The sequence below is a fragment of the Stenotrophomonas sp. YJH_SMC_65 genome (assembly GCF_059369475.1).
In genome coordinates this window covers 284,306-341,976 of the sequence record NZ_JCAFSR010000006.1, presented here as the reverse complement: position 1 = coordinate 341,976, position 57,671 = coordinate 284,306, and the positions used below count along the sequence as shown (strand labels likewise).

Below are 57,671 nucleotides of genomic sequence, written 5' to 3'. Positions count from 1 at the left end.
CCGTACAATGGCGGCATGAGCGAATACACCATCCTGATCGCCGACGACCACCCGCTGCTGCGTTCGGCGGTGGTGCAGTCCTTGCGGCAGAGCCTGCCGCTGGCGCAGGTGCGCGAGGTGGCCAGTGCCGATGCGCTGGCCGAGGCGCTCGACGCACAGCCGGACGTGGACCTGGTGCTGCTCGACCTGACCATGCCCGGCGCGCACGGTTTTTCCGCGCTGCTGCACGTGCGCGGCTCGCATCCGGACATCCCGGTGGTGATCCTTTCCTCCAACGACCATCCGCGGGTGATCCGCCGTGCCCAGCAGTTCGGCGCCGCCGGTTTCATCCCGAAGTCCGCCCCGGCCGAGACCATCGGCGAGGCCGTGCAGGCAGTACTCGATGGCGGCCTGTGGTTCCCGGCGATGGCCGCCGAGCGTTCCGAGGCCGATGCACTACTGGCCAGCCGCCTGGCCCAGCTGACCCCGCAGCAGTTCCGCGTGCTGCTCTGCCTGGCCGATGGCCTGCTCAACAAGCAGATCGCCTACACCCTGGGGCTGGCCGAGAACACGGTGAAGGTGCACGTCACCGCCATCCTGAAGAAGCTCGAGTGCCACAGCCGCACACAGGCGGCGGTGCTGGTGAAGGCGCTGGAGCCCGAGGGCGACGCCGGCATCGGGCTGTAGTTTCCAGCAAACGGCGCAGCCCCTCGTGGGTGGACACGTAGAGCAGTTCATGGGTGAGGCCGGGCAGGTGGACTGCACAGGGGCCGCTGCAAGTACATCCATGTAAGCTCGGTCGCCGCATCCATGCGGCTCACGCCCCTGCGCAGCCCACCTGCCCGGCCACGGGCAGGTTCCGTGCGCATCCACCCACGGAAGAGAAAAGAAGATCAAAAGCAAAGGCAGCCTGACAGGCCGCTTTTGTAGAGCCGAGCCCACGCTCGGCTGCTTTCTGGCCGGTCCGTGAAGCCGAGCATGGGCTCGGCTCTACACGAGCAAGCGCAGCGCGCGACCCGCTTTTGATCTTATTTTCTTCTCCGTGGGTGCAGGCCACCGAAATCTGTCGGAGGCCGGTCGGGTTGGGTGCGCGGGGGTGTCAGCCGCATGGGCCCGAGGCATGCCTCGGGCGGGTTGGGCAGGACGCCCAACCCGGGTCTTGCCGTGTGCGCAGGACAGCGCACACGAGCAAGCGGCTGCCAAGCCTCCATGGACGGATTCACGGCGTCCCCCGCGTACCCAACCCGACCGGCCCACCCGCGGCTTCTGCTTTCCGCGACCACCCAGACACCACCCACGAGGGGCTGCGCCGTTGGCTGGAAACTACCCACGATGGCGGATCAGCAATTGACTCATCAGTGCCCGCAGCGCCGGCGGCTTCACCGGCTTGGCCATCATCCCCCAGCCGCGTTCGGCTGCCATCTCACGCAATCCCGCATCGCGCTCGGCAGTAACCAGCACTACCGGCGGGCGGGCCTGCCACAATTCGGCCAATGTCTCGTACAGCACCGGCCCATGGTGATCGCCCATGCGCACATCCAGCAGCACCAGCTCCGGTACTGCGCCTGTTGCTGCCAGCTGCAGCGCCGCCTGTGGGCCATCGGCCAGCGCCACCTCGCAGCCCCAGCGCTCCAGCAGCGCGCGGCTGGCCGCGCACACGTGCGGATCGTCGTCGATCACCCACACCCGGCGACCGCGAAGCGGGTTGTCCGCCGCCGGTTCCTGCACCAGCACCGGCACAGGAGCAGTAGCGGGAATCGCGCTGGCTTCGCCGAACGGCACGCCCACCGCGAACACGCTGCCCTGGCCCAGCTGCGAGCGCAGCCGGATCGGATGCCCAAGCAGGCGGCCGATGCGATCGACGATGGCCAGGCCAAGGCCGGCGCCGCGCTGCTGGCCGTCGTGCAGGCGGCGGAACTCCTCGAAGATCTCGCCCTGCAATGCGTCGGGAATGCCGGGGCCCTGGTCGTGCACCTCGATCCACAGCATGCCTTCACGGCGACGGCAGCCGAGCAGCACGCGGCCGCGTTCGCTGTAGCGCAGCGCGTTGGACAGGAAGTTCTGCAGGATTCGGCGCAGCAGGGCTTCATCGCTGACCACCACCGCATCGGTATCGACCCAGTCGACCACCAGGCCACGCGACTGTGCGGCGATGCCGAATTCGCGCGCCAGCGTCTGCAGCAAAGGCCCGAGCCGGAACGCCTGCACTCGGGTCGGCAGGCTGCCGGATTCCAGGCGCGCGATATCCAGCAGGCTGTTGAGGATCGCATCCTGCGCGGCCAGCGCAGCATCGATGTGGTCCGCAGTCTGCTGCTGCGCCGGGTCGCCCAGCTTGCCGCGCAGCACCGAGACGAACATGCGCGCCGCGTTGAGCGGCTGCAGCAGGTCGTGCACGGCCGAGGCGACGAATCGCGTCTTGTAGCGGTTGGCCTGCTCGGCTTCGCGGCGTGCTTCTTCCAGATCATGGGTGCGCTCGGCGATGCGGTGTTCCAGCGCATCGGCCAGCGAGCGCAGTTCGCGCGCGGCGTTCTTGTAGCTGGTGATGTCGGCATAGCTGGTGACGAAGCCGCCGTCGGGCAGCGGGTTGCCGCGGATTTCCAGCACGGTGCCATCGTCTTTTTCGCTCTCGCGCATGTGCGGGCGGCCGCTGCGCAGGTGGTTCAGGCGGCGCTCGATGGCTTCATCGACCGGGCCCGGACCAAGCAGGCCACGGCGTGCGTTGAAGCGGAACAGTTCCTCGATCGGCCGGCCGACGCGAACCAGGTCCTGCGGGAAGCGGAACAGTTCCAGATAGCGCGAATTCCACGCGACCAGGCGCAGTTCGCGGTCGATCACCACCACGCCCTGCGGCAGGTGTTCGAGGCTGCGGCTGAGGCCGCTGTCGGCATCGGTGGCGGCCTGCAGCAGGCCATCCTGCGCGGTACGCAGTTCCTGTGCATGCTGCTTGAGCAGGGTTTCCAGCTCGCGGCGGCTGCGCAGGCGATGCTTGGCCAGTCGCCGGCGCTGCTGCACGAACAGCACCAGGAAGCCCAGCGCCAGCCATGCAGCGCCACCGGTGAGTGCTGCGGCGCGGCCGGCGCCGGTGGCGGCACTGGCATCGTGCAGCAGGTGCAGGTTCCAGCCTTCGGCGGGCAGCGGCAGGCTCTGCCACAGCATCGGCTGCGGCAGCGCCGGATCCAGCAGGCGCACCATGCGGCCGCCATCGGCCAGCACGTCTTCGGTGCGTGCGCGCAGGGGCTGCAATGCGCGGTCGGCGTACTGGCGGGCGTCCAGCATCTCACGGCGCTCATCGGCTCCCAGCGGGCGCAGCAGCCGGTAGCGCCAGCTGTCCCGGTTGGCCAGGAACACCACGTCGTGGTCGTCGCTGGCCAGCACCACGTCCGGGCTGCTCAGCCATTCCTGTTCCAGCGCGGACAACTCGACCTTGATCACCACCACGCCCAGCCGCTTGCCGTCTTCTTCGATGGCCTGCGAAAGGTAATAGCCGGGCACGCCGGTGGTCATGCCGATGCCGTAGAAGCGGCCACGGCCCTGCGCCAGCGCCTGGCGGTAGTAGGGGCGGTAGCTGTAGTTCTCGCCGACATTGGTGGTCGGCTGGTCCCAGTTGCTGGCCGCCACCGCCACACCGTCGTGGCCGACCAGGGTCAGGGTCGAGGCACGGGTGACTTCGTTGGCGCGTTGCAGCTTGAGGTTCAGCCGCTGCCGTTCGCTGGGCGAGGGCGGCACGCGCAGTGCATGCAGCAGATCCGGGTCAAGTGCCAGCACCTGCGGCAAGGTGCCGAAGCGGTCGATGCGCTGTTGCAGGCCCTGGCCATACAGCTGCAGCTGGCGTTGCACCTGGCTGCTTTCCTCGCCGAGCGCGCGCCGCCAGGCGTAATGACCGGCGGCGACCGCGCACAGCACGGTACCGCCGACCATCACCAGCAGGGTCAGCAACAGCATCCGGTGGCGGCTGAGCCAGTACATGGCGGCAGTCTACGCAGGGCCGGCGGGCGTGGCGTGCACGCCCGCCGGGGTCTGACGTGGAAGGGGTCAGAAGTGCATCTGCGCGCGCAGTTCGAAGATCTCCGGCGTGCTGTGCACGCCACGACGGCTGGCGTCGACCTTCACGTAGTTGGCCTGGAACTTGAAGTGGCTGGTCAGGTACCAGTTCGCACCCAGCGTCAGGTCGTGCTGGCGGCCGCCGAGGATGCTGCCATCGTCCAGGTCGAGACGGCTGTATCGGGCCAGCAGTTCGACCGCGCCGTAATTGTGCGCCGGCTTGATGTTGGCCACCGCGCCGGCGTTGTACGGGCGCGATTCGCCGGTCAGCACCCAGCTGGCCATCGCGTACTGGCCACTGCCGGTGTAGTCGGGCTTGCCGTCACGACGGGTGACCGTAGCGCGCAGCGCTTCGGCCTGCAGCGAGAACGGGCCCCGGATCCAGATGCCTTCCAGGCCGGTGCGGCGGATCTGGTCGGCGGTGACCAGCGCACCGGAATCGACGTAGCGGATGTCGGTCAGGCCGGCTTCCGGGCGCGCGCGCAGGCGGGCGCTGGCCTCGTGATGCACGTCGCGGCCATCGCTGTAGCCACGCGGGTTTTCCTGCGAGTAGGCCAGGCCCAGGTGGATCACATCGCCTGGTGCCTTCACCGGCGTCCACACCGCACGCACCGCCTGGGTGGTGCCGGGGTTGTCGCCCTGCAGGTCCTTGCCGCCATAGGCTCCGGCCTGCAGCAGGTACTGCGGGCGCTCCAGCACCCACTCCACGCCGGTGCGGCGGCCTTCGTAGAAGGCCTGCACCGGCAGCGAGGTTTCCAGGAAGCTGCCGGCACGCGAAGAGGTGTTCGCATCCAGGCCGACCGGGGTCTTCATGTAGCCGAAGCGGAAGCGGCCGACGTCACGGCCGAAGAAGGCCTTGCTCTCGAAGCGCACGAACACGTCCAGCCAGGTATCGGCCTGGAAGTCGTAGTAGACCATCGCATCGTAGACGCCCTTCTTTTTCAGCGTCGCGCCGAATTCCTTGCGGCGCACGGCATCGTCGTCCTCGAGGCCACTGGCCGAGGAGAAGTCGTTGTAGTCGTAGGCGATGTTGGCGGTGGCCGCCAGCTCGGTGCCATCACCGAAGGTGTACTTGGTCGGCCAGTTGTCGAAATCGGCGGCCGAGGCGAAGGCGGGAAGGGCGGCCAGCGACAGGGCCAGCAAGGTGGGATTCGGGCGCATGTTGGGTGCGGCTCTCTCAGATTGCGTGTGGACAGGACATCAACGGCCGCAAGGGCCGGAACTTTCGCAAAGACTCACCCAGCCGTTCAGCCCGGGCCACCAGCCTCCCCAGGATCGGGCGGTGCGGCGCCAGTGTAGGCACCTGTGCCACCTGAACCGGGAGGCTAGTACCAATAGGTTATCTGCGCTGGCGTGCCTGGCGCGTACAAAGGCGTCCATTGGTCGCACCTCCTGTGCGTGCTGCACAGGGCCTGCGATCAGTTTCCACGGTAACGGTTCCCGTGCAGCTCCGGGGCCGTACGTGCCTGAAAACGCCCCTTCCGGAGTCCGCCATGCACATCCCGACCGCAGCACCGGTGCCTGCAAAGCCGTTGCCGATCTATCGCCAGCTGTACTTCCAGGTGATCGTGGCGATCGTCCTGGGCGCCATCCTCGGCCATTACGAGCCGTTGATCGGCGAGAAGATGAAGCCGCTCGGTGATGCCTTCATCAACCTGGTGAAGATGATCATCGCGCCGGTGATCTTCCTCACCATCGTCACCGGCATCGCCAGCATGACCCACCTGCGTACGGTGGGCCGGGTCTTTGCCAAGGCGATGGCGTACTTCCTGTTCTTCTCCACGCTGGCGCTGATCGTCGGCATGATCGTGGCGCACGTGGTGCAGCCCGGCGCCGGCATGAACATCAACCCGGCCGAGCTGGACCAGACCGCGGTGCACAGCTACGTCGAGAAGTCGCACGACCTGACCCTGGTCGGCTTCCTGATGGACATCATCCCGAAGACGCTGCTCAGCGCCTTCGTCGACGGCAACATCCTGCAGGTGCTGTTCGTGGCCGTGCTGTTCGGCATCGCGCTGGCGATGGTGGGGGAGAAGGGCAAGCCGGTGCTGAACTTCCTGGAGGCGCTGGTCGCTCCGGTGTTCAAGCTGGTGCACATCCTGATGAAGGCCGCCCCGATCGGCGCCTTCGGTGCGATCGCCTTCACCATCGGCAAGTACGGCGTCGGCTCGCTGATCAACCTGGCCTGGCTGGTGGGCTCGTTCTACCTCACCGCCTTCCTGTTCGTGGCGGTGATCCTCGGCGTGGTCTGCCGCCTGTGCGGCTTCTCGGTGTTCAAGCTGGCGCGCTACCTGAAGGCCGAACTGCTGCTGGTGCTCGGCACCTCGTCGTCGGAGTCGGCGCTGCCGTCGCTGATGGAGAAGATGGAACGCGCCGGCTGCAGCAAGTCGGTGGTGGGCCTGGTGGTCCCGACCGGCTACTCGTTCAACCTGGACGGCACCAACATCTACATGACCCTGGCGGCGCTGTTCATCGCCCAGGCCACCAACACCGAACTGACCCTGGGCCACCAGATCGCCCTGCTGCTGGTCGCCATGCTCAGCTCCAAGGGCGCGGCCGGCGTCACCGGCGCGGGCTTCATCACCCTGGCCGCCACCCTGGCCGTCGTGCCGGAAGTGCCGGTTGCCGGCATGGCGCTGATCCTGGGCGTGGACCGCTTCATGAGCGAATGCCGCTCGCTGACCAACTTCATCGGCAATGCCGTGGCCACCGTGGTGGTCTCGCGCTGGGAAGGCGCGCTGGACCGCAACCGCCTGAAGCTGGCGCTGGATGGCCGCGAAAGCGAACTGCCGCCGCCGGTCGATGCGCTGCCCGAGGCACTGCCGGCCAAGGGCTGATCCAGGTGTGTGGTACCGCGGGGCCGGTCACGACAGTGGTACGGCCCCGCGGCGTTTCAGGGCGTCCCATGGCTGTCATGGGCAACGCCGAAGCTGACATCCCGGTACCGTCGCATACGGCACGGAATTGTGCGGTCGCAGCATGCTTGCGACAGGATAGCGACAGGTCCAGACGCTCCAACGGGGGTATCATCCCCTGTCCCTTCTGCCCATTCATGTAACCCACATCGATGTCCAACGAAGATTTCAAACAGGCCGCCCTCGATTACCACCGGATGTCCCCGCCGGGAAAGATCAAGGTTTCCGCTACCAAGCCCATGCTGACCCAGCGCGACCTGTCGCTGGCGTATTCGCCGGGCGTGGCGTACGCCTGTGAAGCGATCAAGGCCGACCCGCAGCAGGCCAGCGAGCTGACTGCCCGCGGCAACCTGGTGGCGGTGATCTCCAACGGCACCGCGGTGCTGGGCCTGGGCAACATCGGCGCGCTGGCCGGCAAGCCGGTGATGGAAGGCAAGGGCGTGCTGTTCCAGAAGTTCGCCGGCATCGATGTGTTCGACATCGAAGTCGACGAGACCGACCCGGACAAGCTGGTCGACATCATCGCCTCGCTGGAACCGACCTTCGGCGGCATCAACCTGGAAGACATCAAGGCGCCGGAATGCTTCGTGGTCGAGCGCAAGCTGCGCGAGCGCATGAAGATCCCGGTGTTCCATGACGACCAGCACGGCACGGCGATCATCGTCGGCGCAGCGGTGCTCAACGCCATGGCGATCACCGGCAAGAAGATCGAGGACGTGAAGCTGGCGACCACGGGCATGGGCGCGGCCGGCATTTCCTGCGTGAACATGCTGGTGCAGCTGGGCCTGAAGCCGGAAAACATCCTGGCCTTCGACCGCGAGGGCGTGATCCACACCGGTCGTACCGACCTGGATCCGGAAAAGCAGCGCTATGCGCGCGACACCGACAAGCGCACCCTGGCCGAGATCGTCGACGGCGCGGACATCTTCCTGGGCCTGTCGGCGCCGGGCATCCTGACCGCCGACATGGTCAAGACCATGGCGCCGGATCCGGTGATCTTCGCACTGGCCAACCCGACCCCGGAAATCATGCCGGAACTGGCGCGCGCCGCCCGTCCGGACGCGATCATCGGCACCGGCCGTTCGGACTACCCGAACCAGGTCAACAATGTGCTGTGCTTCCCGTACCTGTTCCGTGGTGCGCTGGACGTGGGCGCCACCGCGATCAACGAGGAAATGAAGATCGCCTGCGTGCGTGCCATCGCTGCACTGGCCCGCCGCGCCGCCACCGACATGGGCTCGGCCTATGGCGGTGACACCCCGAGCTTCGGCCGTGAATACCTGATCCCGCGTCCGTTCGACCGTCGCCTGCTGGTGGAGCTGTCGGCCGCCGTGGCCCAGGCCGCAATGGATTCGGGCGTGGCCTCGCGCCCGATCGACGACATGGGCGCCTACCGCGACAAGCTGGCCCAGTTCGTCTACCGCACCAGCCTGATGATGAAGCCGGTCTACGACCGCGCGCGCAGCGACAAGCAGCGCGTGGTGTACGCCGAAGGCGAAGAGGAAGTGGTGCTGCAGGCGGTGCAGAACGTGGTCGATGACGGCCTGGCGCACCCGATCCTGATCGGCCGCCCGGAAGTGATCGAGTCGCGCATCGAACGCCTCGGCCTGCGCCTGAAGATCGGCGAGAACGTTGAAGTCACCAACATCAACGATGACCCGCGCTTCAACGAATACTGGCAGTACTACCATGGCCTGACCGGCCGTCGTGGCGTGACCGTGGCCGCGGCGAAGAACCTGATGCGTTCGCGCCCGACCCTGATCGCAGCAGTGATGGTGGCGCGTGGCGAAGCCGATGCGATGCTGACCGGCATCGTCGGCCGCTTCCACAAGAAGCTGGGCTACGTGCGCAGCGTGCTGCCGCTGGAGCCGAAGGTCACCTCGACCTCGGCGATGACCGGCGTGATCAACCAGCAGGGCGTGTTCTTCTTCGTCGATACCCACGTGCAGGAAGACCCGACCGCCGAGCAGCTGTGCGAAGCGACCCTGCAGGCGGCCTACCGCATGAAGTTGTTCGGCATCGAGCCGAAGGTCGCGCTGCTGTCGCACTCCAACTTCGGCAGCCACGATTCGAAGGACGCGCTGAAGATGCGCCAGGTGCGCGAGCTGCTGCTCAAGCGCAACCCGCGCCTGAACGTGGACGGCGAAATGCAAGGCGACACCGCATGGGATGAAGCGCTGCGCCAGAAGCTGCTGCCGGGCTCGACCCTGCAGGGCCGCGCCAACCTGTTCGTGCTGCCGAACCTGGAAGCGGCTAACATCGCCTACAACCTGGTGCGCGTGTTCACCGATGGCGTGGCGATCGGCCCGATCCTGATGGGCGTGAACAAGCCGGTGCATATCCTGACCACCAGCGCCACTTCGCGCCGGATCCTGAACATGACCGCGATCGCGGCGGTCGATGCGCAGATCCGCAAGCAGCTGGAAGCGGAAAAGAAGGCATAAGCCTTCTTTCCCACTTCCGCTGCCCACGCATTCTTCCTCTACCCCCGCCTTCGGCGCGCCCCTTCAACAAGAAGGGGCTCCTGGTCGGGAGAATGATGGCGCTGGCGCGGCTGGACGTCGGCGCAAGTGAAAACACCGGGCATTGCCCGGTGTTTTCATTTGCCGCAACGGCCGCCGAACCTGCCACACGCGCTACGCCGCCCGGTCATTTCCCTGCAACGCCGTTGCGGCCCAATACGCCCACGCGGCCCGGCCGTGGGAAGGTACCGGACCGGCCTTCCCACCCTGGGCCCGACCAACTTTCATGGGCGAGGGTGTCATGCGTAATCGAGTCACGCGGCGATATTTCCAGCAGCTGTTCGCGCTGTACGCCGGTTTCGTGCAGTCGCGCTGAGGCGTAGAAAGCAGCGAGGTAGAGTCGACCGTTGGTCGACTATCGCGCGAAGCGCGGGGTTTTCGGGGGCTGTACGAAAGTCAGTCGACTAACAGTCGACTCTACCCAGTCGCCCCAATTCCCAGTTGACCAGCCAGTCAGCGCCGCTTGCCGCGGCGTGCAGGGGCCGGCGGCGGTGCATCCGACCGCGGCTTGGCGTACTGGGCCCACAGTGCGGGCAGTGCCTTGCCGGTGTGCTTCTGCCACAGCGCCGGTGCATAGCGGCCATCGCGCAGGGCCGTGTCCAGTGCCAGCACCAGGCCCGGGTGTTCGGCGTCGGCCCATTTCAGGAACGCACCGGTGACCCGGTAGCCGCTGTCGAAGTTCTGGCCCTTCTCGACCTTGCCCGGCAGCGACCAGCCCGCGGCGGCATTGTCCATGCCGTAGCGGTCGCGTGCGTAGTCGGCGATGCCCTCCACCAGCCAACCCGGCACCCGTGCGTCGCCATGGCCCGGATAGCCCTGCACGATGTGCATGGCCTCATGGGTGACCAGGTCGATGTCGTTGGGGTGCTGCGCCAGCCAACCCGGATTGATGGTGATCGTTGCCGCCTGGTCCTTGTCACCGACGAAGGCGATCCCGGTGTAGGCCGGATCGATCACGATGCGCACCATCGATGGCGCGGCCGGGTGGAAGTCCGCACGTTCGCGCAGGTAGGCGAAGTAGAACGTATCGATCACCCGCTTGCGCTGCGGCGCGGCCAGGGCGCCACGGGCGTCCTGGTAGTTCAGCGTCACGCCGTCGCGGGTCAGCTGCGCATCAAAGGCCTGGGTCTGGCCGAAGCTGGAGAAGGAAAGGGCAACAAGGGCCAGAGGCAACAGACGGTAGCGCATAGGGCTCATTGTACGGCGCTGGGCGCCAACAGTTCGATCTCCGCCAGCGGCAGCCGGCCCGGCGCGGCCAGGCGCAGCCGGTACTCGCTGTAACGACCGGGTCTGGCGATGCGGAACGGACGGGTCTGGCGGGCAGACTCGAAGGCTTCGCCGCTGCGCTGGTCGAGCACGGTCCAGTGGCCGTTGCCATTGCGCGCTTCCAGCGTCCATTCGCCGCCCTGGATGCGGCCGTCACCGCTGGTCAGCGTATACATCGTCGGCGTGCCATTGCTCAGGCCGGTCAGTGCGATGGTCGCGCCGCCACCCAGGCCGACGGTGGTGGCCGCATCGTCATCGACCAGCGCCGGCAGGGCGCGGCCATCGGCCAGTGTTGCCTTCGCGCCGCTGCCGAGCAGGTCGTGCAGCAGCTGCGGGCGCTGGCCACGGGCGGTCAGCGAGCGCGGCACGTCATCCACGCCGCTGCCCCAGCGCGACGGCTGCGGGCCCATCACGAAGTCCAGCGTCGCGCCCCTGGCGATCAGCTCGTGCGGCACCCAGGTCTTCGTCCAGGGCGTGCCGTTGATCTTCAGCGACTGCACGTAGACGTTCTCTCGCGAATTGTTGGCCGCGTTCACGGTCAGCACCGCGCCGCCCTGCAGTTCCACCCGCGCGTGGCGGAAGGCCGGCGAACCGATCACATACTCCGGGGCGCCCATGCGCAGCGGGTACAGGCCCAGCGAGGCCAGCACGTACCACGCCGAGGTCTCGCCATTGTCCTCGTCGCCCGGATAGCCCTGGCCGATCTCGCTGCCGACGTACAGCCGCGACAGGATCTCGCGCACGTGCTGCTGGGTCTTCCACGGCTGCCCGGCGTACAGGTACATCCACGGGATGTGGTGCGCCGGCTGGTTGCTGTGCGCGTACATGCCCATGCGCACGTCGCGCGCCTCGGTCATCTCGTGGATGGTGCCGCCGTAGGAACCGGCCAGTGCCGGGTCTGCGGTTTCCGGCGTGGCGAAGAAGGCATCCAGTTTCGCCGCCAGCTTGTCGCGGCCACCGTACAGCGCGGCCAGGCCTTCGCCATCGTGGGCAGCGGTGAAGGCGAAGGTCCAGCCATTGGACTCGGTGTAGTCGTGGCCCCACACGCGCGGGTCGTAGTCCTTCGCGTCCACGCGCCACTGGCCATCGGCAGTGCGGCCCTGGAAGAAGCCGGCGGCCGGATCGAACATCGTCGTGTAGCTGGCGGCGCGATAGCGGAAGTAGTCGGCCTCGGTGCTGTAGCGCTCGCGTGCGGCCGGCGTGGTCGCACGCTTGGCCAGCGCGTCGGCCATGTTGGCGATGCCGAAATCATTGAGTGCGCCTTCCATCGTCCACGACATGCCTTCATGCACGTCCGCGCTGGCGTAGCCACGAAAGGTCGAACGGTCCATGCCCTTGCGGCCGACATGGCGGTCGGGCGGGACCACGGTCGCGTTCTTCAGCGCGGCGGCGTAGGCCTCGGCCGGATCGAAACCGCCGATGCCCTTCAGCCACGCATCGGCGAAGGCCACGTCCGAGCTGGTACCGACCATCAGGTCCGCATAGCCCGGCGACGACCAGCGTGCGATCCAGCCGCCGGCGCGGTACTGCTCGATGAAGCCCTGCACTAGCTGGCCGGCATCGTCGGGCGTGAACAGTGCATAGGCCGGCCAGGTGGTGCGGAAGGTGTCCCAGAAGCCGTTGTTGACGAACACCTTGCCATCGCGCACGCCGGCGTAACTGCGGGTCGCGCTGCCTTCGGTGTTGTCATCGCTGGCGCTGGCCTGGTTGGCGTAGCGCCACTCCGGTGCGGCGGCGCTGCCCACGTTCTCGTGGCCGGAATTCGGGTACAGGTACAGCCGGTACAGGCTGGAGTACAGCGTGGTCTTCTGGTCGTCGCTGGCATCGCCGATGTCGAAGCGGGCCAGGCGCGCGTCCCACGCGTCCTGTGCGCGGCCGGCCACGCTCTCCAGCGTATCGGCGGCGGCGATTTCCAGTGCGAGGTTGTGCCGCGCCTGCTCCACCGAGATCAGCGAGGTGGCGATGCGCATCGTCACCCGCCGCTCGCTGCCGGCATCGAACTTGATGTAGCCGGTCGGGCGCCCGGTGTCGAGGCGGCCGCTGCTGCGCCAGGGCTTGTCGAAGCTGGCCACCACGTACATGCGGCTGGCGCCGTTGGAGAGGCCGCTGCGCGTATCGGTGTAGCCCGACAGCGTCTGTGTGGCGGCATCCAGAGTCAGGCCACCACGTGCATCGACGTTGTCGAACAGCAGGTTGGCGTCACCGCCTTCGGGGAAGTCGAAGCGGAACAACGCGGCATGATCGGTCGGCGCGATGGCGGCAGCGATGCCGTTGTCGAAGCGCACGTCGTAGCGGTAGGGGCGCGCGCTTTCATGGCGGCGATCGAACGACAGCGCGCGCTTGCGGCGGTCGGCCTCCGGCACGCCACGGCTGGCCGAGGGCATCACCTGGAAGGTCTGGCGGTCACCCATCCACGGGCTGGGCTGGTGGCTCAGCGCAAGCGCCTGCAGCTGCGGGCGGTTCTGTGCGTCGTTCTGTTCGTTCCAGCGGTACAGCCAGTTCAGTGCGCCGGCATCGGTCACCGGGGTCCAGAAGTTGAAGCCGTGCGGCACCGTCGTGGCCGGGAAATTGTTGCCGCGCGAGAAGGTGCCATTGGCCTGGGTGCCGCGGGTGGTCAGCACCCAGTCGGAGACGCGCTGTGGCCGCTGCCGCGGCTGTGCGTCCAGGCGCACGTCATCGATCCAGCCAGAGACCGGCGCGCCCTCGGCACTGGCCACCTCCAGCTCGATCGCCACCACGCGGCGGCCCTTCAGCGTGGGTACGTCGCCCAGCCGCACTGCCTTGCGCGCCCACTGTTGCGGGTACAGCGTCTTCGATTCGCCCTGCGCGCGTGCGCCGATCGCCACCCCATGCTGGTCGCGCGCCGCACCGGCCGACACGCGGCTGCCATCGTCCAGCAGCAGGTCCAGCGAGACATAGGTCGAAGCGACGGTGTCCTTGCCGACGATCTCCGGCAGCACCAGCCACGACAGCGTGGTATCGGCCTCGATGGGCAGGTCGGCCTTGAACAGTTCGCGCCGCGCGCTGCCGCCTTCGCTGCTGTAGCGCAGTGCATGCAGGCCGCTGTAGCCGGCGTTGCGCTTGGCCGCGTAAGGCGCCGCAGGGCCGTTGCCGATCGTGACCTGAAGTGCACCCGCGGCCTGCGTCGGGGCAGGTTCGCCGGGCTCGAACGAGGTCTGCAGCCCCTGTGCCAGCACCGGCATCGCAGTGGTCGCACAGGCCAGGGCCAGGGCCAGTGGAAGCAGGGCGCGGCGCGGATCGGACAGGGTCATGCAAGGGTCTCCCGGAAGGGCTGGCGGCGGGCAGAACCCGCATCGGCGGACACCACGGACAGCATCGCTCCGCCCGCCAGGCTGGCAGTGGAAGAGGCGATGCCGGTCCGGTGGGGGCGGGCCATGCGATCGGGTTGGATTGGGTGGGTCGGGGTGCGACCTGGCCCGATCCTGCAACAGCCGTCGCGCGCTGGCAAGTGCCATTTAGTTCGATCCAAATGCGGGAAATGTCGCTGGAGTCGATTCTGGCGAGCGAACCTGCCGGAACGACCGCGAAATCCCCGGCGCCGCCGCCGCCCGGCGTGCGGCGGGGAGATGCGAGGCATCGGCGGGAGCGCGCAAAGGCCCGTTGTGGCGCAATGTCGGTGCGGCCCAGATGCTAGAATCACAGGCCTCGCAACCCGTTCACCGACATCCGCCATGAGCCATACCGCCACCGCGCCCGCCAACGCCGAGAAGCGCTACACCGTGCACCGCAGCGATCTGCCGTTGAGCTGCCCGACCCCGGAAATGGCGCTGTGGAACTCGCATCCGCGCGTGTACCTGCCGATCGAAGACGAGCCCAACGGTGAAGCGCAGTGCCCGTACTGCGGTTCCGTGTTCGTGCTGGCCGACTAAACGGCGGCCCCTTCGATGCGCCGATTGACCGTGGTGCAGTTGCTGCCGGCGCTGCACTCCGGCGGTGTCGAGCGCTCGACCCTGGAAATCGCTGCTGCCCTGGTCGCGGCCGGCCATCGTGCACTGGTGGTGTCCGCCGGTGGCCGCCTGGTGCAGCCGCTGCTGGACAGCGGTGCCGAGCACCTCACCCTGGACATCGGCCGCAAGTCGCTGCTGACCCTGCGCCATCTGCCGACCCTGCGCCGCCTGTTTGCCGAGGTCGGTGCGGACATCGTGCACGCCCGTTCGCGGCTGCCGGCCTGGCTGGGCCTGTACGCGATCCGCGCCATGCCCGCCGCACAGCGCCCGCACTGGGTGACCACCGTGCACGGGTTGAATTCGCCCAGCCGCTACAGTGCGGTGATGACCAGTGGCGAACGCGTGATCTGCGTGTCCAATACCGTGCGCGCCTTCGTGCAACGCCACTACCCGACGGTGCCGGAAGAAAAACTGCAGGTCATTCCCCGCGGTGTCGATGTCGGCCAGTTCCCACGCGTAGCACGTGCCGACCGTCGCCCGCGGCTGGCCCTGGCCGCCGATTATCCCTGGCTGGCGCAGGTTGATGGCCCGCTGCTGCTGTTGCCCGGGCGCGGTACCCGGCTGAAGGGCCACGCCCACGCGCTGCAGCTGCTGGCCGACGTGCGTGCCGCCGGCGTGCCTGCGCAGCTGTGGATGCTGGGTACCGAGGAACCCGGGCGTGAGGCCTACGTGGCCGATCTGCGCCGCCAGGCTGCGGCACTGGGCGTGGCCGAGGCCGTACAGATCAGCACGCCTACCGCACGCATCGCCCTGGCCTACGCCGCCAGCGATCTGGTGCTGCAGCTGTCGGACAAGCCGGAAGCCTTTGGCCGCACCGTGGTCGAGGCGCTGTCGGTCGGCCGCCCGGTGCTGGGCTGGGACCACGGTGGCGTCGGCGAACTGCTGCAGCAGCTGCAGCCCGGCGGCGCGGTGCCGCTCGGCGACGCGCGCGCGTTGGGTGAACGTGCGCTGGCCCTGCTGGCGCAGCCGCCATCCTTGCCGACCCGCATCCCGTTTACCCTGCAGGCCATGCAGCGCGATACCCTCCGCCTCTATGCCGATCTCGCCGGCTGACCCCGCTGCCATCGTGCGCGACGACCGCGCTGGGCGCTGGGCGCCCTGGTGGGTGCTGGCGTACGTGGCGATGTGGCCGTTGCCAGGCATCGCCGAAACCGTGCTCGGCCTTGGCGCGCTCTATGCTGCCGCGCGCATGGTCATGCGCCGGCTGCAGCGCCGCCCGCACCTGTTGAGCACGGCGGCGTGGGCCCTGACCTCGATCCTGTTCCTCGGCTACTGGCTGCCACAGGCGTTCTCGGCTATCGATGCGATCGATCCGGCGGCCTCGTGGACCAAGGCTGCCGCCGGACTGCGCTACCTGCCCTTCATGTGGCTGGTGGCGATCGCGGTAGCCACGCCGGAACGGCGGCGGCTGACCTTCGGTGGCCTGGCGCTGATTACCGGCGCGTGGACGCTGGACGCGTTGGTACAGGCGCTGGCCGGCACCAGCCCATGGTTCTGGTCGCTGGAGCACCTGAAGCTGGCCGTAAGTGGCCACGCGCTGTGTCCGGCCGACGAAGCCGCACTGGCCGACCGCCTCAGTGGCGCGCTCGGGCCCTGCAACCTGAAATTCGGCCAGGTGCTGGCCAGCCTGTCACCCTTCCTGCTGCTGCCGATGGCGCGGCGTTTCGGCAGTGCGGGGTGGTTGCTGGCCGCCGCCGCACTGGGAGGCGTGCTGCTGCTGGCCGGTTCGCGCGCCTCGTGGATCACCTTTGTGCTGGTGCTGGGCTACAGCGGCCTGCGCCAGTTCGGCTGGAAGCGGCTGCTGCTGCTGGCCCTTGTGGCAGCGCTGGGTACGGCCGCACTGACAGCGGGCGTGCCGCAGCTGCGCGAGCGTGTTGCGCGCACGGCACAGGCATGGAACGAAGACGGGCAGGGCGTTGACGAGGCGCTTTCGGGGCGCGCGCGCATCTGGACGGCGGCGGTGTGCATGATCGAGGAACATCCGGTCAACGGTGTCGGTGCGCGCGGCTTCCGTGATGCGTATCCGGCCTGCGTGTCAGACGAGGGCCCCGCCGTGTGGGGCAATCAACCGGCATTGCACGCCCACCAGATCGTGCTGGAAATCCTGGCCGAGACCGGCGTGCTGGGCCTGCTGCTGTGGCTGGCGGCGGTGGCGCAGGCCTGGCGGGCCTGGCGCTATGCACCGCCGGCGGCGCGTGACCGCGCCCGCCCGGCGATGCTGGCGCTGGCGGTTACCGTGTTCCCGCTCAATACGCACCTGGCGTTCTATTCTGCGTTCTGGGGCGGCCTGACCGTGCTGCTGGCGGCCCTGTTCGCCGGCAGTCTGCTGGCCCGCGAATCGGACGAATCTCCGCCGATGCAGTAGTTGCCAACCTTGGTGGGCTCCCCGGGACCGGCCTCGGTTCATCCGGCGCCAACCAAGGTTGGCGCCACGAGGACGCCGGCCCTTCCACCGCATCCGGCTATTTGTAGAAATCACTCCGGCCGCCGGGCTGGCGCTTGAAGCGGCGGTGGATCCACAGGTACTGGTCGGGGGCTTCGCGCACCATCTCTTCGATGGCCTGGTTGACCCGCGTGGTATCGGCTTCCACGTCCTCGCTGGGGAAATTCTCCAGCGGTGCGCCGATCTTCAGCACGTACTTCCCGCCTTCGCGGCGGTGGAAGTACGGGATCACTGCACAACCGGTCATCCTTGCCAGCTGGTGGGTGGCGGTGATGGTCGAAGCGGTGTGGCCGAAGAACGGCACGAACACGGTGTCCTTGCCACGCATGTCCTGGTCCGGCGCGTACCAGAGGAAGCCGCCCTTCTTCAGGTGGCGCACGGTCGCGCGGATGTCCTCGTTGGCGAACATCGCCTTGGCATAGCGCAGGCGGCCGAACTTCACCGCCCACTCGTACACCGGGTTCTTGTGCTTGCGGTACATGCCGGACAGGTCGACGTAGTCGCACAGCAGGCGTCCGCACATTTCCAGGGTCATGAAGTGGCCGGAGACCAGCAGCACGCCGCGGCCTTCAGCCTCCATCTGCCGCAGGTGTTCCAGGCCTTCGATCCGTACCTGCGGGCGGATGCGGTCGATGCTGCCCCACCAGGCGCGGATGCACTCGAACACGCCCACGCCCAGCGCATCGAAACTGTCGCGCACCAGGCGCTGGCGCCAGGCTTCGTCCTTCTCGGGGAAGCACAGCTGCAGGTTGACTTCGGCGGCGCGGCGGCGGCTGCCGAGCAGGCGCCAGGTGATCCAGCCGACGCCCCGGCCCAGCGCGCGCTGCAGCATCCACGGCAGGCGAGCGATGGCGAAGGCGCCGAACATGGCGGCGAACATCGGCCAGTTGCGCGGATCGCGCAGCGATGGGCGGACGGCGGTGGAGGCATCTGACATGGGGCCATTCTACCAAGGCGGCCGCGTGTCTTTCCCCGGGGGCTCCCGTATCCTTGCCGCATGCGCAAAGACCCTGTCGAATGGATCCTGCGCGGCCTGTATTCGGTCGTGCTCTACATCCTGCTGCCGATCACCGTGTACCACCTGGTCTGGCGCGGTTTCCGGGTTCGTGAATACTTCCGGCGCTGGGATGAACGCTATGCCTCCTATCCGCAGCCGACCGGGCAGCCGCGGGTCTGGCTGCACGCGGTCTCGGTGGGCGAGGTCAATGCCGCCGCGCCGCTGGTCAATGCCCTGCGCCAGCAGCGCCCGGACATCCGCTGGGTGATCACCACCATCACCCCGACCGGCTCCGAGCGCGTACGCGCGCTGTGGGGCGACGCCCTGGACCATGTCTACCTGCCGTATGACGTGCCGGGCAGCGTCAACCGTTTCCTCGGCCATTTCCAGCCCAGCCTGGCGCTGATCCTGGAAACCGAGCTGTGGCCGAACATGCTGTTCGGCTGCCGTGACCGCGGCATTCCGGTGTACATCCTCAACGCCCGGTTGTCGGCGCGTTCGCTGCGCGGCTACCGGTTGCTGGCGGCACTGATCCGCCGCGCGCTGCGCACCGTCACCTGCGTGGCCGCGCAGTCGCAGGACGATGCCGAGCGCTTCGTGCAGCTGGGGGCGGATCCCGGCCAGGTGCAGGCGCTGGGCAACCTGAAATTCGACATCGCCACGCCGGATGTGCAGGGTTTCGTCGAACAGTTCCACGCGCGGGTACCGGCCGCTCGTCCGGTATGGATCGCCGCCAGTACCCATGATGGCGAGGAGCAGGCGGTGATCGACCTGCACCGGCGCCTGCGCCAGCGGCATCCGGAGCTGCTGCTGCTGTGGGCACCGCGACATCCCGAGCGTTTCCCGAAGGTGGAAGCGCTGGCGCGCGAACAGGGCTGGAGCGTGGCGACCCGCCGCGTGGACCAGTGGCCACACGCGGCCACAGACGTGTTCGTCATCGACACCCTTGGCGAGCTGATGCCGTTCTATGCCTGCGCCCAGGTCGCCTTCGTCGGCGGCAGCCTGCAGGCCATCGGTGGTCACAACCTGCTGGAGCCGGCCGCGATGGGAACGGCGGCGGTGACCGGCCCGCACCTGCACAACTTCGCGGAAATTTCCCGGCGCATGCGCGAGGCCGGGGCGCTGCTGATCGGCGAGGACGCGCAGGCGGTGGGCGATCTGCTGCAGCACCTGCTCGACGATGCCCAGGCCCGCGAAGACATGGCGCGGGCGGGATGCACGCTGGTCAGCAATGGCCGCGGCGCGCTGCAACGCACGCTTGCCCTGGTGGCGCCGCACCTGCCACCACCGCGCGAGTGATCGCGGCAGCGCGGAGTCAGCGGCGCTGACGAGCATTGTCGTGATCAACTTCATCAATTCTGCTTAGCGACGATTTTTCTGTCGTTGCTGGACCGACCCTGCCGCTGGCAGCGTGCCTGCCATCACATCGTTGCGCACATTCCACCGATTCTGATTCCGCAGGACGACGCAGGCTGCCAGCCTGCTGTCGACCGCGCTTGGGCGGATATCAAGGGAACTTGCGATGGACGGCGACAGGGGCGGGGACGGCACGGGTGGGGCCGGACTGGGGACGGACCATCTGGCGGTGGTGGCGTTGACACTGTTGGTGGGCGGCAGCGTGATCGCACTGGTGGGCCAGCACACGGCGGCACAGGCAGGCCCCGCCATCGTGCTCAGCCTGTTGCTGGCTGCACTGGGGGCCGGCCTGGTGCTGTGCTGCCTGCAGGATCTGGTGCTGCGGTTGCCGGCGGGCGAGGGCCTGCACGGGCTGCTGGCTGCCAGCTGGGGGCCGCGGGTGGCGGGCGTGTTGGGCATGGCCCTGCTGCTGGAGCTGGTGGCGACCACGGCGGGCGTGGCGCAGTCCATGGCCCTCCATCTGCACGCGGTGCTGGCCGCCGAAGGCCTCCAGCCCTGCGACTGGCTGCCGGAACAGGTCACGGCGGCGGTGGGCCTGCTGATGCTGGGCGCGCTGGCATTGCTGCCGCCACGGCGTGTGGTGCTGGTGGCCTGCGCCCTGTTGACGGTGAAGATCGGTGCGGGGGTGTTGCTGCTGGCGCTGGCGGCACGTCATGTGCATTACGCGCACTGGATCCCCTGGCTGCCACCGGCGACCGCGCCGTATCGCTTCGGGCTGGGCGGGGTGCTGGCGGCTGCGGTGCCGCTGCTGGGGGTATTTGCCAGCGTCGGCTTGGCACTGGGCTTTCCTGCGTTGCGCCGCCAGGGCGCGATGTGGCAACCGGCAGTGCTGGCGCTGGTCTCGTTGCTGGCGATGCTGCTGCTGATCGTGCTGGCAGCACTGCAGGCAGGGCTGGTCGAGTTTTCCGCGCTTGCCAGTACCCGGCCACTGTCGGTGGCGCTGGAGATGCATCCGCAATTGGAGTGGATGCTGCCGTTGTTGCCGCTGGCGGGGGCTACGGGCCTGGCCGCCCTGCAGCTGGTGCTGCTGATGCTGGCCTTGCGGCTGGCAACATCGCTGTGGCCAGGGGCGGGTGATGCAGTGGGACGCTCCCGCGGTGTGATCGTGGCGGCGGTCGGACTGCCGGCGGTGATGCTGGTGCTGTGGCTGCCGTTGGGCACCCTGCCGGCGCTGCCGGGTCCGGCAACCCTGCTGGTGATGGCGGCGCTGTGCCTGGCGGTGCTGCGGCGGCGGAATGACATGAGGCAGGGCGCAACCGGTCGCGAACTGGTGCTGCCGATGCTGGCGCCCTTGGCGGCCGCGCTGTGCGTCCTTGCGGCGTTGGAACGCCTGCGGGCATGGCCGGGCTGAGGGTTCGCGGGGCCACGCAACGGGTAGCTGCGGGCGGATGCACCGCCTGCAAAAAAGCCACCCTTGCGGGTGGCTTCTTTGTTGCCGGCAGGGCGACGGATCAGTGCGTGGTCGTTGCCGGATTGCCCGCGTCCTGGGTCAGCAGGCGGTTGACGTCCTGCAGCTCTGCCACGTCCAGCGCACCCAGCGACTGGCTCAGCAGCAGGCGGTTCTGCAGGAAGGTGTAGCGGGCCTGGGCGTAGTCCAGCTGCGCCGAGAACAGGATGCGCTGGTTCTGGATCACGTCCAGCACGGTACGGGTACCGACTTCCAGGCCGACCTGCGAGGCGTCGTACGCGCTCTGTGCCGAGACCACGGCCAGGCGACGGGCCTCCACTTCGCTGATGCCCTGTACCAGGGTCTGGTAGGCATTGCGGGTGTTGCGGTCCAGGGCGCGCTTCTGCTGCTCGTAGCCGTCCTGGGCGATGTCACGCTGGGCCAGCGCCTGGCGTACGCCGGACTGGGTGGCACCACCGGAGAAGATCGGCACGCTCAGGGTCAGGCCGATGCTGTTGGTGCGGGCGTCCGGCGACAGCGAACCGGAACCAGTGCTGTCACCCCAGGTCGCGCTCTTGCCCCAGCTGCCGCCCAGCGACAGGGTCGGGTAATGGCCGCCACGGGCGGCCTGCACGCCAGCCTCGGCGGCGCTGACCTTCAGTTCCTGCGCCTTCAGCGCCGGATTCTGGGTGGTGGCCTGCTGCACCAGCTCATCGATGTTGCCACGGTTGGCCGGCACTTCCGGGCGGAAGTCGGCCGGCAGCCCACGCAGGTTGGTCACCGGCTGGCCGGTCAGTTCGGTCAGGGCCTGGTAGTTATCGGCCAGGGTGTTCTGCGCAACGATGGTGTTGGCACGCGCCTGGTCGTACTGGGCGCGTGCTTCGTGCACGTCGGTGATCGGCGCCAGGCCCACTTCCAGGCGCTTGTCGGCGAAGTCGAACTGCTTCTTCGCGGCCGCTTCATTGGTCTGTGCGGCATTCAGCGATTCGATCGCCACCAGCACGTTGAAGTAGGCCGCCGAGGTGCGAACGATCAGGCTGTCGTTGGCCGAATCGAGGGTGAAGTCCGCCGCCTTGCTCAGCTCGCGCTGCGAACGCAGGTTGTTGATCTGGGTCCAGTTGAACAGCGTCTGGCTGCCGTCGATCGTGTAGGTGCGGCGCTTGTTGGTGAACGAGCCGGAGTTGGCGTCGGCGTTCGGCTCACTGCGCGTGCGGTTCAGCTGGGCCTGGCCGTTGATCTGCGGCAGCAGGGCGGCGCGCGCCTGCACGGCGCCTTCCTTGTCATACAGCCGGGTCGATTCGGCGGCGGACAGCTGCGGATCGCCATTGCGCGCCATTTCGTAGACCTGCAGCAGGTCGGCGGCATGGGCGGACAACGGCAGCAGGGCAGTGGCCAGCGCAACAGCGAGGGATCGGCGGATCATTGCGGCTTCCTTGGACTCAGAGGTGGAACTGGGGGGCCGGGGCGGCACCACGCAGATAATCGATATCGGTCTCGAACAGGGACTCGCTGCTGCCGTCGGCCTTGACCAGCAGGGCCTCCATCGCCGGCGAGCGGCCGTGGATCACGAACAGGCGACCACCCGGACGCAGCCACGAGGCGAACTGTGACGGCACCACGTCGACCGCACCAGTGACACAGATCACGTCAAAGCGGCGTTCGGTCTGCCAGGACAGGGCGTCGGCCACTTCCACGCGGACGTTGGTGCCCAGGCCGGACGCGTCCAGGCGGGCGCGCGCGGCGGCGGCCAGCTCCGGGTCGATTTCCAGGCTCAGCACGTCGCGCGCCAGCGCGCCGATGCAGGCCGACAGGAAGCCGCTGCCGGTGCCGATTTCCAGCACTTCGTCACCCGGCTGCAGGTCCAGCGCCTGCAGGGTACGGCCCTCGATGACCGGCTTCATCATCTTCTGGCCATGGCCGATCGGCAGTTCGACATCGGCGTAGGCCAGTGCCCGGTGTGCATCGGCGACAAAAGCCTCGCGCGGCAGGCGGGCCAGGACGTCGAGCACCTTGATGTCCAGCACGTCCCAGGGACGGATCTGCTGTTCCACCATCAGTTCGCGGGCGTGGGCGTAATCAATCGTCATGAGGTTCAAATCCAGCGCAGTGGGCCGGCCATTTTACCGGTGCCGGAGGCCGGCGGCGCGCCCAGAGCATCAGCTGCCGGGTGGCCGGGGTCGCAGTGCCGGAAGTCATCGCGACCTCCGGTTCGTTCAGTTTTGGTTATTCAGCCGTCCCGGCCCCTCGCGGCGCATAGGCGCGCAGGAAGAAGTCGATGCTGGCAGTCACGTGGGCAAGAGGGTCGCATTCCACCGGTGACAGTGGCATGCCGCACATCATATGCATGTGCACTTCACCCTTGACCAGGGTCAGGAACTGCTCGCCAGCCAGCGAATAGTCGGTGATTTCCAGCTCGCCGCGCTCGGCGCGTGCCCGCAGGAAGTCAGCCAGGGCCTCGCAGGTACGTTCCGGTCCTGCCTTCCAGAACAGCTCGCGCAGGCGTTCGTCGGTCTCCGGCGCCATCATCATGCGCTGGATCGAGATCGCCGCATCGGACGTGATCAGTTCGAAGAAGGCCAGACCGATGCCGATCAGCTGGTCGCGCAGCGGGCCGTCCGCGTCGGCCACGAACAGGGCATCGGGCAGCATTTCAATGCACTTCGACTGCACGGCCTCGGAGAACAGGGTCTCCTTGTCGCCGAAGTGGCTGTACACAGTCAGTTTCGAGACGCCGGCCTGAGCGGCGATGGTGTCCATGCTCACGCCGGTATAGCCCTGTTCGATGAACAGTGTCTTGGCTGCTTCAAGGATCGCCGCGCGCTTGCCGAGGTCCTTGGGGCGCCCGGGTCCGGCGGCCTTGGCAGCGGGCTTGGCCGACGGCTTGCGGGAAGTGTGAGAACTCATCACGACAATACTAGACCAAGCGGTTCGATATTTATACTATACCGGCCGGTTTATTAAATTGGGCCGGCAGTCGCGGCTCCCCCCTTAGTTGCAACCCTGCGTTTTCAGGACGTTGACCGATGAAGATCGTGCGCTGGATGGGCGGTATGGTGTGGATGGCTGCGCTGGCAGCCTGTTCGGGACAGGAACAGGCGCCCCAGGCGGCCGTTCCGGTGCTGGTGGTTCACCCTGGCGAGCAGGCCGGGCAGGCGCCGGCGGCGTTCCCGGGCACGGTGCGTGCGCGGCAGGAAAGTCCACTGTCGTTCCGCGTTGGCGGCAACCTGGTCAAGCGCCACGTCGATGCCGGGCAACGGGTGAAGAAGGGCGACGTGCTGGCCGAGCTGGACGTGGCCGACTTCGCGCTGCAGGCCCGCGCCTCGCAGGCGCAGCTTGCTGCGGCCGAAGCCGATCTGGTGCGTGCCCGTGATGACCTCAAGCGCTACCAGGTGCTGGCCGACCAGCAGCTGGTCAGCCGCTCGCAGCTGGACCAGCAGTCCGCCGCCTTCAAGGCCGCGCAGGGCCAGGCCAACGCCGCCCGCGCCAACCTCGATGTGCTGCGCAACCAGGCCGACTACGCACAGCTGCGCGCGCCGTCCGATGGCGTGATCGCCAGCCGCGAGGCCGAAGCCGGGCAGGTGGTGTCGGCCGGCCAGACCATCTTCAACCTGGCCGCCGATGGCGGGCGCGAAGTGCTGATCGACCTGCCCGAGGCCACCATCCGCGACTATGCGGTGGGCCAGCCGGTCGAGGTGGAGCTGTGGAACCGTCCTGGCCAGCGCCTGCCAGGCACGATCCGCGAGATCGCCGCTGCCGCCGATCCACAGGCACGCACCTATGCAACCCGGGTCAGCCTGCCCGCCGATGCGCTGGCCGATGTCGAACTGGGCCAGAGCGCGCGCGTCTACAGCAGCGCCGGCCGCCACGGCACCCTGCAGCTGCCGCTCGGTGCGCTGCAGCGCGGTGCCAACGGTGCCGCCAGCGTGTGGGTGGTCGATCCGGCCAACAGCACGCTGAAGGCCGCGTCGGTCACCACCGGTGCCTATGGCAGCGAATCGGTGCCGGTGCTGTCCGGCGTGAATGCGGGTGACTGGGTGGTCGCTGCCGGCGGACACCTGTTGCGTGCCGGCCAGCCGGTGATCGCCGTGGACCGCCAGAACCGCCCGGTGCTGAAGCCGGCCACGCCGGCCGCTGCCGCCAAGGCCAAGGAGTAAGCCGGTGCGCCGCTTCAATCTTTCCGAGTGGGCGTTGTCCAACCGCCCGCTGGTGCTGTTCGCGATGCTTGCCTTCGCGCTGATCGGCGCATGGTCGTACAAGCATCTGGGCCAGTCCGAGGATCCGCCATTCACCTTCAAGGCGATGGTGGTGCGCACGCTTTGGCCGGGCGCCACCGCCGAACAGGTCTCGCGGCAGGTGACCGAGCCGATCGAGAAGGCGCTGATGAACACCGGCGAGTACGAGTTCATCCGCTCCTATTCGCGCCCCGGCGAATCGCAGGTCATCTTCATGGCGCGCGACAGCCTGCGTTCCAAGCAGATCCCGGACCTGTGGTACCAGGTTCGCAAGCGCGTGGGCGACATCCGTGCGACGCTGCCGCGCGAGATTGTCGGCCCGTTCTTCAACGATGAGTTCGGCGACACCTACGGGAACATCTATGCGTTGACCGGCAAGGGCTTCGACTACGCGGTGATGCGCGACTACGCCGACCGCATCCAGCTGGAACTGCAGCGCGTACCCGATGTCGGCAAGATCGACCTGGTCGGCCTGCAGGACGAGAAGGTGTGGATCGAACTGTCCAACACCCGGCTGGCAACGCTGGGTGTGTCGATGCAGCAGGTGCAGCAGGCGCTGGCCGACCAGAATGCGATCACCGGCACCAGCTTCTTCGAGACCGCCACCGATCGCGTGCAGCTGCGCGTGACCGGCCAGTTCAACGACATCGACGCCATCCGCCAGTTCCCGATCCGTGCTGGCGACCGCACCGTGCACCTGGGCGACATTGCCGAGGTCAAGCGTGGCTTCGCCGATCCGGCGTCGCCGAAGATGCGCTTCATGGGCGAAGAGGCGATCGGCCTGGCGGTGGCGATGAAGGATGGCGGTGACATCCTCAAGCTGGGCGCCAACCTCGACGCCGAGTTCGAGCGGCTGCAGAAGACCCTGCCGGCCGGCATGCAGCTGCGCAAGGTGTCCGACCAGCCGCAGTCGGTGGAGGAGTCGGTTGGCGAGTTCGTGCAGGTGCTGACCGAAGCGGTGGTGATCGTGCTGCTGGTCAGTTTCTTCTCGCTGGGCCTGCGCACCGGCCTGGTGGTGGGCGTGACCATTCCGCTGGTGCTGGCGATGACCTTCTTCGTCATGCATTACTTCGACATCGGCCTGCACAAGATTTCGCTGGGCGCACTGGTGCTGGCGCTGGGCCTGCTGGTGGACGATGCGATCATCGCGGTGGAGATGATGGCCACCAAGATGGAGCAGGGCTTCGATCGCCTGCGCGCGGCCAGCTTCGCCTGGGAATCGACCGCGTTCCCGATGCTGACCGGCACATTGATCACGGCAGCCGGCTTCCTGCCGATCGCCACGGCGGCATCGAGCACCGGTGAATACACCCGTTCGCTGTTCCAGGTGGTGACCATCGCACTGGTGGTGTCATGGATCGCAGCGGTGCTGTTCATCCCGTACCTGGGCGACAAGATGCTGCCGGACCTGTTCAATCCGCAGCCGCCGAAGCCCGGCAGCCTGTCCGCGCGTTGGCTGGGCAAGCGCCAGCAGTGGGCCGACCGCTATCCGGCGCTGGCCAACCTGATCGCACCGCCGCAGCATGGGCACGACCACGATCCCTACCAGCGCCCGTTCTACCGCAGCTTCCGGCGCTTCCTCGACGCCTGCCTGCGCCGCCGCTGGTGGGTGATCGCCGCGACCGTCGCCCTGTTCGTGTTCTCACTGATGATGTTCCGCTTCGTGCCGCAGCAGTTCTTCCCGGACTCGACCCGGCCGGAACTGATGGTGGACATCGAGCTGGCCGAGGGGGCGTCGCTGCGCTCGACCCAGGCCCAGGCCGAGAAGCTGGAGAAGCTGCTGTCCAGCCGCGAGGGCATCGCCAACTATGTGTCCTATGTGGGTACCGGTTCGCCGCGCTTCTACCTGCCGCTGGACCAGCAGCTGCCGGCGACCAACTTCGCCCAGTTCGTGGTGCTGGCCAAGGACATCAAATCGCGCGAAAGCACCCGTGACTGGCTGCTGCACGAGGTGATTCCGAAGTTCCCGGACGTGCAGATGCGCGTGACCCGCCTGGAGAACGGCCCGCCGGTCGGTTATCCGGTGCAGATGCGCATCTCCGGCGAGCACATCGAGAAGGTGCAGGCGATCGCGCGCCAGGTCGAGGCCAAGGTGCGTGAGAACCCGCACGTGATGAACGTCAACCTGGACTGGAGCGAGCCGAGCAAGGTGGTGCGGCTGGTGATCGACCAGGAGCGTGCCCGCGCGCTGGGCGTGAGCAGCGCCCAGGTCAGCCAGTTCCTGGCCAGTTCGCTGGCCGGCCAGTCGGTGAGCGTGTATCGCGAAGGCAACCGCCAGATCGAGATGCTGCTGCGCGGGCCGGCCGATGAGCGCAACCAGCTGGAGCTGCTGTCCAGCCTGTCGATGCCGACCGCCAACGGCGGCAGCATCACGCTGTCGCAGGTGGCGACGATGGAGTACGGCTTCGAGGACGGCATCATCTGGCACCGCAACCGGTTGCCGACCGTGACCGTGCGCGCCGACATCAGCGATGGCATGCAGGCGCTGGACGTGGTGCACCAGATCGTGCCCACGCTGGATGGCATCCGTGCCGAGCTGCCCAGCGGCTACCTGCTGGAAACCGGCGGCACCGTGGAGGACTCGGCGCGCGGGCAGAACTCGATCAAGGCCGGCATGCCGCTGTTCCTGGTGGTGGTGGCGACGCTGCTGATGCTGCAGCTGCGCAGCTTCTCGCGTGCGGCGATGGTGCTGGTGACCGCGCCGCTGGGCATCATCGGTGCGACCCTGTTCCTGCTGCTGTTCCGTGCGCCGTTCGGCTTCGTCGCGCTGCTGGGCACGATCGCGCTGGCGGGCATGATCATGCGCAACTCGGTGATCCTGATCGACCAGATCCAGCAGGACATCGATGCCGGGCATGATCGCTGGCATTCGATCATCGATGCCACGGTGCGCCGCTTCCGCCCGATCGTGCTGACCGCGCTGGCGGCCGTGCTGGCGATGATTCCGCTGTCGCGCAGCGCGTTCTATGGCTCGATGGCGATCTCGATCATGGGTGGTCTGATCGTGGGTACGGTGCTGACGCTGGTGTTCCTGCCGGCGTTGTACGCGGCGTGGTTCCGGGTGAAGCCGGACGAATCCGGGGCGTAATGCCCCGGGTTCTGCGGCTGCACCCATCCACGCATGGCGTGGATGGATCTGCTCGCGGAATCTGCCTTCTGTAGAGCCGAGCCATGCTCGGCTGCGCTATGCGCGATGATGGGATGAGTCGAGCATGGCTCGACTCTACAGAAGCACCCACGCATGACGTGCATCTACAGCAGCGGATCGTTGCCCTGGTAGGTGCCAACCTTGGTTGGCACTGCAGCATGCATCCACGCATGGCGTGGACTGATCTGCTCGCGGGATCTGCTTTCTGTAGAGCCGAGCCATGCTCGGCTGCTCTTCGCTCTTCGCTCTTCGCTCTTCGCTCTTCGCTCTTCGCGCGATGATGGGATGAGTCGAGCATGGCTCGACTCTACAGAAGCACCCGCGCATGACGTGGATCTACCGCAACTGGTCCTTGTCCTGGTAGGTGCCAGCCTTGGTTGGCACTGAAGCATGCATCCACGCATGGCGTGGACTGATCTGCTCGCGGGATCTGCTTTCTGTAGAGCCGAGCCATGCTCGGCTGCTCTTCGCTCTTCGCGCGATGATGGGATGAGTCGAGCATGGCTCGACTCTACAGAAGCACCCACGCATGGCGTGGATCTACTGCAGCTGCAGGCCGATCCGCAGCACTGGCAGCAGCCACTCGACGAACACCTGCACGCGCAGTGCACGGTGTTGCCGATGCGGTTGCAGCAGGGTCACCGGCAGCGGCTGCGCCGCGTACTGCGGCATCACCTCCACCAATGCGCCTGACTGCAGCTCGGCCTGCACGTCGTAGCGCGGAATCTGCAACAGCCCCAATCCCGCCACGCAGCACGCGATCGAGGCCTCGGCGCTGTTCACGCGTACCCAGCCGGGCATCGGCAGCGTGCGCAGCTGGCCGCCATCCTGCCATTCCCACGGTTCCACCCGTGCCGTGGTCGGCGATGCGTAGTTCACCGCGCGGTGCTGCTGCAGGTCGGCAGGGTGCTGCGGCATGCCGTGCTCGCGCAGGTAGGCCGGCGCGGCCACGTTGACGAAGTCGAGTTGGCCCAGCGTGCGCGCCACCAGGCTGGAATCGCCCAGCTGGCCGACCCGCAGCACGGCATCGCAGCCGTCTTCGATCAGGTTCACCGCGCGGTCGGTCATGCCCAGGTCCAGTTCCACCTGCGGGTAGCGCGCGAAGAAATCCGGCAACGCCGGGGCGATGATGCGACGGCCGATGCGGCTGGGTACGTCGATCTTCAGCAAACCGGCCGGTTGCGCGTCGTCCTGCCGGAACAGCGACTCGGCGTCTTCAACCTCCGCGATCAGGCGCAGGCAGCGGGCATGGAACACGTCGCCGTCATGGGTGGTGGATACCCGTCGGGTCGAGCGCTGCAGCAGGCGGGTGCCAAGCCGCTGTTCCAGCTCGGCAATCGCCGCCGAGACGGTCGAGCGGGGCAGGCCGAGCTGGTCGGCAGCACGGGTGAAGCTGGCGCATTCCACGACCCGGGTGAAGATGCGGAAGCGATCGATCCGGTCCATTGTTCGCTGGTCCTGGAAAGTTAAGTCAATGTGGCGGGCTTTATCCGCATTTTCTGCACGATATCGTCGTCAGGGCAGGGTTGCCACCCCGGGCAGCCCCCTCCTGAGACCGAAGCCATGACCGACCATTCCCTCAAGGGCAAGACTGTGCTGATTGCCGGTGGTGCCAAGAACCTGGGCGGCCTGATCGCCCGCGACTTCGCCCGCCAGGGTGCCAGCGCCGTCGTCATCCACTACAACAGTGCCGCCACCCAGGCCGATGCAGAAGCAACCGTTGCCGCCGTGCAGGCGGCCGGCAGCAGGGCGGTAGCCCTGCAGGGCGACCTGACGTCGGCGGCAGCGATGGAGCGCTTGTTCGCCGATGCCGTGGCCGCAGTCGGCCGTCCCGACATCGCCATCAATACGGTCGGCAAGGTGCTGAAGAAGCCGCTGCTGGAGATCAGCGAAGCGGAGTATGACGAGATGAGCGCGGTCAACGCCAAGGCCGCATTCTTCTTCCTCAAGGAAGCCGGCCGCCAGGTCAACGACGGCGGTCGCATCTGCACCCTGGTCACCTCACTGCTGGGTGCGTTCACGCCGTTCTATTCCAGCTATGCCGGCACCAAGGCGCCGGTCGAGCATTTCACCCGCGCGGCGTCAAAGGAGTTCGGTGAGCGCGGCATCTCGGTGACTGCGATCGGGCCGGGCCCGATGGACACGCCGTTCTTCTACCCGGCCGAGAGTGCCGATGCACAGGCGTACCACAAGACCGCGGCCGCGCTCTCGGCGTTCACCCGTACCGGCCTGACCGACATCGCCGACATCGTGCCGTGGATCCGCTTCCTGGTCACCGATGGCTGGTGGATGACCGGGCAGACCATCCTGGTCAATGGTGGGTACACCACCAAATAATGCAGCCGCGCATGGCGTGGATCTGCTGCGCGACATTCGAACGATCCACGCATGGCGTGGATCTACAGTAGAGCCACCCCATGGGTGGCTGCGCACAATGACCAAAGGCAGAGGCGCCACGCATGGAGTGGCGCCATCGGATCAGTTGAGTTTGGCCAGCACCGCATCCGTGGCGGCGGCGGTACTCACGGCCTGGCCCTTGGCGGCCAGGTCGGCAGTGAACACCCCATCATCCAGCACCGCGTGCACCGCCGCTTCCACTGCTGCGGCTTCGTCTTCCAGCCCCAGCGAATGGCGCAGCAGCATCGCCGCGCTGAAGATCGTTGCGTAGGGATTGGCGATGCCCTTGCCGGCGATGTCCGGGGCCGAACCGTGGATCGGTTCGTAGATGCCGACCGCACCCGGTTCACCCAGCGAGGCCGAGGGCAGCAGGCCGAGCGAGCCGGCCAGCATCGAGGCTTCGTCGGTGAGGATGTCGCCGAACATGTTCTCGGTGACGATCACGTCGTACTCGCGCGGCTTGGCCAGCAGGTGCATGGCCATCGAATCGACCAGTTGGTGCTCCAGCGCCACCTCCGGGAACTCCTCGCGGCCGATGCGCGCGGCCACGTCGCGCCACAGGCGCGAGGTTTCCAACACGTTGGCCTTGTCCACCGAGGTGACCTTGCCACGCCGCTGCCGGGCCAGGCGGAAGGCACTGCGCAGCACGCGCTCGATCTCGGCCACGGTGTAGCGGCACAGGTCGCTGGCACTGTCGGCATCGCGGGTCTTGTCGCCGAAGTAGATGCCGCCGGTCAGTTCGCGCACCACCACGAAGTCCACACCCTGCAGCAGCTCGGCCTTGATCGGCGAGGCGTGCAGCGCGGCCTCATGGGTGCGCACCGGGCGCAGGTTGGCGTACAGGCCCAGCGCCTTGCGGATCGCCAGCAGGCCCTGTTCCGGACGCACCTTGGCGTTCGGGTCGGACCACTTCGGGCCACCGACTGCGCCCAGCAGTACCGCGCTGGCGGCCTGGCAGGCGGCCAGGGTCGACGCCGGCAGCGGTTCGCCGTGGCGGTCGATGGCGATGCCGCCGATGTCGTGCTCGCTGAAGGTGAAGCTGTGGTTGAAGCGTTCGGCGACGGCCTTCAGGACGGCGACTGCCGCGGCGGCCACTTCCGGGCCGATGCCATCACCGGGAAGGACAACAATTTCAGCGTGCATGCTCACTCTCGTAACGTTCGATTTCAGGGACACGGCCCAACAGATACCCCAACTGGTCGACACCTTCCAGCAGGCAGGTCTGCGAGAAGCCGTCCAGCGGGAAGGAATAGACGCGGCCGTCCGGCGTGCGCAGTTCGCGCGCGGCCACGTCGATGGTCAGCTCATCATCCGGGCGCTGCATCAGCGCCTGCACGTCGGCCTCGTCCAGCACGATCGGCAGCAGGCCGTTCTTCAGCGAGTTGCCACGGAAGATGTCGGCGATCTCGCTGCTGACGATGGCGCGCAGGCCCAGGTCGGTCAGCGCCCACGGTGCATGTTCGCGCGACGAGCCGCAGCCGAAGTTGCGACCCGCCAGCAGGATGCTGCGGCCGGCGTTGTGCGGCTGGTTGAAGGCGAAGTCGGCCACCGGTGAACCGTCGGCCTGCCAGCGCCAGTCATTGAAGGCGGTGCGGCCCAGGCCGGCGCGTTCGGTGGTGGACAGGAACCGCGCCGGGATGATCTGGTCGGTGTCGATGTTGGTCTGGCGCAGCACCACGCTGGCCGAGGTCAAGGTACGGAAACCGGCCATCACGCCACCTCCTGTGCGAACAGCTCGCGGGTGTCGGCGACATGCCCGTTCACCGCGGCCCACGCCGCGCTCATCGGTGAGGCCAGCAGGGTGCGCGAACCGGGACCCTGGCGGCCTTCGAAATTACGGTTGCTGGTACTCACGGCCAGTTGCCCGGGCGCGACCAGATCACCATTCATGGCGATGCACATCGAGCAGCCCGGCTCGCGCCATTCGGCACCGGCCGCGCGCACGATCTCATGGATGCCTTCGGCCTCGGCCTCTCGCTTGACGATCTCCGAGCCCGGCACCACCAGCATGCGCACCCGGTCGGCGACGCGACGACCGCGCAGTACCTGCGCCACCTCACGCATGTCACTCAGGCGGCCGTTGGTGCAGGAACCGACGAACACCACGTCCACCGGTGTTCCGGCCAGCGCCTTTCCGGCCTGGAAATGCATGTAGTCCAGGCCCTTCTGTGCGGCGGCATCGTTGGCGGCCGGGATCGGCGCATCCACCGCGATGGCGGTACCCGGGTGGGTGCCCCAGGTCAGGGTCGGGCGGATATCGGCGGCGTCGATGTGCACTTCGCTGTCGAAGCGCGCGCCGTCATCACTGCGCAGCTGCTGCCAGCGCGCCACCGCAGCCTCGAAATCGGCGCCCTTTGGGCCGCGCGGGGTGTTGGCGACGAAGTCGAAGGTGACCTGGTCCGGCGCCACCATACCGGCACGCGCACCCGCTTCGATCGACATGTTGCACAGGGTCATGCGCTGTTCCATGTCCATCGCTTCGATGGTGCTGCCGCGGAACTCGATCACGTGGCCGGTGCCGCCATTGACGCCGATCACGCCGATGATGTGCAGAACCACGTCCTTGGCGCCGACACCCGGCGCCAGCGGCCCATCGACGGTGATCGCCAGCGTCTTCGCCTTGCGCTGCAGCAGGCATTGCGTGGCCAGCACGTGGCCGACCTCGCTGGTGCCGATGCCGAACGCCAGCGAACCGAAGGCACCGTGGGTGGAGGTGTGGCTGTCGCCGCAGACGATGGTCATGCCCGGCTGGGTGAAGCCCTGCTCGGGCGCGATCACGTGGACGATGCCGCGGTTGTCCGAGGCCATGTCGAACAGCTCGATGCCGTGCTCGGCGCAGTTGCGCGCCAGCGTGGCGACCTGTGCCTCGGAGGCGGCGCTGGCATAGGGCAGCGTGCCGTCCGCGGCGGCCGGCAGGGTCGGCGTGGAGTGGTCCATCGTCGCCTTGGTGCGGTCCGGCCGGCGCGGCGACAAGCCGCGTTCGCGCAGTTCGGTGAAGGCCTGCGGCGAGGTCACCTCGTGGATCAGGTGCAGGTCGATGTACAGCACGGCGGGCGCGCTGTCGGATTCGGGAACCACCACGTGGGCGTCCCACAGTTTGTCGTACAGGGTGCGGGGTGCGGAAGTCATGCGTATGCCTGGCAGAAGTACGAAATAGCGAACATCAGTAAGGAAAGCGGAACGGTCAAGTCAGCGACGGCGGGCGAGCACACGCAGGCGCACGTAGTCGGCCAGCGGCTGGCCAGATGCGTCACGCGGCAGCTCGGCCAGCAGTGCGGTGGCCGCCTCGCGCACGGTGGCGCGGGCCTCGGCCGGCAGGTCGTCCAGCAGCGGTGCGGCGAATACCCGCAGCCAGCCGGCCACGCCGGTCGGCAGTGCGGTCGGGCGCGGCGTGCACTCGATCAGTTGCACCTGGAAGCCATGCTGGCGCAGGCGATCGGCGTAGGCATCGGCCGTCGGGAAGTACCACCGGAAGGTGCTGGCGCCATGCCCGTGGGCCACGCGCGCGGCCTGCACGGCCGCGATGATCGTGGCCACGTTGCCGTGGCCGCCGAACTCGGCGACGAAGCGGCCACCGGGGCGCAGGGCGCGGCGCACGCCTTCCAGCACGCGGTCCGGAGTCGTCATCCAATGCAGTGCCGCATTGCTGAACACCGCATCGAACTCGCTGTCGAACGACAGTGCGTGGCCGTCCATCAGCTGGGCGTCGACGCCGCGCGCACGGGCGGCGATCACCAGTTCCGGCGAGGCATCCACGCCGTGGATGCGCGCACCGCTCAGGGCCAGTTCGGTGCTGAGTACGCCATCGCCACAGCCCAGGTCGAGGATGCGCTCACCGGCGCGCGGGTCGAGCAGGCGCGATACCGCACCGCCGAGCAGCGGCACGAAGCCGGCATCGATCGCATAGTCCTGGGCGTTCCACTGCTGGCCAGCGGCGCTGGCCTGGGTGGGGGTGTCGAAGGCGCTCATGGTGGGATCCTCAGGCGGTGGCGGAAGCGGGAACGTCGGTGCTGCTGTGGACGGCGGCCTGACGCTGGCGCAGCAGGCGGTTGGCCACATCCAGCCAGGCCAGCGCGGAGGCTTCGATGATGTCCTTGCTGGTGCCGGTGCCGTCGTACTCCACGCCGTCATGGCGCACACTCAGGTTGGCTTCGCCACGCGCATCGGCACCGATGCCGACGCTGTGCACGTGATAGCTGTCCAGCATCAGCTGCACGCCGGTGGCGGCCGACAGCGCGCCGAACAGCGCATCGACCGGGCCGTCGCCCTGCGCGGTCTCGGCCACGCGGTTGCCATCCGGGTCGGACAGTTCGACCAGCGCGTTGGCGCGGCTGCCGACGTCGCTGATGGTCATCGAGGCCAGGCGGTAGCCCTGCGCGCTGGAGCCGCCCTGCATCAACGTCTGCAGGTCGGCATCGGTGACCACGCGCTGCTGTTCGCACAGGCCCTTGAACTGCTCGAACACCAGCTTCAGTTCGTCTTCGTCCAGCCAGAAGCCCAACGCACGCAGGCGCGCTTCGACGGCGGCGCGGCCACTGTGGCGGCCCAGCACCATCTGCGAATCTTCCCAGCCCACGTCTTCCGGACGCATGATTTCGTAGGTGCCGCGATGGCGCAGCATGCCGTGCTGGTGGATGCCCGATTCATGGGCGAACGCGTTGGCACCGACGATGGCCTTGTTGCGCTGTACCGGCATGCCGACCAGACGCTGCAGCAGCTGCGAAGTGCCGACGATGCGCGGGGTGTTGATCGAACTGTCCTGTTCGTAGAAGGCCTGGCGGACCTTCAGCACCATCGCGATCTCTTCCAGCGAACAGTTGCCGGCGCGCTCGCCGATGCCGTTGATGGTGCACTCGACCTGGCGTGCACCGCCTTCGATGGCGGCCAGCGAGTTGGCCACCGCCAGGCCCAGGTCGTTGTGGCAGTGCGCGCTGAAGATCACGTTGGCCGCGTTCGGCACGTCGGCGACGCCGGCGATGACCTGCTGGAACATCGCGCGGATTTCTTCCGGCGTGGTGAAGCCGACGGTGTCGGGCAGGTTGATGGTGGTTGCGCCGGCGGCAATGGCCACGCGCGAAACCTCGATCAGGTAGTCCAGCTCGGTGCGGGTGGCATCCTCGGCCGAGAACTCGACGTCGTCGATGTAGGAACGGGCCAACGAGACGTGCTTGCGTACCGACTCCAGCACCTGCTCGCGGGTCATCCGCAGCTTGTGCTCGCGGTGCAGCGGGCTGGTCGACAGGAACACGTGCAGGCGCGGGTTGGCTGCCGCTTCCAGTGCACGTGCGGAGGTCTCGATATCGGCCTGCAGGCAGCGCGACAGCACCGCCAGGCTCAGGCTCGGGCGGCGCAGCTCGCGGCCGATCATCGCCATCGCCTCGCGGTCGGATTGCGAGCTGGCCGGGAAGCCGGTCTCGATGATGTCCACGCCCAGTTCGTCCAGCGCACGCGCCATCACCAGCTTCTGCGGCGGGCTCATGCTGCAGCCGGGGGACTGCTCGCCGTCACGCAGGGTGGTGTCGAAGATGCGGATGCGCGGGGTGGTAATTCGTTCGATGGTGGTCACAGGGAAATCTCCTCGACAGCGGGTGCGACGGCTTGCAGGGGGGAAGGGGAAGAGGCGGGGGAGGCGAGGGCGCTGGCCTTGGTCGGCGAGCGCGGGGTTTCGCTGCGCCGTCGCCGCGGTTTGCGTGGCGGGCGCGGACGGATGTCGGTGAGCAGGCCGGCCAGGACACCGGCATCGATGTTGCCGCCGGACACCACCGCACACTTGCGGCGGCCGGCGACGCGGCGGCCGGCCGCCAGCGCCAACGCGCCCGCGCCCTCGGCGATGATGTGTTCCTCCAGCGCAAGCCGGACCAGCGTTTCGCGCAGTTCGGCCTCGCGCACGATCACCACATCGTCCAGCAGCGAGGTGCACAGGCGGCGGGTCAGGAAGCCGGGAATCTTCACCCGCACGCCGTCGGCCAGAGAGGCAACCGGGGCGATCTCGCGCACGTCGCCGCGGATCGCACGTGCCATCGAATCGACGCCTTCCACCTGCGCGCCAATCACGCGAACGCCCTGCGATTTCAGCGCCAGTGCAACGCCGGAGGCCAGTCCACCGCCGCCGATCGGCACGATCACCACGTCCGGCGCGTGTGCGGCCAGCTCGATGCCGACCGTGCCCTGGCCCGCGATCACATCGGCGTCGTCGAACGCGGACAGGAAGCGGTAGCCGTGTCGCTGTGCCAGTTCGACCGCGAAGGCGTAGGCCTCGTCGTAGCTGGTGCCGTGCTGGCGAACGGTCGCGCCCCAGTGGGCGACGCCGGCGATCTTGGTGGCCGGTGCGCCATGCGGCATCACGGTGATGGCCGGCACGTCCAGGCGGTAGGCCGCCCACGCCACGCCCTGGGCATGGTTGCCGGCCGAGGCGCAGATCACCGGCCGGGTATCGCCGCGCTCGCGGCCGGCCAGCAGCGCGTTCAACGCGCCGCGGACCTTGTAGGACCCGGTGCGCTGCAGGTTCTCCAGCTTCAGCCAGGTGCCGAAGCGCTCGGCATGGTGCAGCGGGGTAGGCGGCAGGAAGCGCCGCAGCCGGGCCTGCGCCGCCAGTACGTCGGCGACGCTTACGTCGCCGACATCGCTTTCCTGGCTGGCATCAGCGGCCGGCATGGGCCACCAGCGCGGTGCGGGCGACCGCCGCATGCGGGCACGGGCGGCGAAGAAGACGCCTCCGTACCGGCACCGTGGTCACTACGGTACGGGTGTTCATACGGATGCTCCTTCCATGGCAGTGACCTGCACGGACACGCAGTCGTAGATCTTCTCGATCTGCCGGCACAGCGTTTCCGCCGGGCGCTGGCCATCCACCACCAGCTGCAGGTGCCAGCGGCCATCGTCGTCGGCCACCGGCGCACCGCTGATCGCGCGCGGTGCGAAGCCGCGGCGTTCGGCCATGCCGATCACGCGCAGCAGCGCGCCTTCGGCCGGGTGCAGCACCAGGTCAAGCCGGTATTGCATTGGGGGTCTCCTGGCGGGCATGGGCGGGGTTGCTTTCCAGCATCGTGCTGTTGGCGGTGTTCGGCGGCACCAGTGGCCACACGTTGGCACGTGCATCGATGGCCACGTGCAGCAGGGCCGGGCCCGGTTCGGCCAGCAGCGCGGCCAGGCCGCCTTCCACGTCGTCGCGGTTGTCGATGCGGGTGGCGGCGATGCCGAACACCTGTGCCAGCGCCACGAAGTCCGGGTTGTCGGACAGGTCGATCTCGCTGTAACGCTCGGCGAAGAACAGTTCCTGCCACTGCCGCACCATGCCCAGCGAACTGTTGTCCAGCAGCACGATCTTCACCGGCAGGCGGCAACGCGCGATGGTCGCCAGCTCCTGCACGTTCATCATGAAGCTGCCGTCGCCGGACACCAGCACCACGGTGCGCTCCGGGCATGCGAACTGCGCACCCATCGCCGCCGGCAGGCCGAAGCCCATGGTGCCCAGCGCGCCACTGGTCAGGTGGTTGCGCGGGTGGTTGAAGCGGCAGTGCTGCGCCACCCACATCTGGTGCTGGCCGACATCGCAGGCGATCACCGCATCGGCCGGGGCCAGCTCGCTCAGGCGCTTCAGCAGCGCCGGGGCGTAGATGTGCTGGCCCGGTGCGTCGTAGCGTGCCGAGAAGCGGTCGCGGTGCTGCGCGCAACGCCTGCGCCACGCGTCCTGATGGGCCTTGGGGGAGGGGAAGGCCGCACGCAGGGCACGGATGGCATGGCCGACGTTGCCAGGCACGGCGACATCGGCGCTGCGCAGCTTGGAGATCTCGTAGGCGTCGGCATCGATATGGACGACGCGGGCGAACGGTGCGAACTCGGCCAGCTTGCCGGTGGCGCGGTCGTCGAAGCGTGCACCCAGCACCAGCAGCAGGTCGCTTTCCTGCACCGCCATGTTGGCCGCGCGGGTACCGTGCATGCCCAGCATGCCCAGTGACTGCGGATGGCTGGCCGGCAGCGCGCCCAGGCCACGCAGGGTCATCACGGTGGGGATGGCGCTGGCTTCGACGAAGTCGCGCAGGTCCTGCACCGCATCGCCCAGCGCGATGCCGCCACCGGCGTAGACCACCGGCTTCTCGGCGGCCGCCAGTGCGGCGATGGCTTCGGCGATGGCCGCTTCGGCCGGCGCAGGTGGCGGCTCGACGCTGCTCGGCACGTGCGCCGGCAGGTGGCTGGCATCGGCCAGCTGCACGTCCTTGGGCAGGTCGATCAGCACCGGGCCGGGCCGGCCCTCGCGGGCGACGCGGAAGGCATCGGCGACCACGCGCGGCAGGTCGTCGACGCTGCGCACCAGCCAGCTGTGCTTGACGATCGGCATGGTCAGGCCGAACACATCCAGTTCCTGGAAAGCGTCAGTACCCAGCAGCGGCGTGGCGACCTGGCCGGTGATGCAGACCATCGGCACCGAATCCAGCATTGCATCGGCAATGCCGGTGACCAGGTTGGAGGCGCCCGGGCCGGAGGTGGCCACGCAGACGCCGACCTGGCCGCTGGCGCGGGCGAATCCATTCGCCGCCAGTGCGGCACCCTGCTCGTGGCGCACCAGGATGTGCTTCAGCGACGAATCCACCAGCGCGTCGTAGAACGGCATGATGGTGCCGCCGGGATAGCCGAACAGCGTGCGGATGCCTTCGGCTTCCAGCGCCTGGGTCAGCCAGCGCGCGCCGTTGGGCGGCGCGCTGCGGTGTGTGGAAGAGTTCATGGGGGAACCTTGCAAAGCGGGTGGGGGAGGGCCGCGCGGTTACGCGGCCTGTCCTTGCAACCAGACCATCTTGGCGCGCAGTTCCTTGCCCACCTTCTCGATCGGGTGCTCCAGGTCGGCCTGCTTGAACCGGTTGTAGTTCGGCAGGCCCGCTTCGTACTCGGCCACCCAGTTCTTGGTGAAGGTGCCGTCCTGGATGTCCTTCAGCACTTCCTTCATGCGCGCCTTGGTGCCGGCGTCGATCACCCGCGGGCCGCTGACGTAGTCCCCGTACTGCGCGGTCTCGGAGATGAATTCCAGCATGCGCGAGATACCGCCTTCATAGAACAGGTCGACGATCAGCTTCAGTTCGTGCAGCACTTCGTAGTAGGCGATCTCCGGCTGGTAGCCCGCTTCGACCAGGGTCTCGAAACCGGCCTGCACCAGTGCCGAGGCACCGCCGCACAGCACCGCCTGCTCGCCGAACAGGTCGGTCTCGGTCTCTTCCTTGAAGGTGGTCTGGATCAGGTTGGCGCGTGCACCGCCGAGGCCGGCCGCATAGGCCAGTGCGTACTCGGCCGCCTTGCCGCTCTTGTCCTGGTAGACCGCCCAGATGCAGGGCACGCCACGGCCGATCTCGTACTCGCGGCGCACCAGCGCGCCCGGGCCCTTGGGCGCAACCAGCACCACGTCCAGGTCGTCGCGCGGCCTGATCATGTCGAAGTGCACGTTCAGGCCGTGCGCGAACAGCAGCACCGCACCCTGCTTCATGTTCGGCGCCAGCACGTCGTCGTAGAGCTTCTTCTGCACCATGTCCGGGGTCAGCACGGCGACCAGGTCCGCATCCTTCACCGCGTCGGCCGGTGCTTTCACGGTGAAGCCGTCGGCCTGTGCCTTGACTTCGGTCGGGCCGCCCGGACGCAGGCCTACCACCACGTCGAAGCCGGATTCGCGCAGGTTCAGTGCGTGGGCGCGGCCCTGGCTGCCGTAGCCGATGACGGCGATCTTGGTCTGGGGCAGGTCGTTGGTGCTCATGGGGGAGGTTCCTTGCGGTGGGAAGAAAAAAAGAACGGCCGGTCGTCGAGGTGACGTACCGGCCGGTCAGGGGAAAGCGGTGGAGGAGGCACCATGCGCCGCGCAGGCACAGCCACCACGAGGCGTGGCGGCGGTGTGGGTCCGGGTTTTGCGTTGGGCGTTGTGCATGGTGGTTGCGTCTGAAACCAGGTTCTGAAATGAAAAAACCCGCACCGGGGCGGGTGCGGGTTTTTGAAGAGTTCCGGTGTATTCGTTGCTTACACGCTGGCTCGTCCCGCACCTGTTGGTTGGGTAATAAGTACGAGCACAAGAATCGAACGCAGCGAGGCGGCGCCGATGTCGGCGGCTTCGTTGTGGGTTCGCGGTGGCGTGTTGTGATGCAACATGTGATCGAGAGAAACACAGCCGTTTTGGCGATGTCAACCCTCGCGACGGAATTCTTGTTGGTTTCCGTTGCATCCGGCGCAATCGCCTGTGGCACAAGGATGGTTGCCGCTGAAAGTGTTTCGGTGAACCGGAATTCACTCCTTTCAGGGCGGTTTTTGCGCGGAATCCGGCGGATCCTCGCCTTGCTGGGTGCGGACCTTGCACCCCCACCCCAGGATCAACGTCCATGACCTCTGCCCGATACCCCAGGATGGCCGCAGCGGCGAAGATCGGGGGACCACCCTTCCATCGGAACCCGACCGTGTCCCGACGCCTTGCCCGTTCCCTGCTGGCCGCCGCCGTGCTGGCCGCCGTGCCCGCTCTGTCCCTTGCCGCCGACCGCATCACCGGCCACACCTTTGCCACCCGTTCGGAGGTGATCGCCCCGCATGCGATGGCCGCTACCTCGCAGCCGCTGGCCACCCAGATTGCACTGGACGTGATGAAAGGGGGAGGCTCGGCGGTGGACGCGGCGATCGCCGCCAACGCCGCGCTTGGCCTGATGGAGCCGACCGGCAACGGCATCGGTGGCGACCTGTTCGCCATCGTCTGGGACCCGAAGACGCAGAAGCTCTACGGCTACAACGGTTCGGGGCACTCGCCGAAGTCGCTGACCCTGGCCGAGTTCCAGCGACGTGGCCTGAAGGACATCCCGGCTACCGGCCCGCTGCCGGTCTCCGTGCCCGGCGCGGTCGACGGCTGGTTCGCGCTGCACGACCGCTTCGGCCGCAAGCCGATGGCCGACAACCTGGCGCCGGCCATCCGCTACGCGCGCGAGGGCCATCCCGTCGCCGAGGTGATCGCCTACTACTGGGACCGCTCGGTGCCCAAGCTGTCGCAGTACCCGGGCTTCAAGGAGCAGTTCACGATCAACGGCCACGCCCCGCGCAAGGGCGAGATGTGGAAGAACCCGAACTTGGCCAGCACCCTGCAGCAGATTGCCGACGGCGGACGCGATGCCTTCTACAAGGGCGCCATTGCCCACGCCATCGGCGACTACTTCAAGGCCAATGGTGGCTACCTGAGCTACCAGGACATGGCCGACCACCATGGTGAGTGGGTCGAACCAGTCAGCAGCAACTACCGTGGCTACGACGTGTGGGAGCTGCCGCCGAACAGCCAGGGCATCGCCGCCCTGCAGATCCTCAACGTGCTGGAAGGCTACGATTTCTCGAAGATCCCGTTCGGTTCACCCGAGCACGTGCACCTGTTCGTCGAAGCGAAGAAGCTGGCCTTCGCCGACCGCGCGCGCTTCTATGCCGACATGGCCTTCCAGCCGGTGCCGGTGCAGAAGCTGATCTCCAAGGAATACGCCGCGCAGCGCCGCGCACTGATCTCGATGGACAAGGCGCTGAAGGAAGTGCAGCCGGGCACGCCGAAGCAGCTGGAAGAAGGCGACACGATCTACATGACCGTGGCCGACGCCGACGGCATGATGGTGTCGTTGATCCAGTCCAACTACCGCGGCATGGGCAGCGGCATGGCGCCGCCGGGACTGGGCTTCATCCTGCAGGATCGTGGCGAGATGTTCGTGCTGCAGAAGAACCATCCCAACGGCTATGCACCGGGCAAGCGGCCGTTCCAGACGATCATCCCGGCGTTCATCACCAAGGGCGGCAAGCCGTACGCCAGCTTCGGCGTGATGGGCGGCGCGATGCAGCCGCAGGGCCACGCGCAGATTGTGATGAACCTGGTGGATTTCGGCATGAACCTGCAGGAAGCCGGTGACGCACCGCGCATCCAGCACGAGGGCTCGACCGAACCGACCGGACAGGCCACGGCGATGACCGACGGTGGTGAAGTGAATCTGGAAACCGGCTTCCCGTACGAGACGGTGCGTGCGCTGATGCGCAAGGGGCATCGCATCGTGTTCGCCGATGGGCCTTATGGCGGGTACCAGGCGATCATGCGCGACCCCGAGAGCGGGGTTTATTACGGAGCTTCGGAGAGTCGCAAGGATGGGCAGGCGGCGGGGTATTGAGGTTTCCCGGCCACCGGGCGCAGCCCCCTCTGCGGTGATGGTTCAGCGATGCTTGGCTTGGCCAGGCGGGTGGATTGTCTGGGGGACGCCGTGAATACGTCCCTGTAGGCTCGGTCGCCGCATCCATGCGGCTCACGCCCCCAGCCAACCCACCCGCCCGGCCACGGACAGTTTCCGTGTCCGTCACCGCAGGAAGGGAAAAAGAAGAGCAAGAGCAAAGGCAACGGCAACAGCCGCGGGCTTTGGGTTGGGGTCGGATCCGTTTTCCGCAGGAAAACGGATCCGACCCCTTCTTGTTTTCCGATACACATCTTCCACGCAAAGCGTGGAAAACCAACCGTCACCGAAAATCTGTCGGGCGTGGGGCGGTGTGGGTGGGCAGGACCGTTGGCGCTATGGATGGCGCCATCGAGCCCCCAAGGATGGGTTTACGGCGTGTCCTGCCCACCCACACCGCCCCGCCAAACCCTCAGCATCCCAAAGCCGGTTTAGACGTTGCCGTTGCTTGAAAAAAGCAGTGCAGCCGCAGGCTGCAAAACATCCTCAATCCGAATCCTGCGCGCGCGCCGCTTCGGCCTGGGTCTCCTCCTGCGCCGCCATCTCGCGCGCGATCCACGCATCGATCATGTGCCGCTGGCGCTGCGCCTGCCGCCGCTCACGCGTGTACTCCTGGTCGAGCACGCGGTACAGCGACACCATCACCAGCACCATCAGCAGCGCGAATGGCAACGCCGCAATCGTGATCATGCCCTGCAGTGCATCCAGGCCACCGGCCAGCAGCAAGGCCGCTGCGATCAACGCCACCGCGATGCCCCAGGCCAGCTTGCGCTTCAACGGAGGATCGCCTGCTTCGTCAGTGGACATGCTGGCCAGCACCAGTACCGCCGAGTCGGCCGAGGTCACGAAGAAGATCATCAGCAGTACCAGTGCGATGCACGACAGCAGCAGCGGCAGCGGCATGCTGTCGAACAGCGTGAACAGCACGGTCTCGTAGCCATTGCCCAGCGCCTGCACCAGGTCGGCATGGCCGAAGATCTGTGCCCACAGCGCGGTGCCGCCGAATACGGCGAACCAGAAGAAGCCCAGCAGCGTCGGCGCGAGCACTACGCCGATCACGAACTCGCGCACGCTGCGGCCGCGCGAGATGCGTGCGATGAACGACCCCACGAACGGTGCCCACGAGATCCACCAGGCCCAGTAGAAGATTGTCCAGTCCGCCACCCAGGTGCTGCCGGAGAACGGTGACATGCGCAGGCTCATCGTCACCAGCTGGTTGAGGTAGGAGCCCAGCGTGGTGGTGAAGGTATCGAAGATGAAGCCGGTCGGCCCCAGCACCAGCAGGATGGCGGCCAGCAGGGCAGCCAACGCCAGGTTGAAATTGGACAGCCACTTCACACCTCGCTCCACGCCACTGGCGGTGGACGCCATGTACAGCACGAAGGCGACGGCAATGATGGTCATCTGCACTGCGACGGTAGCCTGCACGCTGAAGACGCGCTCGATGCCGGCGGCGATCTGGATGGTGCCGAAGCCCAGCGTAGTCGCGACACCGATCGCGGTGGCGACCACTGCAGCGATGTTGACCGCCCTACCGATCCAGCCGCGATGGTGGCGGCCGATGATCGGCTGCAGCATGTCGCTGACCAGGCCGCGGCCGTTGCGGTTGAACTGGAACCAGGCCATTGCCAGCCCGATCAGCGCATAGATGGCCCACGGGTGCAGGCCCCAGTGGAAGAATGCATAGCGCATCGAGGCGCGTGCCGCATCCAGGCTCTGCGGAGCAAGCCCTTCCGGTGGCTTGCTGAAGTGCGAAATGGGCTCGGCGGCGCCCCAGAACACCAGGCCGATGCCCATGCCGGCGGCGAACAGCATCGACATCCAGCTGGCTCGCGAGAACTCGGGCTCGGCGTCTTCGCCACCGATGCGCAGGTTGCCGAAGCGACCGAAAGCCAGGTACATCAGGAACACCAGGGCCAGGAATACCACCAGCAGGTACAGCCAGCCGACGCTGCGGATGACTTCTGCCAGCATCGACTGCACCACGGCATTGAAGGGGCCTGGTGCAATACCGGCAAGCAGCACCAGCAGGAGAACCAGTGCAATGGAAACGCGAAACACCATGAAGGAGCTTCTCCGATCAAGGGATTGAGGGGAGCGAGCAGAGCTTGCAGCGAAGGACCGGCGGCATGCAGCGCGAACCGGGCAGGGGCCGCGTCGGCGGCGAAGGACGCATCGGTCGCTGGAGGGCGACGGACGTGCACGTTACTGAACGCGACGTCATGGTTCTGTTAACGAACAACGATCCGGATCAGATCCGCTTTCCACAGGAAAGCGGATCTGACCGCGGGGGCAACTCCCGGAGCGGGCGGTCTATGCTCTAATGCACGCCAAGAAGCGGGGGTACCGCGGCCATGTGGCCACGGTTGAGACAGTCCCTTGGAACCTGATCCGGCTCATACCGGCGTAGGGAAGCTTTGCAGTGCAGCCGTGCCCGGACACCGCCCAAGGACCGTCCGTGCGCGGTCGCAGTGCGCCGCCGCTTCGTCCCTGACCTTCCTGGACGATGCCCGATGAACGCACAGCTCTCCGCCCTGCAGCAACAGGCCCAGCAACTCTCCGAATCCGTGACCCGGCCCATTCCCGGCTCGCGCAAGATCCACGTACCCGGTTCGCGTCCGGATCTGCAGGTGCCGATGCGCGAGATCGCGTTGACCCGCACGCCGACGCTGTTCGGCGGCGAGGAGAATGCACCGGTCACGGTCTACGATACGTCGGGCCCGTACACCGATCCGGACGCGCGTATCGATCTGTCCGCGGGCCTGCCGGCGCTGCGTCGTGGCTGGGTGGAGGAGCGCGGCGATACCGAACAGCTCGACGGCCTGAGTTCGTCGTTCGGCCGCGACCGCGAGCACGATCCGAAGCTCGATGCTGTGCGCTTCCCCACACGCAGCCTGCCGCGACGTGCACGTGCAGGCGCGAACGTCACCCAGATGCACTATGCGCGCCGCGGCATCATCACGCCGGAAATGGAATTCGTCGCCATCCGCGAAAACCAGCGGCTGGACGCGATCCGCGATGCCGGCCTGCTGCAGCAGCACCCGGGCGAGGCGTTCGGCGCCTCGATCCAGAAGATCATCACGCCGGAGTTCGTGCGCGATGAAATCGCGCGCGGCCGCGCGGTGCTGCCCAACAACATCAACCATCCGGAAAGCGAGCCGATGATCATCGGCCGCAACTTCCTGACCAAGATCAACGCCAACATCGGCAACAGCGCGGTGTCCTCGGGCATTGCCGAAGAGGTGGAGAAACTGGTGTGGGCGATCCGCTGGGGTGGTGACACCGTGATGGACCTGTCCACCGGCAAGCACATCCACGAAACCCGCGAGTGGATCATCCGCAACTCGCCGGTGGCGATCGGTACCGTGCCGATCTACCAGGCGCTGGAGAAGGTCGACGGCCGCGCCGAAGCGCTCACCTGGGAGATCTTCCGCGACACGCTGATCGAGCAGGCCGAGCAGGGCGTGGACTACTTCACCATCCACGCCGGCGTGCTGCTGCGCTACGTGCCGCTCACCGCCAAGCGCGTGACCGGGATCGTCAGCCGTGGTGGTTCGATCATGGCCAAGTGGTGCCTGGCGCACCACAGGGAGAATTTCCTCTACACGCACTTCGAAGACATCTGCGAAATCATGAAGGCCTATGACGTGACCTTCTCGCTGGGTGACGGCCTGCGCCCGGGCTGCATCGCCGATGCCAACGACGCGGCGCAGTTCGGTGAGCTGGAGACGCTGGGTGAGCTCACCAAGATCGCCTGGAAGCATGATGTGCAGACCATGATCGAAGGCCCCGGCCACGTGCCGATGCAGCTGATCAAGGAGAACATGGACAAGCAGCTGCGTGAATGCGGCGAAGCGCCGTTCTACACGCTGGGGCCGCTGACCACCGACATCGCGCCGGGCTACGACCACATCACCAGCGCGATCGGTGCGGCGATGATCGGTTGGTTCGGCACGGCGATGCTCTGCTACGTGACGCCGAAGGAACACCTCGGCCTGCCCAATCGCCAGGACGTGCGTGACGGCATCATGGCCTACCGCATCGCCGCGCATGCGGCCGACCTGGCCAAGGGCCATCCGGGCGCGCAGGTACGCGACAACGCACTGAGCAAGGCGCGCTTCGAGTTCCGCTGGGAAGACCAGTTCCACCTTGGCCTGGATCCGGAGAAGGCCAGGGAGTTCCATGACGAAACGCTGCCGAAGGATGCGCACAAGCTGTCGCACTTCTGCTCGATGTGCGGCCCGCACTTCTGTTCGATGAAGATCACCCAGGATGTGCGTGACTACGCCGAGGCCGGCATGAAGGAGAAGTCGGAGGAGTTCCGCGCCGCGGGTGCCGAGGTCTACCACCAGGGGTGATGCGCAGACGGTGGTGCCGGCCCGCGGCCGGCACTACCGCTCATCACGCCGCTCCCGGCTATCCTCCGCCCATCATCCCGGGGAAAGGACACCATGCCTGTTGCCATGACCACCCGTTGGCTGGCCATTGCCCGCCGGCATCCTTCGGCCTGGTTGCTGGGCGCGCAGCTGCTGGCGGTGCTGCTGTATCCCGCGCTGGATGACACCGCCGCCGGCCGCGCGGCACTGGGCATGTTCGGCATGGCGGTACTCGGCTTGGCGCTGTGGGTGGTCCAGCGCAGCCCGCTGGGCACCTGGCTGGCGCTTTTGCTGGCCATTCCCTCGGTGGTGTTCTCATTGGCAGGCGCATTGCTCGAGCGCACCGCATTGCTGACCACCGCGCAGGTGCTGGAGAGCCTGCTGTACTTCTACACGGCTGGCGCCCTGATTGCCTACATGCTCCAGGACCACAAGGTCACCCGCGACGAACTGTTCGCAGCAGGCGCAACCTTCACCCTGCTGGCGTGGGCGTTCGCCTTCGCGTTCGCGGTGTGCCAGCAGTGGTATCCGGGCAGTTTCCAGGGCACCGGCGGGCAGGCGCAGCGCAGTTGGATGGAGCTGCTTTATCTCAGCTTCAGCTTGCTGTCTGGAGTCGGCTTGAGTGATGTCGTGCCGCTTCATCCACAGGCACGAGCACTGGTCATGCTGGAGCAGTTTTCCGGCGTGATGTACGTGGCTTTGGTGGTTTCGCGGCTGGTCGGATTGACCATGCTGCGGCGCATGTGAAAATGAACGCCAGATAAAAATTTCGCGCCCAAGAGGGCGCGAATGATGTCGCGAATTATGTGAATGCGTCGGCGAGAGAGAGCCTGATGTCGACCACGCGATAGGCGAGGTAACTTGCATAGGCTAGTATTCGCGCGCTCGATTGTTTTTGCGGTATGCGCCGATGCTTTGTGCGGAGTCTGGCTTTTCGCTGTTCCCAGGACGGGACCGTAACGAAGGCAAACACTGCCCGGGACCTGTCTCTACTGTGTAGCAGAAAATGAACAGCAGCGAAATACAGCCACCCGTGTCCGATCGGATACGGATAGGAGAGTGCATCGTCACTCTGTCCTCGCGCGAAGTCGAGGTCGTCGGTGCGCGTCGTCCGCGCCGGCTGACGCCGAAGGCGCTGGGCGTGCTGCGCGTGCTGCTGCGGCAGCCGGGCCGTGTGGTCACCCGCGACGAGTTGTTCGCCGAGGTGTGGCCGGACACGCTGCCGACCAACGATGTGCTGACCCAGGCCGTTACCCAGCTGCGCAAGGCGTTCAGCAACGACGACGACAGCGGCCAGGCCTACATCGAGACCATTGCCAAGACCGGCTATCGGCTTCTGGTACCGGTACAGGCGCTGGACGATGCGGAGCCGTCGGCTGCGGGCTTGCCTGACGACGAAGGTGTGGACGTGCAGCCCGCACTCGCCGCCGCTGCGGTGCTGCCCGCGCGCGCGCAGGAATCGCGCCGCCGCTGGCGCCATGTCCGCCGCCGCGTGCTGCTGGCGCTGGGCGTGTTGATGCTGGCCACGCTGCTGGTGATGACCACGCTGCTGCTGCGCCGCGCACCGGCCAGCAGTTCGCCGGTGGAGGCCGCCGTGGAGAACGGCACGCGGGTGATCGGCAGCCCCCAGCGTCCCTATCGGTTGATCACCGCAACCAGCGGCTTTGAAACCTATCCCACGCTGTCACCGGATGGTTCGCTGGTGGCCTATGAAGGCGCCAACGAAGATGGCAACGGCGGTGGTGCGATCAAGGTACAGACCTCCGGCAACGCGCCGGCGCGCCAGTTGCTGGCGCCGCCGGCCGGTGCCGTCGATCGATTCCCGAACTGGTCGCCGGATGGTCGCGAAATTGCCTTCGCACGGTTCTCCGCCGACGGTGGCTGCCAGGTGCTGATCGCCAGCGCAACCGGTGGCGCCCTGCGCCAGGCCACGCGCTGCGATGGCACCGAGCTGCTCAGCTTCGACTGGACGCCCGATGGTCGCGGCCTGGTGTTCGGCAGCATGGTCGGGCGCTACGCGCACCGTGGCATCCGCGTGCTGGACCTGGCCAGTGGTCAGTGGCGCGCGCTGGCGTACAGCGTCGACCAGGACGACTTCGACTACGCACCGCGCTACTCGCCCGATGGGCAATGGCTGGTGTTCGTGCGCAATCCGCAGCTGGGCGATCTGTGGCGGGTGCCGGCCGCGGGCGGTAAGCCCGAGCAGCTGACCAACGAGGCGGCAGAGCTGCGCGGATGGGCCTGGCTGGACGATGGCCGCACCATCGTGTTCGGTCGCCGCGTCGACAGCGAGGCGCGGCTCTATTATCTGGACGTCGAGCGGCACACGCTGCGCGATGCCGGCCTGGATGATGCGCAGTGGCCCGCCGTGTCGCGACGTGGCGGGATGCTGGCCTTCGTCCACCGGCGCGCGCAGTTCGGCGTGTTCAAGGTGCCGGTGCAGGGCAGCGGCGCGCCCGAACGCCTGTTTGCATCCAGTGGCCGCGATGGGCAGCCGATGGCAGCGCCGGATGGCCGCCAGCTGGTCTTCACCTCGGATCGCTCCGGCAGCTTCGCCCTGTGGTGGGCGGACATGCAGCGGCCGGATTCGCTGCGCCCCATTGAAGGGCTGCGGCCGGAAGCGCGGCAGGCACCGGACTGGTCGGCCGACAGCCGCCAGCTGCTCGTGGTCGGCCGCGACGCGCATGGGCGCACGGTGGTCTACGAGATCGCGCCACGCGATGAACGCCTGCAACCTTTGCCGGTCCCGGCCGAACAGCCGCTGCAGGCCCTGTATGGCGCGTCGCCGGAGCAGTTGTTTGTGGTCGAGCGCGATGCCGACCAGCGCACCCGGTTGAGTCTGTTCGACCGCAGCACCCAGCCCTGGCGCCGGTTGGCCAGCATCGAAGGGGTGTCGCAGGCGCGCTTCGACCGCAGCAGTGGCCGCGTGTTGTTCACCCGCCTGGCCGCAGGTGGCCTGTGGTCGGCCGACGCCGCGTTGTCGTCGGGCAGCGTGCAGCAGATCAGCGATGACCGGCCCAGCCGCTGGCGATACCGGGCCTGGACCGTGGCCGGCAACACTGGCGTCGGTTACCTCGGCACTTCGAGCACGTGTGGCACCACCTTCGTGCGCATCCTGCCCGGCCGCGCGGAGCCGGAACGCTGCCTGGATGCGGAACGGCTCAGCGCCGGCAACGGACTCAGCGCCAGCGCTGACGGGCGTGACCTGTTCGTGGCGATGGCGGTCAGCGATGGTGCCGACATCGGTGTGATGCGGTTGCCCGAACGCCCCCCCGCGCTGTTCCCGGCGTTCTCCAAGTTATTGTTTTTCAGTGGAAATGGGCCTTCGTAATTTCTTCGTCTGGATCTCGTCGCGAATTCGTGGCGATCTCGTCGGACTTTCCTGACGCGGTGCCGCCTGATTAGGCAAAACGGAGTCCTGTACTAGGCAAATCCGTGGTGCCCCCATGCGTCAACTCTCGCTGGCCGATCGCGGCCAAACCGTCTCCCTGGACCGGTCGCTCGACGATGTCACGCCGACCTGCCTGGGCGTGGCCCGGCTGGGCAGCCTGCAGACCGCCGGCTCCAGCTTCACTGTCTGGATGCAGGTGCGTGGCAGTTCGTGGGTGGAGGCCAAGGAAGGACGATTCCGCCTGCGCCAGGGCGAGTGGATCGCCTTCGAAAAGGAATCGCGGCCGTTGGTGCAGGCCGGTCGCAACGGGTTGTGCGTTGGCCTGAACCTGAACGTTGAAGCGCTTCGCGTGCTGACCGAGATGGCCGACTGTGGCCTGTATGCCGGTCGTGGCCGCATGAACCGCAGTGACGCCCGCGTTGCGCTGCGCTTGTGGCGCGATGCGCTGGCCAGCGGCCAGCCGGCCCAGGCCTTGCGTCCGCTGCTGCTGCACCTTGCTGGCCTGCAGCGTGGCCTGGCCGACAACGTGCAGCGCTGCCCAGGCCGCTCGCGCAGCCGCAAGCGCCAGGTGTTCGGCCGCATGCAGCGTGCGCGCCTCTATCTGGAAGGCAACAGCCACCGGGTGGTGCGCATCGGCGAACTGGCCGAACTGACCAACTTCTCCAGCTGGTACCTCTCCAAGACCTTCCAGAGCCTGTACGAGGAAAGCCCGCAGTCGCTTTCGGCACGACTGCGCCTCGAACGCGCCGCTGATCTGCTGCGCGACACCGACATGATGGTGGGCGAGGTCGCTGCCGCCAGCGGTTTCGACAACTGCTGCAGCTTCGCGCGTGCGTTCCGCGCCCGCTACGGCCAGTCCGCGTCGCGCTTCAGGGAGAACGGCGGCTTGCTCCCGCCACAATCCGCAAAGTCTCCGGTTGGTTCGCGCAAATACAGCGCTGCAACGCAATCGTAACGTGCTGGGGTGTTTTAACACGCTGCTAACACGTACCTTGGAGAGATAGATGAACGTTCGTAATCCCGCAGTGCGGTTCGGCTTGCTGCCGGCCGGCATTGCGCTGGCGCTGGCGCCGGCCTTTGCTTCGGCTCAGGAAGCAAAGGGCACCACCGACCTGGACCGCATTTCGGTCACCGGCTCGCGCATCCGCGGCGCCTCGGTGGAGACCCAGCAGCCGATCCTGACGATGACCCGCGAATCCCTGGAAAAGCAGGGCTTCTCGAGCGTCGCCGACGTGCTGAACAACCTGACCTCGGCCGGTTCCCCGGCCATTTCGCGTTCGGAGTCGCTGGCTTCGGGCGAGAACGTGGGCGGCTACTACGTCGACATCCGCAACCTGGGCGCCGAGCGCACCCTGGTGCTGATGAACGGCAAGCGCCTGGGCGCTTCGACCTCGGGTCTGCAGGACCTGAGCCAGATCCCGATGTCGGCCGTTGAGCGCATCGAGATCCTGAAGGACGGCGCCTCGTCGATCTACGGTTCCGACGCCATTGCCGGCGTGGTCAACGTGATCACCCGCAAGAACTTCGACGGCGGCGAAGCCAATGTCTACGTCGGCCAGTACGGCAAGGGCGACGGCGACAGCGAAACCTATTCGATGACCCTCGGTGCCCGCGGTGAGCGCGGCAGCCTGACCCTGTCGGCCGAGTACTCGAAGCAGGATCCGGTGTGGGCCAAGGACCGCTGGTACAGCCGTGACGGCTCGCTGGGTCCGAACTCCACCTCGGCTGATTGGAGCCCGATCAGCCAGAACGGCAGCTGGTGCAACCCGAAGCTGTACGACTGCAGCAAGTCGAGCGCGGTGTGGCAGACCCTGAACCCGGGTGGCAATCCGAAGAACCCGAACGACTACCACGCGATCACCGAAGACGAGTTCGCCAACTCGAACGAGCAGATGACCCTGCTGACCGGTGTGAAGCGCAAGTCGGTCTACATCAACGGCACCTACGACTTCACCGATTCGATCAGCCTGAACACCGACGTGCTCTACAACGAGCGCCAGACGTTCCAGCAGATCGCCGGCTATCCGTACCAGTCCGCTTCCAAGTCGATCAACACCCCGCTGTCGGCAGACAGCGCCTTCAACCCGGTTGGCCAGGACGTCAGCTTCCGCCGCCGCCTGTGGGAAGTGCCGCGTACCACTGACAGCCAGCTGAAGACCCTGCGCTTCGCTCCGACCCTGACCGGCTTCTTCGAGCTGGGTGGCAAGACCTTCGACTGGGATGTCGGCGCGCTGTGGAACCGCAACGAGTCGATCAAGAGCAACCGCGGTGACATGAGCCTGATCGGCGCGCGTCAGGCGCTGGGCCCGTCGTTCATCGATGCCGGTGGCGTTGCCCGCTGCGGCACCGCCGCCAACCCGATCCTGGGCGATTGCCGTCCGTGGAACCCGCTGCTGCCGTACGGCGTTGAGGGTCAGGGCTCGCTGGCGAACCAGGAGCTGCAGGACTTCCTGTTCCCGACCTTCACCACCCGTGGCGTCACCAAGACCACCAGCTTCACCGCCAACCTGTCGGGCGCCATCGTGACCCTGCCGGCCGGCGACCTGGGCTTCGCCCTGGGTGTCGAGCACCGCAAGGAAGAAGGCAGCTACGTGCCGGACGCCTTCGCACAGTCGGGCCAGTCCACCGGCCTGGGCCAGAAGCCGACCCGCGGCCAGTACGATCTGAACGAGGTCTACCTCGAACTGAACGTGCCGCTGCTGGCCGACATGGCCTTCGCCAAGGAACTGACCCTGAACGTTGCCAGCCGTTATTCGGACTACAGCAACTTCGGTGGCACCACCAACAGCAAGTTCGGCCTGACCTGGCGTCCGCTGGATGAACTGCTGGTCCGCGGCACCTACGCCGAGGGCTTCCGCGCTCCGACCATCAGCGACCTGTACGGTGGCCTGAGCTCGAGCTTCGAGTCCTACATCGATCCGTGCGGCGTGAAGGCTCCGGGCAGCGTTGCAGGCAATGCCGCGTGCTCCGGCGCAGGCGTGCCGGCCAACTACGTGCAGCTGGGCCAGGCAGGCAAGGAATGTTCGACCCTGCCGTGCCAGTCGGGTGACCAGTTCATCTCGGGTGCCAATCCGAACCTGAAGCCGGAAACCTCCAAGAGCACCACCTTCGGCCTGGTGTGGAGCCCGCGTTGGGTGCAGGGCCTGGACGTGTCGCTGGATTGGTACAAGTACGAAATCAGCGACATGATCATCGCTGACAGCGTCGACCGCATCCTGCGTGACTGCTACGTGCTGGGTAACGCTTCGCGCTGCTCGAGCGTGACCCGTGCGGCTGACGGCCACGTCAGTGCGATCACCTACGGCACCGCCAACCTCGGCAAGATGGAAACCCAGGGCTACGATCTGGGCATCAAGTACCGCCTGCCGGAACTGGCCATTGGTCAGTTCAGCATCGACTGGCAGACCAGCTACACCGCCAAGTACGACGAGCAGCGCCAGAACAGCGCGGGCGACAACATCATGGTCGGCCGCGTCAGCGAGCCGGGCCTGTTCCGCGTGCGTTCGAACCTGGGCGTCAACTGGCAGTACGGCGATTTCGGTGTGAACTACACCGCGCGCTACTACTCGGGCATGAAGGAAAGCTGCATCTCGCTGGCTGACGGCTGGTGCGATGCTCCGAACCACATGGCCAACGGTGAGACCGATCCGCTGCGTCACACCGGTTCCAACACCTTCCACGACCTGCAGGTCAGCTGGAAGGCGCCGTGGGATGCGACCATCGCCCTGGGCGCGAACAATGTGTTCGACCACAAGGGTGCCCTGCAGTACTCGGCTCCGAACTCGGCGTTCGCCTACTACGGCGGCTTCGACGTGGGTCGCTTCCTGTACATGAAGTACACCCAGCGCTTCTGATCCATCGAAGTGCGGTAGCAACAGAAGGAGGGCGGACCGCAAGGTCCGCCCTTTTTCTTGTAGGGGAATTCCGGAAATTGTTGGAAGGTGAGCGCAGTCACGGTCCCGTCGTGTCGTAATCAACACAGTCAGGAGGTCCACTACCGGACGCTTGCATGTGGAGAGGGATATGAAGAACACGTTGCTGCGGCAGGCATCCGCCGCTGCATTGATCTACGCAACGCTGGTGGGCGCAGTGTTCGCGCAGGGCCTCGGGGTCTGCGGCGGTGGGCTCTACTGTGAGGAGCTCCGCCAGCAGTGCCTGGCCAGTGGCAAGTCACCGGTCATCTGCGAGTCGCAGTACCGTCGCTGCGTGCAGGACGCCTGCGGTACCCGCTGACATGGAAAGGGCGCACCTTGTGGGTGCGCCCTCTGTCATCCGGACATCATGCAACGCGCTCAGGCGTCGCTGGGCACCAGTCCCATCAGCGCATTGGCGTGTTCGCGCCATTGCGGCAGTTTGTTCAGCACGCCTGCGCGCTGCAGGTAGTCCTCGTCCACCGGATCGCCATTGACCAGCGCCAGGGCCACGTGCACCGCACCGGTCACCCAGAAGCTGCGGGTGTTGGCGCGCTGCGGCTGCAGGTGGAAGGCCACCGCTTCGATGATCGGCATCGGCAAGCCCCACAGGCCCAGCAGGTAGGCGCCGGCCTCGGCATGGCCAGGGCGGGTGTCGCCGGCCAGCGAGGGCTCGCTGCGCTCGTTGCGCACACCCGGCAGCAGCAGGCCGATGTCGGCCAGCAGCGCGGCAGTCGCTCCCAGTTCGGCACTGGATTCGGGCAGCAGGCGTGCGGCGAGCCGCGAGGCCAGCAGTGCGCGCTGTTGCAGCGAGTTGCGCTCGGCGGCCGACAGCGTCGGTGCGGAGAACACTTCGCTGGCCAGCACCAGGTCACGCAGCGTGGCCAGGCCCAGCCGGGTCACGGCGGTGCGCAGGTCGGCAATGGTGCGGCCCTGGCTGAAGAAGGCCGAGTTCGACAGTTGCAGCACCTTGGCGGCGATCGCCGGATCGGCGGCGACCAGCTTGGCGACATCGGCACTGTCGGCGTCGTCGTCATGTTCCAGGGCCTGGGTCAGGCTCAGGTACAGGTGCGGCGGCGAGGGCAGTTTCTCGATACGGCCGATGGCATCGCGCAGGCGCGGGCTGTCCAGCACTTCGCGCAGTTCTTCCAGGCTGGTCAGTGCCTCCAGCAGCACTTCCGGCGCCAGCGGCAGCGGCAGGAAGCGGTGGGCGACACCAATGAGGCGCGCCGGCGGCGGCCGGTTGCCATGCTGCGCATCGACCAGCGCGATGCGGATGGTCTCCGGGCGCAAGGTCCGGATCTGCCCCAGCAGCGTGGTGGCATTGAGATCCGGCAATTGCGGGCAGACGATCACCGCGTCCACGCCCTGCGTGGCCACCGCGGTCATCGCGGCCTGGCCATCGGTGGCGGTCAACGGCTGCCAGTCTTCCCCAAGATCGGCAATGAATTCGGTCAGCTCGGCCGGCAGGCTGGCTGCATCCCCAACAAGCAGAATACGCACGACACATTCCCCTGGCTGTCTCGACGATGGATGTCGATGACGTGTGAAGTGACGCAATTTACCTAATACGGCAGCAAGAGTGATGTGCCGTCGTCATGAAACGTGACCCGCATCGCTCCGGCAGGGTACCGCCGGAGCGATCCGGTTCAGGCTCAGGCCTTGCTGTCGAGATGGCGCTGGTGCGCCTCGATCAGGATCTGCTTGGCCTCAGCGGCGCCGCCCCAACCGTCCAGCTTGACCCACTTGCCCTTCTCCAGGTCCTTGTAGTGCTCGAAGAAGTGGCCGATGCGCTCCAGCCAGTGGCTCGAGACCTGGGCGATGTCTTCGACGTGGGCGTAGCCGCTGAAGATCTTCGAGACCGGCACGGCCAGGATCTTCTCGTCGCTGCCCGCCTCATCGCTCATCTTCAGCACGCCGACCGGACGGCAGCGCACGACCGAGCCCGGCACCAGCGGCAGCGGCAGCACCACCAGCACGTCGGCCGGATCGCCGTCGCCACACAGCGTGCTCGGCACGTAGCCGTAGTTGCACGGGTAGCGCATCGGGGTGGAGAGGATGCGGTCGACGAAGATCGCGCCGGTTTCCTTGTCCACTTCGTACTTCACCGGCTCCGAGTCCTTCGGGATCTCGATGATGACGTTGATTTCTTCCGGCGGGTTCTTGCCGGGCGAGACGAGTTCCAGACCCATGGTGTGCTCCAGGTGGGGGGGATATAGACGGATAGCTCACCATTTTATGCCTTTGCCGGGCGCTGTGCAGGGGGTGGGGGGCCGACCTGCCGACGCGGCAAGGCCTGACGGGGGGCGCCGGCCTTGCCTGATAGGCCCGGACAGGTAGCGGGCGCACGCTGGCACCCCATCCCGAGGAGTCCCGTCATGACCTGGAAAGCTTGGTGCTGCTCTGCCTCCCTTCTGGTTTGTCTGTTGCTGCCGGCGGCGCCAGCGGGCGCCGGCCCACGATTTGTCCCGCTGGGCGAACGCCCGTGGCCGGGGCTGGCACCGGGGGATTCACCCTTTTACGATCTGGAGCGCGAACTGCTGGAGGAGTTCCGCGAGCTCTGTCCCGAATTCTTCTGCCAGGGCCTGTTCGACAACTACGCGCCGCTGCGGTTGCAGTGTGCTGTCGAGATCGCCTCGGACACCGTGAGCCAGTGCGCCTTCTACGTTGCTGCCAGCTCGCACGACGTGCATCCGCTGACGGGAGACCTCTCGGCAACCCGGTCGAGCTGGGTCTGCGAGCTGCCGCTCCCGCCTGGTTTGGGAGTGCAGACCTGGTTCGATCATATGGACGTGAGGCCAGGCCGCTCCGGCAGACTGTTCAATCCATGGCCAGGCCAGCAGTCCTCACTGTTCGAGCTGCTGCAGGAGTGCCTGCCATGAATGGTCTGCTGTTGGCGACTCTGCTGGCGGCCGCTTCGCCCGCGCTGGCGCACGGGCCCCATGTGGATCTGATCGACTTCCCGCTCAGTGAAGGCAGCTGGGATCGCTTCTTTGCGCTGCAGGGCGCCCTGGTACAGGGCTTCGACCGCGTCTGTTCAGATACGTTCTGCGAAGGGGAGTACAGCAACTACCGGGTGCTG

Annotated in this window: 41 protein-coding genes and 1 riboswitch (1 of these 42 cut by a window edge); of the genes, 20 read left to right on the top strand and 21 right to left on the bottom strand. The window is 67.1% G+C overall.

The window, feature by feature from the left end; translation table 11 throughout:
• Positions 1–15: 15 nt before the first annotated feature.
• The gene (locus tag AC5P7A_RS13790) at positions 16–666 is read left to right on the top strand and encodes a response regulator (protein ID WP_014648360.1); all 651 of its coding nucleotides are present in this window, start codon (positions 16–18) and stop codon (positions 664–666) included.
• 636 nt (positions 667–1,302) lie between these two features.
• On the opposite strand, the gene AC5P7A_RS13785 is transcribed toward AC5P7A_RS13790, so the two are convergent.
• Both AC5P7A_RS13785 and AC5P7A_RS13780 read right to left on the bottom strand, forming a co-directional pair.
• Positions 1,303–3,945, bottom strand: coding sequence for a hybrid sensor histidine kinase/response regulator (locus AC5P7A_RS13785; RefSeq protein WP_014648359.1), 2,643 nt, complete (start codon positions 3,943–3,945; stop codon positions 1,303–1,305).
• 66 nt (positions 3,946–4,011) lie between these two features.
• Entirely contained in the window at positions 4,012–5,181 is a 1,170-nt protein-coding gene (locus AC5P7A_RS13780) for an OprO/OprP family phosphate-selective porin (protein ID WP_046432442.1), read from the bottom strand.
• A gap of 332 nt (positions 5,182–5,513) precedes the next feature.
• On the opposite strand from AC5P7A_RS13780, the gene AC5P7A_RS13775 reads away from it, so the two are divergent.
• A complete protein-coding gene (locus AC5P7A_RS13775) occupies positions 5,514–6,857 on the top strand; it encodes a dicarboxylate/amino acid:cation symporter (protein WP_014648357.1) in 1,344 nt (447 codons plus the stop codon).
• A gap of 230 nt (positions 6,858–7,087) precedes the next feature.
• On the top strand, positions 7,088–9,379 hold the full coding sequence (locus tag AC5P7A_RS13770) for an NADP-dependent malic enzyme (RefSeq protein ID WP_014648356.1): 2,292 nt from the start codon (positions 7,088–7,090) through the stop codon (positions 9,377–9,379).
• A 531-nt stretch (positions 9,380–9,910) separates the two neighbouring features.
• On the opposite strand, the gene AC5P7A_RS13765 is transcribed toward AC5P7A_RS13770, so the two are convergent.
• Together AC5P7A_RS13765 and AC5P7A_RS13760 are read right to left on the bottom strand one after the other, a co-directional pair.
• The gene (locus AC5P7A_RS13765; RefSeq protein WP_032959489.1) at positions 9,911–10,654 is read right to left on the bottom strand and encodes a basic secretory protein-like protein; all 744 of its coding nucleotides are present in this window, start codon (positions 10,652–10,654) and stop codon (positions 9,911–9,913) included.
• On the bottom strand, positions 10,651–13,995 hold the full coding sequence (locus AC5P7A_RS13760) for a GH92 family glycosyl hydrolase (protein ID WP_495220211.1): 3,345 nt from the start codon (positions 13,993–13,995) through the stop codon (positions 10,651–10,653). Before AC5P7A_RS13760 ends, AC5P7A_RS13765 begins: the two co-directional genes overlap by 4 nt.
• A 420-nt stretch (positions 13,996–14,415) precedes the next feature.
• Between AC5P7A_RS13760 and AC5P7A_RS13755 the strand changes: the two genes are divergently transcribed.
• The 3 genes from AC5P7A_RS13755 to AC5P7A_RS13745 are packed head-to-tail and all read left to right on the top strand — an operon-like array spanning position 14,416 to position 17,056.
• Entirely contained in the window at positions 14,416–14,613 is a 198-nt protein-coding gene (locus AC5P7A_RS13755) for a zinc-finger domain-containing protein (protein WP_005410967.1), read from the top strand.
• 15 nt (positions 14,614–14,628) lie between these two features.
• Positions 14,629–15,744: a glycosyltransferase gene (locus AC5P7A_RS13750; protein WP_014648352.1), complete on the top strand. Its 1,116-nt coding sequence runs from the start codon at positions 14,629–14,631 to the stop codon at positions 15,742–15,744.
• The gene (locus AC5P7A_RS13745) at positions 15,725–17,056 is read left to right on the top strand and encodes an O-antigen ligase family protein (protein ID WP_032960139.1); all 1,332 of its coding nucleotides are present in this window, start codon (positions 15,725–15,727) and stop codon (positions 17,054–17,056) included. The genes AC5P7A_RS13750 and AC5P7A_RS13745 overlap by 20 nt, the downstream gene beginning before the upstream one ends.
• Positions 17,057–17,153: 97 nt before the next feature.
• Here AC5P7A_RS13745 and AC5P7A_RS13740 read toward each other — a convergent pair whose 3' ends face one another.
• The gene (locus AC5P7A_RS13740) at positions 17,154–18,071 is read right to left on the bottom strand and encodes an LpxL/LpxP family Kdo(2)-lipid IV(A) lauroyl/palmitoleoyl acyltransferase (protein ID WP_014648350.1); all 918 of its coding nucleotides are present in this window, start codon (positions 18,069–18,071) and stop codon (positions 17,154–17,156) included.
• Between the two features lie 60 nt (positions 18,072–18,131).
• On the opposite strand from AC5P7A_RS13740, the gene waaA reads away from it, so the two are divergent.
• Positions 18,132–19,430 (top strand): lipid IV(A) 3-deoxy-D-manno-octulosonic acid transferase, encoded by a 1,299-nt coding sequence (gene waaA / locus AC5P7A_RS13735; protein ID WP_014648349.1) that lies wholly within the window; start codon positions 18,132–18,134, stop codon positions 19,428–19,430.
• A 223-nt stretch (positions 19,431–19,653) separates the two neighbouring features.
• Positions 19,654–20,898 (top strand): amino acid transporter, encoded by a 1,245-nt coding sequence (locus AC5P7A_RS13730; protein WP_262093063.1) that lies wholly within the window; start codon positions 19,654–19,656, stop codon positions 20,896–20,898.
• Between the two features lie 100 nt (positions 20,899–20,998).
• Here AC5P7A_RS13730 and AC5P7A_RS13725 read toward each other — a convergent pair whose 3' ends face one another.
• The 3 genes from AC5P7A_RS13725 to AC5P7A_RS13715 form a co-directional block, all read right to left on the bottom strand.
• Positions 20,999–22,357, bottom strand: coding sequence for a TolC family outer membrane protein (locus tag AC5P7A_RS13725; protein ID WP_014648347.1), 1,359 nt, complete (start codon positions 22,355–22,357; stop codon positions 20,999–21,001).
• A gap of 16 nt (positions 22,358–22,373) precedes the next feature.
• Complete coding sequence (locus AC5P7A_RS13720; protein WP_014648346.1) at positions 22,374–23,021, bottom strand: protein-L-isoaspartate O-methyltransferase family protein; 648 nt, start codon at positions 23,019–23,021, stop codon at positions 22,374–22,376.
• Between the two features lie 136 nt (positions 23,022–23,157).
• A complete protein-coding gene (locus AC5P7A_RS13715; RefSeq protein ID WP_053495622.1) occupies positions 23,158–23,838 on the bottom strand; it encodes a TetR/AcrR family transcriptional regulator in 681 nt (226 codons plus the stop codon).
• A gap of 119 nt (positions 23,839–23,957) precedes the next feature.
• Between AC5P7A_RS13715 and AC5P7A_RS13710 the strand changes: the two genes are divergently transcribed.
• Positions 23,958–25,088, top strand: a complete 1,131-nt coding sequence (locus AC5P7A_RS13710) for an efflux RND transporter periplasmic adaptor subunit (RefSeq protein ID WP_032958176.1) — start codon at positions 23,958–23,960, stop codon at positions 25,086–25,088.
• Positions 25,089–25,092: 4 nt separating this feature from the next.
• Positions 25,093–28,254, top strand: a complete 3,162-nt coding sequence (locus tag AC5P7A_RS13705) for an efflux RND transporter permease subunit (protein ID WP_126411346.1) — start codon at positions 25,093–25,095, stop codon at positions 28,252–28,254.
• A gap of 600 nt (positions 28,255–28,854) precedes the next feature.
• Here the strand turns inward: AC5P7A_RS13705 and AC5P7A_RS13700 are convergent.
• Positions 28,855–29,760 carry a LysR family transcriptional regulator gene (locus tag AC5P7A_RS13700; RefSeq protein WP_014648342.1) on the bottom strand — a complete coding sequence of 302 codons (906 nt, stop codon included), beginning with the start codon at positions 29,758–29,760 and terminating at the stop codon, positions 28,855–28,857.
• Between the two features lie 117 nt (positions 29,761–29,877).
• Between AC5P7A_RS13700 and AC5P7A_RS13695 the strand changes: the two genes are divergently transcribed.
• The gene (locus tag AC5P7A_RS13695) at positions 29,878–30,651 is read left to right on the top strand and encodes an SDR family oxidoreductase (protein ID WP_046432430.1); all 774 of its coding nucleotides are present in this window, start codon (positions 29,878–29,880) and stop codon (positions 30,649–30,651) included.
• Between the two features lie 141 nt (positions 30,652–30,792).
• On the opposite strand, the gene leuB is transcribed toward AC5P7A_RS13695, so the two are convergent.
• From leuB to ilvC, 9 genes are all read right to left on the bottom strand, one after another.
• Complete coding sequence (leuB, locus tag AC5P7A_RS13690; protein WP_053496221.1) at positions 30,793–31,854, bottom strand: 3-isopropylmalate dehydrogenase; 1,062 nt, start codon at positions 31,852–31,854, stop codon at positions 30,793–30,795.
• The gene (gene leuD / locus AC5P7A_RS13685) at positions 31,844–32,422 is read right to left on the bottom strand and encodes a 3-isopropylmalate dehydratase small subunit (RefSeq protein ID WP_075077192.1); all 579 of its coding nucleotides are present in this window, start codon (positions 32,420–32,422) and stop codon (positions 31,844–31,846) included. The genes leuB and leuD overlap by 11 nt, the downstream gene beginning before the upstream one ends.
• Positions 32,422–33,840 carry a 3-isopropylmalate dehydratase large subunit gene (leuC, locus tag AC5P7A_RS13680; RefSeq protein WP_032958185.1) on the bottom strand — a complete coding sequence of 473 codons (1,419 nt, stop codon included), beginning with the start codon at positions 33,838–33,840 and terminating at the stop codon, positions 32,422–32,424. Before leuC ends, leuD begins: the two co-directional genes overlap by 1 nt.
• 60 nt (positions 33,841–33,900) lie before the next feature.
• A complete protein-coding gene (locus tag AC5P7A_RS13675) occupies positions 33,901–34,680 on the bottom strand; it encodes a class I SAM-dependent methyltransferase (protein WP_445978730.1) in 780 nt (259 codons plus the stop codon).
• 10 nt (positions 34,681–34,690) lie between these two features.
• Complete coding sequence (locus AC5P7A_RS13670; RefSeq protein WP_049440612.1) at positions 34,691–36,277, bottom strand: 2-isopropylmalate synthase; 1,587 nt, start codon at positions 36,275–36,277, stop codon at positions 34,691–34,693.
• On the bottom strand, positions 36,274–37,365 hold the full coding sequence (locus AC5P7A_RS13665) for a threonine dehydratase (protein ID WP_049420878.1): 1,092 nt from the start codon (positions 37,363–37,365) through the stop codon (positions 36,274–36,276). Before AC5P7A_RS13665 ends, AC5P7A_RS13670 begins: the two co-directional genes overlap by 4 nt.
• 96 nt (positions 37,366–37,461) lie before the next feature.
• A complete protein-coding gene (locus AC5P7A_RS13660) occupies positions 37,462–37,713 on the bottom strand; it encodes an ACT domain-containing protein (RefSeq protein ID WP_111206939.1) in 252 nt (83 codons plus the stop codon).
• Positions 37,697–39,433 (bottom strand): acetolactate synthase 2 catalytic subunit, encoded by a 1,737-nt coding sequence (gene ilvG, locus AC5P7A_RS13655; protein ID WP_014648334.1) that lies wholly within the window; start codon positions 39,431–39,433, stop codon positions 37,697–37,699. Before ilvG ends, AC5P7A_RS13660 begins: the two co-directional genes overlap by 17 nt.
• Positions 39,434–39,472: 39 nt before the next feature.
• Positions 39,473–40,447, bottom strand: a complete 975-nt coding sequence (gene ilvC, locus AC5P7A_RS13650; RefSeq protein WP_014648333.1) for a ketol-acid reductoisomerase — start codon at positions 40,445–40,447, stop codon at positions 39,473–39,475.
• Positions 40,448–41,135: 688 nt separating this feature from the next.
• Here ilvC and ggt point away from each other — a divergent pair.
• Positions 41,136–42,854 (top strand): gamma-glutamyltransferase, encoded by a 1,719-nt coding sequence (gene ggt, locus AC5P7A_RS13645; RefSeq protein WP_495220210.1) that lies wholly within the window; start codon positions 41,136–41,138, stop codon positions 42,852–42,854.
• A 543-nt stretch (positions 42,855–43,397) separates the two neighbouring features.
• Here the strand turns inward: ggt and AC5P7A_RS13640 are convergent.
• Positions 43,398–44,975, bottom strand: coding sequence for a BCCT family transporter (locus AC5P7A_RS13640; protein ID WP_495220209.1), 1,578 nt, complete (start codon positions 44,973–44,975; stop codon positions 43,398–43,400).
• 265 nt (positions 44,976–45,240) lie between these two features.
• A riboswitch (TPP riboswitch) is annotated at positions 45,241–45,342 on the top strand.
• 82 nt (positions 45,343–45,424) lie between these two features.
• Here AC5P7A_RS13640 and thiC point away from each other — a divergent pair.
• The 6 genes from thiC to AC5P7A_RS13610 all read left to right on the top strand — a co-directional run bounded on the left by thiC (position 45,425) and on the right by AC5P7A_RS13610 (position 54,911).
• Positions 45,425–47,269, top strand: coding sequence for a phosphomethylpyrimidine synthase ThiC (gene thiC, locus AC5P7A_RS13635; protein WP_032955989.1), 1,845 nt, complete (start codon positions 45,425–45,427; stop codon positions 47,267–47,269).
• Positions 47,270–47,362: 93 nt separating this feature from the next.
• On the top strand, positions 47,363–48,034 hold the full coding sequence (locus AC5P7A_RS13630; RefSeq protein ID WP_014648329.1) for an ion channel: 672 nt from the start codon (positions 47,363–47,365) through the stop codon (positions 48,032–48,034).
• A gap of 259 nt (positions 48,035–48,293) precedes the next feature.
• Positions 48,294–50,618: a winged helix-turn-helix domain-containing protein gene (locus AC5P7A_RS13625; protein WP_046432401.1), complete on the top strand. Its 2,325-nt coding sequence runs from the start codon at positions 48,294–48,296 to the stop codon at positions 50,616–50,618.
• A gap of 115 nt (positions 50,619–50,733) precedes the next feature.
• Positions 50,734–51,633: a helix-turn-helix transcriptional regulator gene (locus AC5P7A_RS13620; RefSeq protein ID WP_032955994.1), complete on the top strand. Its 900-nt coding sequence runs from the start codon at positions 50,734–50,736 to the stop codon at positions 51,631–51,633.
• Between the two features lie 49 nt (positions 51,634–51,682).
• The gene (locus AC5P7A_RS13615; protein WP_014648326.1) at positions 51,683–54,532 is read left to right on the top strand and encodes a TonB-dependent receptor plug domain-containing protein; all 2,850 of its coding nucleotides are present in this window, start codon (positions 51,683–51,685) and stop codon (positions 54,530–54,532) included.
• Positions 54,533–54,701: 169 nt separating this feature from the next.
• Positions 54,702–54,911, top strand: a complete 210-nt coding sequence (locus AC5P7A_RS13610; RefSeq protein WP_049440581.1) for a hypothetical protein — start codon at positions 54,702–54,704, stop codon at positions 54,909–54,911.
• Between the two features lie 59 nt (positions 54,912–54,970).
• Here the strand turns inward: AC5P7A_RS13610 and AC5P7A_RS13605 are convergent, their stop codons facing one another.
• Together AC5P7A_RS13605 and ppa are read right to left on the bottom strand one after the other, a co-directional pair.
• Entirely contained in the window at positions 54,971–56,092 is a 1,122-nt protein-coding gene (locus AC5P7A_RS13605) for an HDOD domain-containing protein (protein WP_014038392.1), read from the bottom strand.
• Positions 56,093–56,244: 152 nt separating this feature from the next.
• Positions 56,245–56,781: an inorganic diphosphatase gene (gene ppa, locus AC5P7A_RS13600; protein ID WP_005410935.1), complete on the bottom strand. Its 537-nt coding sequence runs from the start codon at positions 56,779–56,781 to the stop codon at positions 56,245–56,247.
• 186 nt (positions 56,782–56,967) lie between these two features.
• Between ppa and AC5P7A_RS13595 the strand changes: the two genes are divergently transcribed.
• On the top strand, positions 56,968–57,471 hold the full coding sequence (locus tag AC5P7A_RS13595; RefSeq protein WP_049440579.1) for a hypothetical protein: 504 nt from the start codon (positions 56,968–56,970) through the stop codon (positions 57,469–57,471).
• A protein-coding gene (locus AC5P7A_RS13590) for a hypothetical protein (RefSeq protein ID WP_049440578.1) crosses the window boundary here: on the top strand, positions 57,468–57,671 show its 5' end (the start). It continues 288 nt past the right edge of the window; only the first 204 of its 492 coding nucleotides appear in the window; it begins with the start codon at positions 57,468–57,470; the stop codon falls past the right edge of the window. The genes AC5P7A_RS13595 and AC5P7A_RS13590 overlap by 4 nt, the downstream gene beginning before the upstream one ends.

Excerpts from the sequence above, each read along its gene's own strand:
- AC5P7A_RS13765 (WP_032959489.1), bottom strand. The coding sequence starts at position 10,654 with ATGAGCCCTATGCGCTACCGTCTGTTGCCTCTGGCCCTTGTTGCCCTT.
- AC5P7A_RS13660 (WP_111206939.1), bottom strand. The coding sequence starts at position 37,713 with ATGCAATACCGGCTTGACCTGGTGCTGCACCCGGCCGAAGGCGCGCTG.
- AC5P7A_RS13710 (WP_032958176.1), top strand. The coding sequence starts at position 23,958 with ATGAAGATCGTGCGCTGGATGGGCGGTATGGTGTGGATGGCTGCGCTG.
- AC5P7A_RS13780 (WP_046432442.1), bottom strand. The coding sequence starts at position 5,181 with ATGCGCCCGAATCCCACCTTGCTGGCCCTGTCGCTGGCCGCCCTTCCC.
- AC5P7A_RS13730 (WP_262093063.1), top strand. The coding sequence starts at position 19,654 with ATGGACGGCGACAGGGGCGGGGACGGCACGGGTGGGGCCGGACTGGGG.
- leuD (WP_075077192.1), bottom strand. The coding sequence starts at position 32,422 with ATGGCCGGTTTCCGTACCTTGACCTCGGCCAGCGTGGTGCTGCGCCAG.
- AC5P7A_RS13615 (WP_014648326.1), top strand. The coding sequence starts at position 51,683 with ATGAACGTTCGTAATCCCGCAGTGCGGTTCGGCTTGCTGCCGGCCGGC.
- ilvC (WP_014648333.1), bottom strand. The coding sequence starts at position 40,447 with ATGAGCACCAACGACCTGCCCCAGACCAAGATCGCCGTCATCGGCTAC.
- AC5P7A_RS13620 (WP_032955994.1), top strand. The coding sequence starts at position 50,734 with ATGCGTCAACTCTCGCTGGCCGATCGCGGCCAAACCGTCTCCCTGGAC.
- AC5P7A_RS13740 (WP_014648350.1), bottom strand. The coding sequence starts at position 18,071 with ATGTCAGATGCCTCCACCGCCGTCCGCCCATCGCTGCGCGATCCGCGC.
- leuC (WP_032958185.1), bottom strand. The coding sequence starts at position 33,840 with ATGACTTCCGCACCCCGCACCCTGTACGACAAACTGTGGGACGCCCAC.
- AC5P7A_RS13790 (WP_014648360.1), top strand. The coding sequence starts at position 16 with ATGAGCGAATACACCATCCTGATCGCCGACGACCACCCGCTGCTGCGT.
- ilvG (WP_014648334.1), bottom strand. The coding sequence starts at position 39,433 with ATGAACTCTTCCACACACCGCAGCGCGCCGCCCAACGGCGCGCGCTGG.
- AC5P7A_RS13665 (WP_049420878.1), bottom strand. The coding sequence starts at position 37,365 with ATGCCGGCCGCTGATGCCAGCCAGGAAAGCGATGTCGGCGACGTAAGC.
- AC5P7A_RS13785 (WP_014648359.1), bottom strand. The coding sequence starts at position 3,945 with ATGTACTGGCTCAGCCGCCACCGGATGCTGTTGCTGACCCTGCTGGTG.
- AC5P7A_RS13640 (WP_495220209.1), bottom strand. The coding sequence starts at position 44,975 with ATGGTGTTTCGCGTTTCCATTGCACTGGTTCTCCTGCTGGTGCTGCTT.
- AC5P7A_RS13755 (WP_005410967.1), top strand. The coding sequence starts at position 14,416 with ATGAGCCATACCGCCACCGCGCCCGCCAACGCCGAGAAGCGCTACACC.
- AC5P7A_RS13630 (WP_014648329.1), top strand. The coding sequence starts at position 47,363 with ATGCCTGTTGCCATGACCACCCGTTGGCTGGCCATTGCCCGCCGGCAT.
- AC5P7A_RS13695 (WP_046432430.1), top strand. The coding sequence starts at position 29,878 with ATGACCGACCATTCCCTCAAGGGCAAGACTGTGCTGATTGCCGGTGGT.
- AC5P7A_RS13725 (WP_014648347.1), bottom strand. The coding sequence starts at position 22,357 with ATGATCCGCCGATCCCTCGCTGTTGCGCTGGCCACTGCCCTGCTGCCG.
- AC5P7A_RS13770 (WP_014648356.1), top strand. The coding sequence starts at position 7,088 with ATGTCCAACGAAGATTTCAAACAGGCCGCCCTCGATTACCACCGGATG.
- AC5P7A_RS13750 (WP_014648352.1), top strand. The coding sequence starts at position 14,629 with ATGCGCCGATTGACCGTGGTGCAGTTGCTGCCGGCGCTGCACTCCGGC.
- AC5P7A_RS13625 (WP_046432401.1), top strand. The coding sequence starts at position 48,294 with ATGAACAGCAGCGAAATACAGCCACCCGTGTCCGATCGGATACGGATA.
- ppa (WP_005410935.1), bottom strand. The coding sequence starts at position 56,781 with ATGGGTCTGGAACTCGTCTCGCCCGGCAAGAACCCGCCGGAAGAAATC.
- AC5P7A_RS13745 (WP_032960139.1), top strand. The coding sequence starts at position 15,725 with ATGCCGATCTCGCCGGCTGACCCCGCTGCCATCGTGCGCGACGACCGC.
- AC5P7A_RS13775 (WP_014648357.1), top strand. The coding sequence starts at position 5,514 with ATGCACATCCCGACCGCAGCACCGGTGCCTGCAAAGCCGTTGCCGATC.
- AC5P7A_RS13675 (WP_445978730.1), bottom strand. The coding sequence starts at position 34,680 with ATGAGCGCCTTCGACACCCCCACCCAGGCCAGCGCCGCTGGCCAGCAG.
- AC5P7A_RS13700 (WP_014648342.1), bottom strand. The coding sequence starts at position 29,760 with ATGGACCGGATCGATCGCTTCCGCATCTTCACCCGGGTCGTGGAATGC.
- AC5P7A_RS13595 (WP_049440579.1), top strand. The coding sequence starts at position 56,968 with ATGACCTGGAAAGCTTGGTGCTGCTCTGCCTCCCTTCTGGTTTGTCTG.
- waaA (WP_014648349.1), top strand. The coding sequence starts at position 18,132 with ATGCGCAAAGACCCTGTCGAATGGATCCTGCGCGGCCTGTATTCGGTC.
- thiC (WP_032955989.1), top strand. The coding sequence starts at position 45,425 with ATGAACGCACAGCTCTCCGCCCTGCAGCAACAGGCCCAGCAACTCTCC.
- AC5P7A_RS13760 (WP_495220211.1), bottom strand. The coding sequence starts at position 13,995 with ATGACCCTGTCCGATCCGCGCCGCGCCCTGCTTCCACTGGCCCTGGCC.
- AC5P7A_RS13715 (WP_053495622.1), bottom strand. The coding sequence starts at position 23,838 with ATGAGTTCTCACACTTCCCGCAAGCCGTCGGCCAAGCCCGCTGCCAAG.
- leuB (WP_053496221.1), bottom strand. The coding sequence starts at position 31,854 with ATGCACGCTGAAATTGTTGTCCTTCCCGGTGATGGCATCGGCCCGGAA.
- AC5P7A_RS13720 (WP_014648346.1), bottom strand. The coding sequence starts at position 23,021 with ATGACGATTGATTACGCCCACGCCCGCGAACTGATGGTGGAACAGCAG.
- AC5P7A_RS13610 (WP_049440581.1), top strand. The coding sequence starts at position 54,702 with ATGAAGAACACGTTGCTGCGGCAGGCATCCGCCGCTGCATTGATCTAC.